This window comes from Methylobacterium sp. P5_C11, from assembly GCF_054049775.1.
Window position 1 is genome coordinate 1 of record NZ_JBFULS010000011.1, and the last position, 57,131, is coordinate 57,131.

Sequence of the window (57,131 nt, forward strand, 5' to 3'; positions counted from 1 at the left end):
GAGCGCGGCGTCTTCGGTCCCATCGCCGCGTCATGCACGAAGGCTCGCTTACGCCACTTCGCGACTGTCTTGGGGTTCAGTCCATGCTGGGCGGCAAGATCTTTGAGCGGAGCTTTCGATCGCTGTAGCGTTGCTCTGACCGCGTGCGTGGTCGTGGCGCAGCCGTGAAGAACCTGTCCCATAACGCCTCCCGGTGTGCGGCGGTTACAGCTAAATTGATGCCACCACACCGCGGGACTGCACAACTAGCACCCTCGGTCTTTTCAAGCGATCAGCCCAGTCGGAAATCGGCTGGCGAGGTCACGTCACCTCTCCGTGATAATCCGCTCCAGCGGAATGTCGTGCGACTGCGGGCAAATCGTTTCCAGGCGTCCGAGTTCGAAGCCGACACCAACGGTGCGTGGCCTCTCCGGCATTGCGGCAATTGTCCGGTCGTAAAACCCGCCGCCATAGCCGAGCCGGTAGCCCTGACTATCAAACCCAACCAGCGGCACCACGAGGAGGTCTGGGAAAACTGCCTCGCCCGACTCAGGCATCGCGATCTTCCAAGTTCCTTGCACCATCAGGCTGCCAGGGGACCACTCACGGAAGACGAGCGGCTGCCCGCGCTCGACGATCACCGGCAGAGCAAGGCGTGAGCCGCGCTCCCGCATCGCGGTGAGAACGGCTCGTGGATCATACTCGCCCCGGAACGGCCAATAGAAGCCAATCAGCCTGCCGGCGTACGGCACAAGAGCCGCTTCCAGTGCCCGGCCGATCCTCTCGCTCCAGGCGGACCGATCCTCGGCCGAAATGCTGGTACGCCGCGCGATCAGTCTGTCCCGGGTTTCCTTACGCCAGTCACGGATCGTCGGCCAATCCGCATTGGCGGCTGGCCAAGCCGGACCTGGGCCGGTGACCTCACACACCTCATTCACGGAACTCATGGTCTCGCTCCCGCCGCTCCCGTGTTGCTGCCTATGAAACGCGATCGGTCAGTGCAGGTGCATACCGTGCCGCATCGGCTATTGCCCGCCGAAGGCGCGCAAGGGCCGTCCCGCTTCCGAGCGGTGCATCATCACGGCCGTTCCTGCAGCATCATCGATCGCGGCAAGCCGAGGCCCCACGGCTGCATGGAGTGACATCTCGCTGCGATCCAGAACGAGGTTGACGCGCTCGCACCATTCACTGTCGGGGCTGTTCGCTGCTTCTGCTTCCCGAAGCGCCTCGGCGATCACCTGACGAACCTCCTTCACGAGTTGGCGTGTCAATGGTGGCCGAGTTTTAGCAGCATACGCCTCGCTGATGATGCCGGCCCACTTGTCTGCCGTTCGACCAGGGTGTGTGCCCATGCGCCCTCCCTCGTGTCTCGAAATGTACTCAATATTCAAATCGGTCCTGAGTGATTACGCCTGCATTGGGCATTTAATACACTTATCGCGAACCGAAGCCAGCTCTTGGGTACAACAGCGATTCCACGACGAAAATAGGCCGAGGTAAGAACCGTACAGCTTCTCGCAGTTCTCGAGAGGCGATTTACATAAACGGGGCAACCGACCCGCGCCTGTCCTCGGTACGGTTACGGTGAGCGATAGGATTGCGCGCCAGGGTAGCTGCAAGTGACGGCCGCCGACATGGGCACGGGAAGCGATGGATCATCCGCTTCAGTTGAATTCCAGGCGGCCGGTTCGCGCGTATCCCGGCCATTCGCATACCCGATGCGGAGATGACGGGATGGCGGATGAACCGGAAACCTGATGTCTGTTGACAATCGATGCGCCGACCGCTTCTCGCTCCGGTGTCACCCCCGTTCCTCAGGACAATATCGAGGATGGAAGCGGCCTGCCTTCATGAACAGGCGTTCTCGACCTTTGAGAACACGGTCGTTTCGAGCGCGATGTGACAGTCCACGGCCTGCGGCTGCGAACACCGTTCGACGGCATGGAAGACCGCGTGGATCTCCTCGGCCGTCTTTTCGTCGGCGCGGACGAGACGCCCTGTCCAGGCCGTGATTTCCTGTGGCGACGACGTGCTGGTCACGAAGCCGATGATGTCGCCCTCGGCCGTGCCGACGAGGATGCGGCTTCGATACGTCTGCGAAAAACCGGGATTGGCGGCGGTGTAGGTTCCGGAGACGGCCTCGCCCATCTGGAGGAGGCGAAGTTCCGCGCCTGCTTGGCTCCGCCAGACACCATCGAACATTGTTGCCCAAGCCCGCCGATCGAGCGGCCGTTCGCACGGCCAATCACAAGCGATATAGCAGATTTGATATAACGGAAGCCCGAGCCCGGCAATGCTCCAGCGCGGTCTGTGTCTGGCGAAGTTCTGAGTACAGCTTTGCTACCAAAGGGCTTCGTACGGATGGAACCGCACGAAGTCGCCCGGCACGACCTCGATCCGGCCCTCCTCCAGCTCCACGAGGCCGTCGGTTTCGGTGAGCGATGACAGCATGCCCGCGCCGTCGCGCTGGAACTTCCGGGCTTCCCAGGTGCCGTCGGCGTCCTGAGCGAGGCTGGCCCTGACGAACTCCCTGCGGCCCGCGCGCTTCCGATAGGAGAAGGCCGCCCTAATGGTGAATCCGCGCGGCGGCGCGTGAGCCTCGCCGGCGAGCCGGGCGAGGAGCGGCCGGACGACGAACACCAGGGTGACGTAGACAGCCACCGGGTTGCCCGGCAGGCCCAGGAACGGCTTGCCGTCGATCATGCCCATCGCGACCGGCCGTCCCGGCTTGATCCCCAGCCTCCAGAACACGAGGCGCCCGATCGTCTCCACGGCGGTCTTCACGTGATCCTCGTCGCCGGTCGACACGCCGCCCGAAGTCAAAATCACGTCATGCTCGGCGGCCGCCGCCGAGAGCCTCGCCGCGAGTGCCGCCGGATCGTCACGGATGACGCCGAGGTCACGCGCCGCGACGCCCATCCGCCGGAGAAGAGCAAGCAGCAGGATGCGGTTCGAGTCGTAGATCGCGCCTGGCCTCAAGGGCGCCCCCGGCTCGACGAGCTCATTGCCCGTCGAGAACACGCCGACCCGCAGGGTGCGGCGGACCTTCAGCGTGCGCAGGCCGACCGCGGTCGCCAGAGCCAGGTCCTGCGGCCGGAGACGCCGGCCGGCCGGGATGATCGACGAGCCCTTCGCTGCGTCCTCGCCGGCGTCGCGGCTGTTGGCGCCCCGCTTCAGCCCGAGCGGCAAGGACACCCGGCCGTCGGGCAGGACGTTGACGTCCTCCTGCATGAAGACGGTGTCGGCCTCCGCCGGCATCGGGGCCCCGGTGAAGATCCGGATGGCCGAGCCCGCCACCGACACGCCTTCGGACGAGCCGCCGGCCGCGACGACCGCGCCGACCGGCAGGACCGTCGCATCGGAGGCGCGCAGGTCCGTGAAACGGACCGCGTAGCCGTCGACGGCCGAGTTGGGGAACGGCGGGACGTCGATGGGCGCAACGCAATCCTCGGCCAGGATGCGACCGTCGGCGTCATCGACGGGAACGTCCTCGGTGCCGACGATCGCTACGAGCCGCTCGCCGAATAGGGCGTGCGCGTCCTCGATGGTCATCAGAGGGCCACCGAACGCGAAGCAGTCGCCGCTGAGCTGGGCCATCCGGCTAGAGCCTCCCGAGGACGTCTTCGAAGGGGACAGCCACGTCGAGCATCAGCCCCGTCACCGCCTTCGTGTCGTTCAAATCTACGACGGGAATGCCCGATGCCGGAAATTCGACGTCGCTCACGATGCCCACGATGGTGGTGTCCAGAGGATGGATGGGCGGGCGGCCGTTGTCGACGCGATGGACCTCGATCTTGGGGATCGGCTCCCGCTTGTACCCTTCCACGATAATGAGGTCGCAGGGGCTGATCCGCCGCAGGAGCTGACCCAGGGTCGCTTCCTCCGCGTCACCCAGCTCGTGGACCTGCGCCCATCGGCGGCCCGACGAGACCAGGACCTCGCTAGCCCCCGCCTTGCGGTGCTCGTAGGAGTCCTTCCCGGGCTGGTCTGTGTCGAAGTCGTGATGTGCGTGCTTGAGGGTCGCGACCTTCACCCCGCGCGCGACGAGCACGGGGATGGCCCGAACCAGGAGGGTGGTCTTTCCGGCCCCGCTCCAGCCGGCAAGTCCGATTACGCGCATGCCGGACACCGCTGACCGCCTCCCCCGTGATGTTTCCACTGCCCCGCTCGACCACTCAGGGCAAGCGTGCGCCATGTCGTCGGGACGCGTGACCCTCGCCCCACGCAAATTGAAACGACTTCAAAAACGATATAACACCTCCGCTATAACGCGTGCCATGTGGCATGCCACCGGCGAACGCCACGCTAACGGACCCGAACGGGCACGCCATGCACGACTTCGACCTTCCCTGGATCGCGCAGGCATGAACATGGGCGACGCATCCCCTGCGGCGGACTGGGCCGCCATCGTGACGGACGCCTACTGCGTCGATGCGAAACCGCCGCTCACGCAGGAGCTTGCGGACCGCGTTCGCGCCGCGCTCGCGAGGACGGTCGATTCCCCGACCGGAGAGGCGCCGAATTCCCTAATGGACCACCTGAACGCCACCCTCGACGCGTTCGAGATCGAGCTTCGCTCCGTCGTCGGCCCCAGGATTACGTCCCTGGACCAGGGGACGGGAGCCGTTGAGATGAAACATCGGTCCGAGGCCGGTCAGCCGCTTCGGGCCTTCGGCGGCCAGTAGGACCCGACCGGACCTCGGGACGCAGCGACCACCCGCCCCAGCAGTTGGAAATCAGATACCGCATGAGTGAGGCACCGGGGACAGTCAGGAACTTTTCGCATCCCGGTCGGGGGCGGAACAAGGCGCGCAGCGTACCCAAGGGGCGCCAGGTCGAGCCGCGGGCGAAGGTCGAGATCGAGGAGCTTCTCGGCTCCCGCTCGCGCCAGCGCGACCTGCTCATCGAGTACCTCCACCTGATCCAAGACACCTATGGCCAGATCAGCGCCGAGCATCTAGCGGCGCTGGCCGACGAGATGGCCCTGGCCTTCGCCGAGGTGTTCGAGACCGCGACCTTCTACGCGCATTTCGACGTCGTGAAGGAGGGTGACGCCTCGATCCCGCGGCTGACCGTCCGGGTCTGCGACAGCATCACCTGCGCGATGTTCGGCGCCGAGGAGTTGCTGGAGACGCTCCAGCGGGAACTCGCCTCCGACGCCGTCCGCGTCGTGCGCGCGCCCTGCGTGGGCCTGTGCGACCACGCGCCCGCCGTCGAGGTCGGGCACAACTTCCTGCACAAGGCCGACCTCGCCTCCGTGAGGGCCGCGGTCGAGGCCGGCGACACGCACGCCCACATCCCGGACTACGTCGACTACGAGGCCTATCGGGCCGCCGGCGGGTACGCGACCCTCGACCGGCTCCGCAGCGGGGACCTTCCGGTCGACGACATCCTGAAGGTGCTCGACGACGGCGGCCTGCGCGGCCTCGGCGGCGCGGGCTTCCCGACGGGGCGCAAGTGGCGCTCGGTGCGTGGCGAGCCCGGGCCCCGCCTGATGGCGGTCAACGGGGACGAGGGCGAGCCCGGCACCTTCAAGGACCAGCTCTACCTCAATACCGACCCGCACCGCTTCCTCGAAGGCATGCTGATCGGCGCCCACGTCGTCGAGGCGCCGGAAGTCTACATCTACCTGCGTGACGAATACCCGATCTCCCGTGAGATCCTGACGCGCGAGATCGCGAAGCTCCCCGAGGGTGGCCCGCGCATCCATCTGCGCCGCGGCGCCGGCGCCTATATCTGCGGCGAGGAATCCTCGATGATCGAGTCCCTCGAGGGCAAGCGCGGCCTGCCGCGGCACAAGCCGCCGTTCCCGTTCCAGGTCGGCCTGTTCAACCGTCCGACGCTGATCAACAACATCGAGACGCTGTTCTGGGTCCGCGACCTGATCGAGCGGGGCGGGGCGTGGTGGAAGAGCCACGGCCGCAACGACCGCGTCGGCCTGCGCTCGTACTCGGTCTCGGGGCGCGTGAAGGAACCGGGGGTGAAGCTCGCCCCGTCCGGCCTCACCATCCAGGAACTCATCGACGAGTATTGCGGCGGCATGGCGGACGGCCACACCTTCGCGGCCTACCTGCCGGGCGGCGCGTCGGGCGGCATCCTGCCAGCGTCGATGAACGACATCCCGCTCGATTTCGGGACGCTGGAGAAGTACGGCTGTTTCATCGGCTCCGCCGCCGTCGTGGTCCTGTCGGACCGGGACGATGTGCGCGGCGCCGCGTTGAACCTGATGCGATTCTTCGAGGACGAGAGCTGCGGGCAGTGCACCCCCTGCCGTTCGGGGACCCAGAAGGCCCGCATCCTGATGGAGCAGGGCGTCTGGGACACCGAGCTCCTGGGCGAATTGTCCCAGTGCATGCGGGACGCCTCGATCTGCGGCCTCGGCCAGGCCGCCTCGAACCCCCTCAGCAGCGTCATCAAGTACTTCCCGGACCTGTTCCCCGCGCCACACGCCGCGGCGGCCGAGTGAGGGAACCGATGGCGCCCGCGAACCCTATCCCGATGCCCGAGCCAGGAGCGGCCGCATGAGCAACGCCCCCGAACAGCGCGGCGACAAGACCGAGAAGCCCGAGATCCGGGCCGACGGGCTGCAGGATGCCGGCGGCCCCGCGCAGGGCCCGAAGCCGGGGGCCGGCGGCTCCTACTCGGAAGGCGCGAAGGCGGGCGGCCAGGCGGCCCCGGAGCCGTCGGGCCTGCACGATCTGAAGGGGCGGCCGACCGCACCGCCGACCATCGCTTTCGAGCTGGACGGACAGCAGGTCGAGGCCTGCCCCGGCGAGACGATCTGGGCCGTCGCCAAGCGCCTCGGCACCCACATCCCACACCTCTGCCATAAGCCCGAGCCCGGCTACCGCCCGGACGGCAACTGCCGCGCCTGCATGGTCGAGATCGAGGGCGAGCGCGTGCTGGCCGCCTCGTGCAAGCGCACGCCGGCCGTGGGCATGAAGGTCAAGACTGCGACCGAGCGCGCCACCAAGGCCCGCGCCATGGTGCTCGAACTGCTCGTGGCCGACCAGCCCGAGCGCGAGACCTCGCACGACCCGACCTCGCACTTCTGGGTTCAGGCCGACTTCCTCGACGTCTCCGAGAGCCGCTTCCCTGCGGCCGAGCGCTGGACCGGCGACTTCAGCCACCCGGCCATGAGCGTCAATCTCGACGCCTGCATCCAGTGCAACCTCTGCGTCCGCGCCTGCCGCGAGGTCCAGGTCAACGACGTCATCGGCATGGCGTACCGCTCGGCCGACGCCAAGATCGTGTTCGACTTCGACGACCCGATGGGCGGCTCGACCTGCGTGGCCTGCGGCGAGTGCGTCCAGGCCTGTCCGACCGGCGCGCTGATGCCGTCCGCCTACCTCGACGCCGAGCACAACACCCGGACGGTCTATCCCGACCGCGAGGTGACCTCGCTGTGCCCCTATTGCGGCGTCGGCTGCCAGGTCTCCTACAAGGTGAAGGACGAGAAGATCGTCTACGCCGAGGGCGTTGACGGTCCGGCGAACCACAACCGGCTCTGCGTGAAGGGGCGCTTCGGCTTCGACTACGTCCACCATCCCCACCGCCTGACGGCGCCGCTGATCCGCCTGGACAACGTCGCGAAGGATGCCAACGACCAGGTCGACCCGGCCAATCCGTGGACGCACTTCCGCGAGGCGACCTGGGAGGAGGCGCTCGACCGCGCCGCCGGCGGCCTCAAGACGATTCGCGACACCCACGGCCACAAGGCGCTTGCCGGGTTCGGCTCCGCGAAGGGCTCGAACGAGGAGGCCTACCTCTTCCAGAAGCTGGTGCGGCTCGGGTTCGGCTCGAACAACGTCGACCATTGCACCCGGCTGTGCCACGCCTCGTCGGTGGCCGCCCTCATGGAGGGCCTGAACTCGGGCGCCGTGTCGGCGCCGTTCTCGGCGGCGCTCGACGCCGAGGTCATCATCGTGATCGGCGCCAACCCGACCGTGAACCACCCGGTCGCGGCGACCTTCCTCAAGAACGCCGTGAAGCAGCGTGGCGCCAAGCTGATCGTCATGGATCCGCGCCGGCAGGTGCTGTCGCGGCATGCCTACAAGCACCTCGCGTTCAAGCCCGGCTCGGACGTGGCGATGCTCAACGCAATGCTCAACGTGATCATCGAGGAGCGGCTCTACGACGAGCAGTACATCGCCGGCTACACCGAGAACTTCGAGGCGCTCAAGGAGAAGATCGTCGAGTTCACGCCGGAGAAGATGGCCTCGGTCTGCGGCATCGACGCGGAGACGCTGCGCGAGGTCGCCCGGCTCTACGCCCGCGCCAAGTCCTCGATCATCTTCTGGGGCATGGGCATCAGCCAGCACGTCCACGGTACGGACAACTCGCGCTGCCTGATCGCGCTCGCCCTCATCACGGGGCAGATCGGGCGCCCCGGCACCGGCCTGCATCCGCTGCGCGGCCAGAACAACGTGCAAGGCGCGTCCGACGCCGGCCTGATCCCGATGGTCTATCCGGACTACCAGTCGGTCGAGAAGGCCGCGGTGCGCGAGATGTTCGAGGAGTTCTGGGGTCAGAAGCTCGACCCGCAGAAGGGTCTCACCGTCGTCGAGATCATGCGCGCGATTCACGCCGGCGAGATCAAGGGCATGTTCGTCGAGGGCGAAAACCCTGCGATGTCCGACCCCGACCTGAACCACGCCCGGCACGCTTTGGCGATGCTCGACCACCTCGTCGTCCAGGACCTGTTCCTGACGGAGACCGCCTTCCACGCCGACGTGGTGCTGCCCGCCTCCGCTTTTGCCGAGAAGGCCGGCACCTTTACCAACACCGACCGTCGCGTACAGATCTCGCAGCCGGTGGTATCGCCGCCGGGCGACGCGCGGCAGGATTGGTGGATCATCCAGGAACTGGGAAAGCGCCTCGGCCTGCCCTGGAACTACGGAGGCCCGGCCGACATCTTCCGCGAAATGGCTCAGGTGATGCCGTCGTTCAATAACATCACCTGGGAGCGCCTGGAGCGGGAAGGCGCCGTGACCTACCCGGTCGACGCGCCGGACAAGCCTGGCAACGAGATCATCTTCTACGCCGGATTCCCGACGGAGAGTGGGCGCGCCAAGATCGTCCCGGCCGCCATCGTACCGCCGGACGAGGTGCCGGACGAGGAATACCCAATGGTCCTGTCGACCGGTCGCGTGCTGGAACACTGGCACACTGGCTCGATGACCCGGCGCGCCGGCGTCCTCGACGCGCTGGAGCCCGAGGCGGTCGCCTTCCTGGCCCCGAAGGAGCTCTACCGGCTCGGGTTGGAGCCCGGCGATACGATGAAGCTGGAGACGCGCCGCGGCGCCGTCCACCTGAAGGTGCGCTCCGACCGCGATGTGCCGGTCGGCATGATCTTCATGCCGTTCTGCTACGCCGAGGCCGCAGCCAACCTGCTGACGAACCCGGCGCTCGATCCCATGGGCAAGATCCCCGAGTTCAAGTTCTGCGCGGCCCGGGCCTCCGCCGTCCACGCGACGCCCATGGCTGCCGAGTAGGCGGCTGGACCTCCGGCGGCGCGCTCAGGCGTGCCGCCGGACCTTGACGGCGGCATCAGGAGGATGTGGCGGGCAGCGCTGGAAGCAGCAGGCTTGCCGGCACCAAGCCAAGGGCTACCTGGCCGGGCCGACGCACAACCTCAAGACTCTGCTACCGATGGATCCCGCCTCCACGCGACGTCCTCGATCCTAGGAGTCGGGCTTCATCAGCGAAGCGAGAAGGTCAAGTTCTCCCGCGACGGCCTCCGAGGCGAGCCGCTCCATGCGCAGGTAACTATCGAGGATGGCATTGCCCGTGCTCGTCAGGGTTGCGCCCCCGCCTCTCCGTCCCCCCTTGCTCGCGGAGACGAGCGGCTCCTGAAACGCCTTATTCAACGTATCGATGAGGTACCAAGCTCGCTTGTAGCTCATGCCCATCCGGCGCCCTGCGGCGGCGATGGAGCCGGTGTCGTGGATGCCGCTCAGAAGGGCGACCTTGCCCGGTCCCAGCAAGGTGTCCGAGCCGAGCTCGATCCTCAAACTGATGCTCGTGTCCCCGCCCAATGCCCACCGCCGCTTCGATGGAGGCCCCAGCGCCTCGCAGGCGTCCCTACGCGAAACGGCATCGTCGATCATCTCGGCGAGCGACAGGACCGTCCGTTTCGTTCCACGAAGGTGAGCCCAACTTATCGCGGGTCGGCGGATGCGGGCTTATGCGATCTTGGCCGGGTTGGTCGGGGGCATGCCGCCCGCAACAAGGCCGGCAAGCCACCATGCGCTCGTCACGAGGTTTTTGCGGCGGGCGAGAAGCCCAGATCGCGCAGCGCCGCGGCCGTCTCTGGCTCGCCGAGCAGTCTCAGGAAGGCCGCAAGCGCCGGCATCCCCTTGGCGTGCTCGCAATACGCTAGGTCGTAATCCTCTTCCATCAGCGGATGGAAGCCTAGCCCATAGGCATGCGCGACGCTTGCTATGGCCACGCCCCAGTCCGCCCTGCCTTGCGAGACCGCCGCGGCGACGGCGTTATGCGAGCGCGGCTGATTCCAGAACCCCGCCGGCCGGGCACCCTTCAGCAGCCCGTCAACGAGCAGGCGCGTGCCCGATCCGGCGTTGCGGTTGACCATCACGACGTCGGGGCCGGAGAGCGCGGCGGTGACCGCCTCCGCGGCCTCCCGACCTTCGAACCTAGTGTCTCCAAGGCGAAACACGAGGCCCTGGAGACGGCGCCAACCGGGCACGAGGGCCATTCCTTCGGCGAGGAACGGGGAATTGTACCGGCCCGTCTCGGGATCGAAGAGGTGCATGGCGGCGATGTCGCATTCGCCGCGCCGCAGGGCGGCAAGGCCACCGGCAGATCCAACCCAGATCGTGCGGGCGCGGTACCCTCGCTCGGCGAGTAGGCCGACCACCCGGTCCAGACCGATGCAATGGCTGCCGACGATCGTCAGATCGGGCGCCCGTACGCCGACGCCCAGGCGAACCACGGTGACGTCCTCTCCGGCCTCGACGCCTGCGCGCGCGGCTGGAACCGCGAAGAACCCGTCCGCCTGCGAGAAGGCGGTGACCGAACCCGAGCCCTTCGGCAGCGGCAAGGCTATCGTCCCCTTGGAACCGAGGGCGAGCGAGGTCATCACGAACTCAGTGCGACCAAGCTCGGAGGGCACCCGTTGGGACACGCGCGCCTCAATCGCCTCGTCCTCCCGCGGCGGCAACCCGGCAAGCGCCCGCACGAACGGAACGACGAAGTCGTGAAAGGTGAACATCGCGGAGGTGGGGAATCCCGGCAGGACGACGATCGGCCTTTCCTGAGCCACCGCCACGCAGAGCGGCTTCCCGGGCTTCAAGGCCACGCCGTGGAACAGGATTCCCGGCTCGCCGAGGCAAGACAGCACACGGTGCGAGACGTCGCCGGCACCTTTGGACGTGCCTCCCGAGAGCACGACGAGGTCGCTGTCCCGCAGGGCGGATCGGAGGGCTGCCTCAAGGACGGCAGCATCGTCGCGTACGATCCCGAGCCGAACCGGTACCCCGCCGTTCTCGGTCACCGCGGCCGCGATGATCGCGCCGTTCGAGTCGTAGATCGCGCCTTCGGGCAAGGGCTCGCCCGGTCTGACCAACTCGTCCCCCGTGGAAAGGACCGCGACGCGCGGGCGTCTGGTGACGTCGACGGCCGCTAGGCCGCACGCCGCCAGCATGCCGATTTCGCGGGCGGTGATCCGCGCTCCCTTGCGCAGCACCGTCTCGCCGCGTGCCATGTCGGCCCCGGCATATCCCACGAATTGCGCGGGCCGAACCGCGCTGAGAACATCGACGGCGAAGCTCCGGGCGTCGAACTCCGAGTGCTCGACCATCACCACGGCGTCAGCACCGCGAGGGATCATGCCGCCGGTGGAGATCGGCGTCGCCGTTCCGGGCTGGACGACGATTTTCGGCGCGACGCCGCAGGCAAGGATCTCGCGGTTCAGCGTGAGACGCCGCGGGCTCGCCGGTCCGGCTCCTTCCGTGTCGGTCGCGCGCAGGGCGAAACCATCCACCAGGGAACGGTCGAAGGGCGGAACGTCCATGGGCGAGGCGACGTCGCGGGCGAGCACGCGCCCGAGCGCTTCTTCCAAGGGCACCCTCTCGGAAGGCAGGCGCCTGTGCGGGACCGCCGCCCGGAACTTTGCGAGCGCATCGTCCCGGCTCATCACCCTGAGAAACTGCTCCTGGCTCGAGGCCGCGGCAAGGCGCTCGGCGAAATCCGCCGCCTCGTCCCGGTCTGCGTCGGGGCTCACAGGGTCCAAACCTCTGCCTCCTCGCCGGCCCGGAAGCCTTCGCTTTCCGGCTCGACCACGATGATGCCGTCCGCCTGCACCAACCGACTGAGCGGAAGGCCGGCTCCGCCGAGTGGCTCGACGCCATCCGCCCCGCTTCGGACGAAGACGACCTCGGACAGACCGATCGACGAGACGATCTTCCGTAAAAGGACCTGCCGCCGCGGCAAGCGGTCCTGCGCGCCGCCGAGCCGCGCGATGAGAGGACGGCCGAGGGCCAAGAACGCGGCGAGCGCCGCCTCGGGACGCCCGGGTACCAGAAGAACCGGCTTGCCGGCTGCGGAGCCGACGGCGGTGGTTTCCCCAGGCCGCATTGCGATGCCGTGCGCGCGGACTTCTCCGGCGAGGGCGAGGGCCGCCGCGCTGTGGTCCGAGCGGCCGAAACCGCTGCCGCCGATCACCAGCACCGCGTCCGCCGTGCCGCCGCGGAGGGCCTCGGCGATGTGCTGGATCCCTTTAGCGCGAACGGCCTCGGTCGCCGCGCCTGCTCGCGCGATCAGACGCGAGAGCAGGGGCGACACGGTATCGAGGCTGGTCGCCCCCGCGGTGACGACGCGCAAAAGTGGCTGACGGACGTCCACCGCCTTGAGGCCGATCGCCTCCAAGACGAGCAGGTGAAGCGGCTCGATCCGGGTGCCCGCCTCGATCAGCCTCTCGCTGCCAGCGACGTCGTCGCCCGTGCCGCACACACCTTCCCGCGTGGCGATGTCCGCGACGACCATGCCGTCCACAAATCCCTCCGGGGGCAGGACGGCATCGGTGCCGGACGGCAGCGGCTGTCCGGCCTCGACCCATGGCGGTGGTCGCGCCAGGAAGATCGGTGCGTAGGCCGACGCGCCGCCCACCGCAGCGGCCTCGACCGCGAAGCCGTCTCGCATCGCCGTCAGGCCCGCGGGCACGGCGGCGTGCGCCACGACCGCTCCTGCGGCTACGCGTCCGAGCGCCGCTGCGAGCGTAACCGTCGCGGGGGCGACGAGAGAAGCCTCGCCGCTCAGCAGGTTTGCCGCCTCCCGAAGCGGGATTAGCGCCGAGGACGCATTCCGGATCATCGTGGCGGCGATGCGCCATCCGGGTTCGATGATCAAGGGCCGGCGTGGCGGTCGACCCGGCGTGCGCCGCGTTCGAGTACCGGAAGAAGTCGCGTCGGCGAGAATACGTGCGGCTCTGTCTGGAGCGCCCCCGCAAAGGGGACGGCGTGCTCACAGCCCTGAAGGAGAGCGATGGCCGCGTCGAACGTCCCGACGAGACGACAACGGTCGCCCCGGGCGATATGCTCACCGACTATCCGCGCGCGCTCCCCTGGTAGGCATGACAGGTCCATTCGGCCGAACCTGCGTTTCAAGGTCGGACTCATCGGCTGGTCTCGTCACCCGCCTCGTCCCAGTCCTGAGGACCGCCCCGGGCGCATGATGCAGACGCTCCAGGAAATCCTGTCCCGCCTGCTCAGTCTGGATCGCGACGTGCTGGCGATCGCGTGGCTGTCGCTGCGAGTCAGCCTCACCGCCGTCGGCATCGGTCTCGTGCTCGGCATACCCCTGGGTGCGTTCGTGGCTGTCGCCCGATTTCCCGGACGCGGCGCCGCGGTCGGCCTGCTGAACGCGTTCATGGGGCTGCCGCCGGTGCTCGTCGGCCTCGCGCTCTACCTCGTCCTTTCCCGCTCCGGTCCGCTCGGACCGCTCGGCCTGCTGTTCACCCCCGGCGCGATGATCGCCGCACAGGCGACGCTCGCGACGCCGCTCGTCGCCGCCCTGACGCAGCAGGTCGTCGCCGACGCCCGGGTGCATCTCGGGGAGCAGTTGCGCTCCCTCGGTCTCTCCGCGCCGCGTCAGGCCGGCGCGATGATCTACGACGTGCGCTTCTCCCTCGTGACCGCGGCGCTCGCCGCGTTCGGCCGGGCGATCTCGGAGATCGGAGCTGTCCTCGTCGTCGGCGGGAACATCGACGGGTATACCCGTACGATGACGACGGCGATCTCGCTGGAGACCCAGAAGGGCGATCTCAGCCTCGCCCTGGCGCTCGGCCTCGTGCTGATCGGCCTCGTTCTGGTGGTGAACGTCGCCGTGGCCTTGCTCCGGCGGCACGCCGCGCGAGTGTATGGATGAGCGCGACGCCGGCCATCCGCCTCGAAGACGTGACTCTGTCCCTCGACGGGCGAACGGTGCTCGACCATCTCTGCCTTGAGGTCGCTCGGGGCAGCGTCACGGCCATCATCGGCCCGAACGGAGCGGGCAAGAGCGTCACCCTCAGGATCATCGACGGGCTCCTGCGACCCGACAGCGGAACGGTACGGGTCGGCCCGCACCGGCGGGCCTTCGTGTTTCAGCGGCCCGCGCTGATCCGCGCAACCGCGGCCGCAAACGTCGCGCTGGCTCTCGGAGGCTTGCCCCGTCCTTCGCGCGCCGCGCGGGTGCAGGAGGCGCTCGCCCGGGTCCGCCTCGCGGAGCGTTCACGCGATGCCGCGACGCGGTTCTCCGGCGGCGAGCAGCAGCGGCTGGCGCTGGCCCGCGCCTGGGCGGTCGAACCCGACCTGCTTCTCCTCGACGAGCCGACCGCGAACCTCGACCCCGCCTCGACCGAGATCGTCGAGGGACTGGTGTCCGCGATGGCGCGGGCGGGTACCACGGTGGTGCTCGTCTCCCACAATCTCGGGCAGGTGGCGCGCCTCGCCGACACGGCGATCGTGCTGGCCTCCGGCCGCGCCGTCGAGCATGGTCCATCCCGCCAGATCCTGTTCTCGCCGCGCACGACCGAGGCGCGGGCCTACCTCGCTGGGGAATTGCCGTGGATCCCTTCCGTCGCCGCCTCCTGATCCTGGGATTGGCCGCGCTCCTGAGCGCGGCCGGCCTCCTGCCATCGGCCGACGCCGAACCGGTCTCGATCATCGTCGCCTCGACGACCTCGACCGAGCAGTCCGGCCTGTTCAAGCACATCCTCCCGCCCTTCCGGGAGACGTCAGGGATCGACGTGAAGGTCGTCGCTCTGGGCACGGGCCAAGCGCTCGACGCGGCGCGCCGCGGCGATGCCGACGTGGTGCTGGTGCACGACCGTCCGGCCGAGGACAAGTTCCTCGCAGAGGGCTTCGCGAAGACGCGGTACGACGTGATGTACAACGACTTCGTGCTGATTGGCCCGGCCTCCGATCCGGCCGGCGTGCGCGGCCTGGGCGTCCGCGAGGCCTTCGCCAAGCTCGCGGCCAGCAAGGCGGCGTTCGTGTCGCGCGGTGACCGGTCGGGCACACACAGCGCCGAGCTGCGCAGCTGGAAGGAGGCAGGCGTCGATCTCGCGGCCGTGCGCGGCCCTTGGTACCGGGATGTCGGCCAGGGCATGGGTCCCGCGCTCAACGCGGCCTCAGCTCTCGGCGCCTATATCCTCGCCGACCGGGGGACATGGCTCGCGTTCAAGAATCGCGCCGACTTGGTCATCCTGGTTCAGGGGGACCGGAGCCTGTTCAATCCCTACGGCGTGATGCTGGTGAACCCCGACAGGCACCCTGGCGTGAAGGCGAAGCAGGGACAGGCCTTCATCAACTGGCTTGTCTCACCGGAGGGCCAGCAGGCGATCGCGGGATACAAGGTCGGCGGCGAACAGCTGTTTTTCCCAAGCGCCGACGCGCCTGTGACGCGCTGACCCGGTATTCGCGCGTTGGAGGGCCGGACTGGCATTGGCATCGACGCGCGCTATCCCGGGTACTGACACGCGGCGACCAGGTATGCTGTGCGCTTTCCACGGTTCGTCGTCGAAAGCACCAACTCAGCAGCTTACGGCCCGATAGGCGCTTTCGGCATCGCGCTCGCGGGCCGCGACAGCACCGCCGCGATGTCAGCCTCCCAAGGTTCACCGGGGGACGCATTCCGGTTCCGCAACGTTCTCCTCAAGGCGCAGCGCGCATGTCCGCGCCAGCTCAAGAGCCGACATGGCTGGGCGGCTGGGAGAATGCCTATGCCCACGACGATCAGACGCGTTGAACTCGCGCAAGCCGCTCTCGACGCTTACCTCCACGCCGAGGGCGCTGACCGGCGTTGGACCGGTGGTGTGCCCGCCTGCGAGATCGTAGACTTGATCACCGACTTGCTGCTTCTCGCGAGAACTCGGGGGTATGATCCCTGCTCAGTCCTCAGCAAGGCGAAACGTCATGTGGAAGCTGAGACTGGAGAGCGCAGCTGAATGCGCTCTGCTGACTCTGGCCGCTCAGGGCACCGAGGGTGTCCGCGGTTCTCCGACGGGACAGACCTGATTACTGCTTGGTCCTCATCCTGCCAGATTTTGGGCCATGCGGCGTCACCTGCATTGCTGTCTGTCGTTTAAATTTCGGATAAAATCAGCCCGGACTGTAATATTCGAAACGCAAGATGGGTAGAAATACCAGATTGCCTGTGTGGAGACCCGGCCAGGGAGAGATGGCCGAGCGCATTCGTGCCCATGATTGGGCGGCAACACCGCTCGAATCGCTCGAGCACTGGTCGCCGCGCCTCAAGCTCGCTGTCGAGATGGTGCTGGCCAACCCGCTGGTGGCTAGCATTACAGTTGCGTTTTTGGGCTTTTTTGTTTGCTGTTCGTGGTGCTGGGCTTACGCTGTCGACGTCCCTTGTCGGCTGAGGCACGGCGTTTGAGATGGGCGTTTCGGGCGGCCGCCTGATGCGCCCGTCGCCAGAGCGACCATGCGATGACGTGAGCGGGCTGAATGCGCCGCTGTGCCAACCGCACGGCGATGCGGCGGATCTCCTGGATCGACCAGCGGATCAGCGCGCGGGCGGTCTCGGCCGCGCCCGTCTTTTTGGGGGCCGCGCGTTGGCGTGATGGCGGATCACAGCCAGCAGGGCGAAGGCCATCATCACCAAGCTGACGTGCCGGTGCCAGCCGTGCCAGGAACAGGTCTCGTTGTGGGCGAACCCGAGTTCGGTCTTGGCCGTCTCGAACACGTCCTCGATCGCCCAACGCTGGCCCTCGACCGCCGCCAGGGTCGCGACCGACGTGCCGGCCGGGCACCACGTCGTGAAGTACGCCCGCTCGCCGTCAGTCAGGCTGCGGCGGATCAGCAGGCCGCGCGTCCACAGGCCGGCCTGATCGTAGTCGGCACCGTCGAGGTCAGCCAGTTCGCAATAAGCCCAGTCGTACAGCCACGCGCCCTTCGTGCCCTCGCCCGCCGACAGGCGTACCCAGCCAGACGGAGCGAGGCCGTTTGCGATCGCCTCGGCGGTGCCGGCCACCAGCGGCTTGCCGACCCAGGAAGTGAACAGGTGATCGGTCTTGACCCCGAGCACATTCCAGGTGCTTTGCAATCTTGGCCACGGCGTCGATGCGGTGCCGGTTGTTGACCGCTTTGAGCTTCGATCTGTCCAAGGCGACGGTCACCCCGCCGACGAGGTTCAGATCCCGGCACAGCACCACGAACTGCCGACAGATCGCCTGGATTGCAGGTCTTATGTTGCGCCTGAAGTTGGCGATCGCTTTTAGGTCGAGGGCCAGGCGACCGGTCAGCCGCATGACCTCGATGTTGCGCTGCACCTGACGCTCGAGCCGCCGGCTCGACGGCATCCGGCTGAGCTAGCCGTAGAGGTAGAGCTTCAGAAGCGTAGTCGGGTCATAAGCAGGCCGGCCCGTCGCTGCGGTCTCGAAGCGGGTGAAGCCCAGGGTGGCCAGATCGAGTTCGTCGATGAACGTCTCGACGACCCGAACCGGATTGTCCTCGGTGACATGATCGTCCGGCGAACTGAGCAGCAACCGGGCCTGCCGACGGTCCTGCCTTTCGACGAACCGACCCATGCTGGCCTCCGCGGATAAGGCCGCAAGGCTATCTCAAATTTGACTTTTGACACAGTCTCGTCTGAAAGCAGTCGTTCCGTCTACGACCCATGCATCCGCCTAGCCAACCGAGTCCTTTTCTAAGCGGATCGCAATGGGGGCTGTTGATGAAGTGCCCCTGATCTACAGGCACACGGGTCAGTCGCGGTGCGCAACATTGGCTGCGGCTCTTAGGTCGGCCAGCGCGCTGTCGACTTGGCGAAAGAAACTGCCCAGGCCAGCGGCGCCCAAGGTCTGGCAAAGGTCTCCGTTGCCCACCTGTGACGGGATTGCGGCGTCCGTATACCGCGAGCGCAGTGGGCGGGCAGTGATCGCGATCGGAACTGTCCGGGTCGGTACCCGTTTCAGCACCAGCCTGCAACGGTAAGTAGGCCTAATCGATAGAACCGCCGTTGCGGGGAGGCGATGTTCGCCTTCGCTACGCGGTTGCCGCGCAGGTCTCGTGACGCCACCTGCCATCTCTGCGAGGTAGTCCATGGTCGTGTCAACGAAGTTCCTGTCCGCTGTCGCCGTCGCCCTCGGAGTCGGGATTGTCAGCACGAGCGCGTACATGTCCCGCGGTGACGCTCGCAGGGACGTCACGGGGGCATCGCGCGAGGCCACACCCTCTCTGTCTGAGCGCCTGAGGGCTCAGGCACACGGGCGATCGCTGCCCTGGTCGGATCCGGTCAAGACCGCCGCGATCCCAGCCGCCTCTCCGAAGCTCCGGTTCACCTCCGGTCCTCCTGACGAGCCCGTGGAGAGAGCCAAGTCGCCTGCGAGCGAGGAAAGGCGTCCCGCTACGCAGGCCACCCTGCCGACTGCGCCTGTGCATCCGCCAGATAAGAGAACGGGCCAGTCCCGGATCACGCTCGCTGATAGGGGCTTGCACGCCCGCACAGCGCCCAGTGTCGCGTCGGGCGTACAGGGAACTCGACTCGGGTCCCTGGATGTGCCTCAGCGCGCCCTCAACGAGGACAGTGGACACATCCGGGCTCGGGTCGTCGAAGCTGCCCGCCGCCGCACCCCGAAACCTCATCCCGCCCCGTCGCGGCATCTGCCTTCGCTTGATGCCGTCGACGAAGCCCGCTTGGCTGCGCAGCGGCCCGAGCCCAGCCGCGCGACATCACCCGTCCCAAGCCACTACAAGTCGGTGCGGCTGGCAGGTCGCGACGACCTCGACGGGGACGCTTTTCCGCCGCGCAGTGCCCGTGAGGTCAACGCTGATGCGCCCGACTGGTCGTCCGAGGACAAGCCGCACGCGAGGCGGCGCCAAAGCGTCGCCGCTTCGGACGGTCTGATGCGTTGGCTCTCCGGACCCGGTGGCCGGTTCTGAGCGATCCCCGCATCCGTCCAGGAGTTCCGTGCATGCCGAAGCCGTTCATTCCGCTGTTCTGCGCCTGCGTCGCCCTGAGTTCGTCCCCAGCCCAGGCGCTGTCGGGGGCGGAGATGCAGCGGCGTACGGCTATCATCGCCGAGCGGTACCTCGCGATCTGGTCCTCGAACGATGGCGGCGCGGTCACAGGCGTCCCGTACATGTACGGGCCGACGGTGCAATTCTACGGACGTCCTTACACGCAGGAGCGGCTCGTCGACGAGAAGCGAGCCGCTATTAGGCAGTGGCCGCTGCGCCGGTACGCTATCCGGCCCGGGACCCTGCGCGTGATCTGCAACGTGCCCAAGGTCAAATGCGCCGCGCGCTCGATCATCGACTTTGTGGTCGCCAACCCGGCTCGAGGCACGCGCAAGTCGGGCTCCGCGCGGTTCGATCTCGGCGTCAGCTATGCGGGCCGGCAGCCGCGCATCCTGTACGAGGGTGGAAGCCTGGGTCGTCATCGTGAGGGGTGAGCCAGGGCCGCCAAGCGGGCAGCCGATCCGTGGGCCTCACCGACCGGGTCCGAACCTTTAAACCAAAGGTGTTCTCAGACCTGCGCCTGATGGGCACGCTGTCCAACTTGTGGGTAGTGGGGCTAGTTTTCGCTTAGCCGCGCTCTGCGGGCGGAGGGAGCATAATAAATCACGGTTATCGTGCCCTTGACCTATGCCCCCATGATGCCGGTGGTGCTACGCAGGCCTCGACCCGCTGCCGGCACAGGCCGAATAAGGCCCAGTGATCAAGGAAGCGGTCCACCTTGCCACGCTGGCATCTGCCTTGGGCGCCGTTGAAGCCAGCGCCGTAGGCAGGTGGGGTTCAGCATGAGCCCCTTGCCGCTTTCATTCTGAGCCCACCACCGCTGTTTTTCAGCATCCTGACAGGCTGTCGAACATCGGGACGTGTATTGCATTCGAGACAGAGACGACTTCCTTGGCCTACATGTACCGCGGTGACGACGCGCACCAGCCCGCCGGATTCAACCGAATGTCGCGCAATGAGGCAGGGCACATAGCTGTCAAAAGCGCCGTGTTGCCTGAGGTTCGGCAAAAGCTCGGCAGGCTGGGCGTATCGACTTACCTATCTGACGTGACGCTCGCCGCCCCCAACTGCGTGGCGCGGTCTCCTGCTATTAAAGAGGCCGCTGCGCCACACCAAGTAGCCGAACCCGGCCGCCGCTGCCGCGGCCGTGGTGATGAGAGCCGCCTCGCTCGACATGATCCCGCCCCCGACGCCTCGCCGCCGCCGGCTCTGCAGCGCGTTCGTCTTGGCGCGCACGTAAGTGCGTGTCGCAGCGCTGATCTCCTCAGGCGAAAACAGCGCGCGGGCTGCCGGGATCAACTCATGCACGTGCCGATGCAGGTGCTGATCGACAAGGAAAGTCACATCTTCGAATGTGTCGAGCCAACCAGCCGAGTGCTTCTTGCGGTAGCGGGTGAGTTGTTGAAGCTGTCGCCAAAACTCCGCATGTCCGTGGTGCAGTTCGTCGATCAGGGCTCGTGTTGTGTTCTCGCGGCTCAGAGGACCATACAGGCTCGCGTCGAGAGCAATCGCATACAATTCTAGCTCGTCCATGAGGTCGGCGAGCAGTCGCTCTCGACTGCCGACTACGCCAGGATTGTTAAGCGCGTAGGGGATCTCGCGGATTAAGCTAGCGACGTTCTCGTGATCGCGCTCGACCAGCTGCCAAATGTCCATGTACGCTCCGCATGTGATCACTACCTCCTAACACCCCGCTGCGACGGACCGTTCCGCACGACTACGCGACAGGAGGTGACGGCGATCGGCCCGCGATGGCGGCGACGACAGGACAGGCGATCAGGCCGCGACGCTTTTCGCACCCCGACAGCCGCGGCGCTCTGAGCGAGCTGCGAGGCCGCTAAGGGCAAGCGAAAACCGGGCTCGGAACCATGTTCCTACGCCGTCGCTTTGGCCTGACGACGCCAAAGACGTGGGTTGTGATCAGCGCAAGTTCGCTGCGCGACACTTCAGGAAGTCAGATGCCGGCCGAGGTAAGTGACCGGCAGTGCGAAAAGGCAGAGAACGTAATCCGTACGGCAGGTAACGGATCATCAACGCGTTGGTCCTGAGATGATCTTGACGGCGCTGGGCAAATTGATCGCTGAAGCTGGTTCACAGATCCAGTACATCGCTTCACGATCGCCGTGGGAGAACTGGTCTTGGGAGAGCTTCAACGGCAAGCTGCGCGACGAGAGCCTGCGTCGGGATATCTTCTACTAGGCCGCGAAGCCTCGCCCGGCCGGTGTAGCCGTGATCCGACCTCAGCGAACCGGCGCGGTCATCTCCGCAACGCCGTTTGCCTCAAACTGTACAAGCCGAGGTCTTGGCTTGACGGTGTCGCCTTCCAGAAGGTCGAGACGAGCGTTGATGGCCTTGATCCAATCCGCGGTCGTACAGGTGCTCAGGAGCGGTTGGACGAACCTCGCGAGGCCATGGGCGAGCATCTCGAGTCTGAGGCCTTTTAAGGCGCCGCCGTGCTCTTCAAAGACGCCGGCAACAGCTTCCCCCATCATCAGCGCTTGACCCGCTCCGGTCGAGCTTTCTGTCTCACCATCTCCTTGAGATCGCTTGGCCAGCATCGGCTTAGGCCTCCGGTGGAGGACATGTTTTCTTTACGGAACGCATGAACGGTTTGCGCGGCTATACCGTTGCGAGCGCAGTCACGTTGGACGGCGATTGACGCTGTCCGGGCTATCAGGGTTCGTGTGATGATGAGCCGATCACCTTCGGTCCGTGCCCACATCCTTAACTTCGTTCCCGACGAGCATCCTGCAGCTTACCGAGCGGGCTTACATCACGACGTGGCGATGCGGTGAAATCGTCGGAGTGGCCTGCGGCGTCTCGGAGGATGAAGATTTGATCGAGCGAGTGGGTGGCCGGCGTCATCCGAAGTGGCGTAAGCCACCCAGCTCAACAGCCGGAGAGTACACGAACACAGCCTGTCCGCCGTCGTCGGGCTGGACGCCACCGTGCCTCGACGAGCGCTTGGCATATGAGTTGGTTCAGGGCCTCGTGCAGTCTGCCATCGCTCAAGGCGTCGACCCAGGCGCGCGCCTTCAGCAATTCCGTACACTGCAGCAGGCCGCGATCGCCATGTCGCAAGACCCTGCCGTGGCGCGTGCCGCTACACAGATCGTCCGAGCAATCGACCTCACACTCCAAGAGTTGTCTGCGGTGAGGTCATAGGCGGCAGATTGATCCTGAGCGGGCGACGCGGCGACGTCCGCTTTCCCGAATTCCCGTCCAGAAGCGGACGGGCCGCTTTCGGCCAGGTCCAGTTGCATGCCTTGGCGCCACCGAACGTCTCAGATGGGTGGGTTTTTGCCGGTCTGCCTCAGGGCGGCGTATGCATCGAAGCGGACATAGCCGCAGAGACCGCTCACGACCCTGAGCAGTCGTCCGGGATGTCAGCGACGACGGACCGCTCACGATAGCATGTTAGACTTTCGAAGAGGTTGCGTCAGCGCCGATTGGCTGGCCTCGTCTCGTCGCCGTTCCGTCCGAGACCGAGGCGGTGTTAATTGACATAGACGCCAGCGCCCACGAGCGCCTCAACACCGTCAACCCGCGTCGCACAGACGTAGCTCCACTTCACGCTGGCGTGGGATTGGCCGGGCTTGGGGAACATGTAATCGACCCAGCCAGATCCAAACTTGCTGACGACCTCGATGAAGTCCCTGTGGAACCGTTTCCCGTCAGCGTCGCGATCGTCGAGGAAGTCCCGCTCCTCGCGGTCCGGGCGGTCAGCGTTGAACAACACGACGCCGTGCATATCGACTACGAACAGGTAGACATCCGCGTAGCGCCAGGAGCTACCCTTCTTCCGGAAATCCGCGAACGCTTTGCTACCCCGTTCCTCCAGAACGTAGGATGCCTTGTTAACCAGGGCCTCGATCTCCGCCGCTTCATGTGGTGGTGGGGGCCTCCTCTGTGCAAGAGCAGGAAATGTTGGGGTTAGGACCAGCAACACGGGCCATGTCACCAGCATCTTGAACATGCCGCTACCTCTTCGCGCCACATCTGGGTCATCCGCTTCATGTTGTAGGCCAGAACCTTGAAGCTCATCCCGGTCCTGACCTTTGCCAGTGTCCGGGTCAGCAAGCGGGTGGCTCCCATCCAGGGCGTCGCCGGCCGAGGCGTTCCGAAATGTTACGCCATCCGTTTGGAACGGGCTTGGTGGTCGTCTGGAGAAATCCACACGTGCAAGCCCTGCTGGAACGCTTCGCTGCGTCGCGGCCTAGCTCACCAAGCCCATCCTGAGGCCAAGCCCTACTTCTTCGGGTATCCGACATAGTAGACCCCGATGACGCCGCTGCTTGCATCGCGGATCGGCTCGTAGCCCGTCGTGTAGGGCTTGCCCAGAATGTCGGCGTCACCGAAATAGGCGTCGCCTTTCGTGATCGCCGCGAAGGCTTTCCCCTTCGGATCGAGAACGGTGCCGATCGCCCGCGAGCCGTCATCCTTCTTGACGTTCGTGGCGACGCGCACAAACTCACCGCCGCTCCTGACGAACAGCGTCGCGGTCCCGCCCACCTCCTTCTGCACGGCGTCCACCACGGCGAAATTGCCGTTCATCTTGGTCTGGCCGAAATAGAGGGCCGGGACGGTCTTTCCGGCGACGGCATCCTCCCCCTTCACGCTCGGAACACCGAGTTCAGCGGTCTTCGCCTTCAGGTGCTGCATGGCCGTCTGGACGTCCTCGGAGGACCCTGCGAATACGCTGGCAGGCATCGAAACGGCCCCGCCGGCCAGGGCAGCCAAAAGGGACAGGGCTAGTAGAGGTGTGTTCATGGCCGTCTCCCTCCGCCTTCGCCAATCGACGTGACGAAAATTCTAGTCACTCTTGTTCGAGTTGCTTGATCAGGAGGGACATCGCCATCAGTTAGACGTCTGAAGCAGAGCCGATGGACTGTTTGCCCTCGTGCTCCCGATCATCGCAGCAGATTGTGACGCTCCATAACGCCCAGTCGGCGAAGGTCTGCTTTCAGCGAGGGAGCAGCCCGTCGCGGTAGCTCGGGCGAATGCCCGCTCTCCACCCCGAGCCGAAGTTGCCAGACGGCTGACGAACGGCCGCTTTGGAGCGACGCTGACTGCGCTCTCGGTGGCCGAGTTGGGTCCTAAACGGGACATCCGCTCAGGGTGGATTTCAGCGGGTCCGCTTTCGGGCGGCAATGCAGAGAAGCGGACGTCGCCGCGGCGCCCGCTCTCGACCCGTTGCAGACCCTCACGATGTCCGCTTCGTGGCTTTCTCGCTTGCCGGTTTGTTATGGGTTGTTTGCTTGATAAAGTCCGTTTTGGCTGGTTCCAGCAGATACCCGAAACAGACCGGTGTCTATAGTCCGCCTGGGCAATACCCAAACTGAACCATGCGGATCGGCTGTTAGGGGTTTGAAACGGGTGAGGAGCCTACCTTCGGCGAGACGGTCGCAACAAACTGCATCACCGTCGAGGGCGGACGTTCGCGGACTGGGCGTTATGCAGCGCTGCCTCTCAAGCAGGGATCCGGCCGTGCGACCTAGAGCGTGGCGCTGGAGCTGCGGGTGACCGGCGGCGGCGCCCAGGAGCCGTTCAGGAGGACGTCCTTCGGCCAGTAGGTGCGGAGCATCAGGATAAAAGGCCCGGCCGGGGCAGGTAGCCAGTTCGCCTCCCGCTGCGCGCCAGGGCTCTCATGCTGGATGAGGAGATCGATCGAGCCGTCCGGGTTCGCCTTGAGGCTGTCGCGCGGGCTCACCGAGGAGCGGTTGAGTGGGTTCTCGACGAAAAAGTAGTCCGCGTCATACATCGTCAACGACCAGAAGCCGTTGACGGGCGGCAATTCGCCCGCTGGGAAGCGCATCACGTACTTCGAGGCGCCGGTCAGGCGACGGCCTGCGGCATCAACGGTGGCCACCGGGTAGACTGCGTCCTGCGGCAAGTTGCAGCCGAGCCCGACCGCCGTCACCAGAGCGCGCTGCAGGTAGTCCTTGCCGTAATCGCCGCCGTCAGTCGTGAAGGTCCAGCCGTTTACATGCTGTCCCGCCGACTTCATGTGCCCCATGATGCGAGGAATGGCCTCTTTCGGCGCCTGCGCGATTGCCTCGCGGGTGGCAGGCGGCAGGCGTGCCGGATCGAAGGGCTGGCCTGGTACGATGCCGAGCGAGGCCATCTTGGCGACCGGAACCCCGTCGGCGAGTGCCGGTGAATTGTCCTTCATCAGAGTGGCCAGCAGGTTGAAGTAGGTCGTCGCATCCATGCGGTTGACCTGCTCACGCACCGCCGTCTTCGTGTCGACGCTCGGATCGACCCGCCCCGGAGGCGGCGTGTACGGCTTGCCGGCCGCGCTCGCCGGGATGAGCCGGTACTGGTCCTGAAGCGCGTGCACTGTCCTGTAATCCTCCGGCGTGCCGGTGCAGTAGGTCCGGCCGAGGATCCAGATCAGGTTGGTCGGCGCCTGGATCAGCTTGGCGCCGGACGGCACGCTGCCGCTCCAGCCGGGTCCGGCGATGAAGTAGGTCTGCGGCCCGGTTCCGGTCGTGCGCTTGCCCGGCACGGCGAAGACATTCGTCCACGCGCTCAGCATCGGCATGAGGTAGTATCGCCCGTGCTCCTCCGGGATGCTGAGAAGGTGCGGCTCGGTCCCGACATCGACGAAGGCGCTGGAGTACAGCGTGTCGGCGTTGGGCGCGGTGACGGCCCGGAACTTCGCGTCCGGATATTCTCGCATGTTGGCGAACTGGCCCATGGGAGCGCCCTTGCCCTCGGGCGCGGCGACGTTGGTGAGCACGCGCCGGGTCATCTCCATGGTGATGAGCGGGTAACCGTAGATGTAGGCGTCCGTCGCCAGCTCCAGCGGATCGGCCACCGCGTTGTTGCCGATGAGTGGCGCATCCTGGGCTGTGCTCTGAGCCCGGGCGAGAGGCAGGCTCGAGCCGACGAACGGGATCGTAGCGGCGCCGGCGGCGAAGATCCGTCTGGTGACATCCATGACCGTCTCCTCGGAATTGCCCGCTCAGGCAGGCGGCTTCAGGAAAAATCTCGATCCCCTAGACGCGCCGAATGCAGCGCCCTCTCGCCGGACCAGCTTTGCCGCCCGTCAGCACAGAGAAAACTTCGGGAGCCACATCGGATCGCGGCGCGCGGCAGCATACTGAAGCTGAGCAAAGCAGCTTGACCGAATGGGACAACGGCTCGGTTCGGCCCGGAAGCGCGCAGTGTGTCTAACGGTCCGATAAGGCTTGCCCTCGCGGAACGCCCCAGTGCGAAGCAGCAGCCACAAACGGCGGTCTGCTAAAGGCGGGCTCAAATCAGACCAATCGCTGCTGGCTTGAACGTCCGTTTCTGTCCGCAGCGTCGAAGGCTGCTCACCGCCCCATCTGGACCTTAGTGAGCAGCAGCCGCTGGTGCAGTGACGCGGACGAAGGGTTAACGCGCGGGATGAGGTGTGTGAGTCTGGGCGATGGCTCGGACCGTCTGCGTTCTTCCTGATGCAGCCGACACGACCCGGCTCATGGCGATCGCCGAGGATCGATCGCGCCCGCTCAAGCATATCCAGCGCGCCTGCATCGTCCTGCTCTCGGCTGAGCGCCTGAGCGTCCAGGACGTGGCCCGGCGGGCGGGCGTCAGCCGACCAGCCGTATGGCGCCGGCAGCGGCGCCACGCCGGGCCGGGCGTCGATGGCCTGCTGCGCGACAAGACGCGTCCGCCCGGCACGCCGCCTCATCCGACCGAGACGGTGGCCGCGGTGCTGGCATTGACCTGCTCGCAGCCACCGGGCGAGGTCACGCACTGGACCGGCCGTGCCGTCGCCCGCGTTGTCGGGATCTCGTCGCGCGCAGTGCAAAGGATCTGGGCGGCCCACCGCCTCCGGCCGCACCGGCTGCGCACGTTCAAACGTTCACGCGATCCCACCTTCGCCGCCAAGGTCGAGGATGTCGTCGGCCTCTACATGGACCCACCCGCCCATGCGGTGATGCTGTCCATCGATGAGAAGAGCCAGATCCAGGCGTTGGAGCGGACCCGCCCCGACAGGCCGCTCGCCCGCGCTCATCCCGTCGCCCAGACCCACGACTATACCCGTCACGGCACCACGACGCTGTTTGCCGCCCTCGACATCCTGGCGGGCACCGTGCTCGGCCGCTGCATGCGGCGCCACCGGAATGGCGAGTTCATCCGATTCCTCAACGCCATCGAGGCCGCCGTTCCGCCCGGCAAGGCGATCCACGCCATCCTCGATAACGTCGCTACCCACAAGTGGACTTGCTTCAGTTCAGTGGAGAGCGGTTTGGTGGGCGATGCCCCTCTCGAACTGGGTGGGGTTTGTGAAGCCGAGTGCCGAGTGACGGCGTCGGGGATTGTAGAAGCCATCGATGTRACGGGCCAGCGCGKCGATAGCCTCGGCTCGCGTCTGGAACGCGGTGCGCCAGACCAAAGGGCACGTCGCAACGCAGCCAGTGCAAGTTCCTTGTGAAGGCGATCGCCCACCGCCCAGCCCACGACCCGTCGGGAGTACAGATCGAGGACCACCGCCAGGTACAGGCTGCCATACGTCTCGTGCGAGAGCGTGAAGGCGGAGCGGACGTGGGCAAGCAGCACGAGAKCCTCGCGCTGSCGCGTCGAKGCCGGGCGGTTCTTCCAGGCGAAATAGCCGCTCGGACTGACGTCGAGGACCTTGCACAGGCGCGCGACCGGGAAGTCCTTCTTCGCCGCGTCGATGAGGCGGAACCTCATCGACTTCCCTGCTTGGCGAAAAAAGCTGTGGCCCGCTTCAGGATCTCCCGTTCCTGACGCAGCACCTCGTTCTCGCGCCGCAGGCGCTTGAGCTCGGCGGCCATGTCCTCCTGCCGATCGGCCGGCGGGTGATCCATCTCCCGCTCACGCCGGCCGTCGATCCAGGTGCGCAGCGTCGAGAGCCCGACGCCGAGATCGGGGGCTACCTCGCGGCGGGACCGCCCGCTCGTCTGCGCCCATCGCACCGCCTCAGCGCGAAACTCAGGGGTAAAGGTCTGCTTCCGGTCTGCCATCGGAAACCCCCTCCTTCAGGAAAAGAGCCCTCCACTTTCTCGAGGCAAGTCCACGGCTGGGCGACGCCTGGGACATTGATACTGGTGCGCTGCGAGCTACCCTCCCGGTGAGCGGAACCGGAGCGGTGCGGAGTGATCATGAGACGGGCGACGGCCAGGTGGCTCGTAGCGGCGCTTGCGGGGGTTGCCAGCCTTCCTGCCGAGGCTCAGGGCGGCCGGGGGAATAGGGTGACTCCCCGTTCGAGGATCCAAGCGCGCCCACCCGCTTTTCCGCAACCGCCAACGACGAGGCTGCGTCCTCCGGACGACGGCATCATCCATTGGAACACGCCGAACAAAGACGGCAACCTGGGCGGTCCTGGGACGGGTGGAAGTGGCGGCGGAGGAGGCTGATCTGCTCGGCCTTCACAATCCGGCGCTCAAGACGCGGCAAGCTGTAGCGGTAGAGGTTGCCTGACGGACACGATGTCAGCCGCGCCGGTGGAGCGTCATCCGAATAGGGGTAGTGTTCCGCAGCACGTCGCGGGTTGATGTCTGGTGCTTAACTATGGCTCGCACCGTCGGCGCCGATAGGACTATGCGGCGTAGGTGCTGGAAGGTCTCCACCATGTTGACTCGCACCGTCATCAGCCTCGCCGCCCCTGTCTTCGTCCTCGCCGCATGGGCCGCTCCGTCCTTGGCCCAACCCGCCGCCAATGGCGGACCGAAGCTCCTGATCCACGGCAACTACTGCGGTCCGGGCAACAATGCCCCCTTGCCGCCGATCGACGCTCTCGATGCAGCTTGTGCTCGTCACGACGCCTGCACGCCCGATGTCGGCCTCCCCTCGAAGGCTTGTAACGTTCGGCTGGAGCAAGAAGCAGCGGCAGTCGCCCGGGATCTGCGTCAACCCGATGATGTTCGCTCCTTGGCGGGCTTCGTAGCCTCGTTCGCTGCGTCCGCCGCTTCCAGCACCGCTCCGTCGGTGCTCCCAGCGAGGCTCGGTCGCTAAGTGACGGGCGGTCAGCTCCCGCCAGCCGGGCCATCGTCCGGCCTCGCTACAGCACAACGTTCCTGAACAACTCGGCGGAAGCTGAGGTGTGGACGTTAGTGTCCGGCCCGGGCTTCTGCACGAGCACCGACACGAAGCCGTTGTTCTCAATGCGTGGGCTACCCACGATACTGGGACCGCCCCTGCCAGGGCAGATCGTCGAGGCGGCGCTGATAGGAGCCGTGGGTCGGATCTGATTGCATTCGGCAAACCGGACAGCACGACGCCTCCGACCGCGGCACGGCCATCACCGTCACTCGCTCGGGCTTGGACACGACCGCGATGACGCGCAACGAGGCCGGAATGAAGGGAAGCAGGCGCTTGGGCATGAGCAGCTCGGGGATGGCATTCATCCCATCGAAATCGCCGCTACGCGCGACGGCTCCCGATAACCCCGTTCCGCCACACGAAATGACGGAGAACCCCAAGTCTCCGCAAATGTGGGCTTTCAAAATTCCCTATCCGGCGGGTTCGGTGGTGATCGGTGATCAGCCGGCGATATAATCAAGGGTCGCCTTCTTGGGTGGCCGGCCGCGGTGCCTTGGAACCGGCGGCGGGGTGAAGTTTACCGGAGCCTATCTCTTCATGACGGTCGGCTCGCCGAGCTAAGCCGACCGGAGCCGACTCGCCCGAGCTTACGTGTAACGCGCCCCGGAGCGGCTCGTCTGGGGCAGCGATGGCCGCATCCGACCTCACTAGCCGACGCGGAGCCGGACGATGCCGTGCTCATAGACCTCTTGGCGGATTGGGGTTCCGACGAGGCGGTGCAGAGCAAAAGCCTGGGTGATCATGTTCGCTTCCAGCGATTGTCTTTGCCAAAGGGAATGGCTGGAATGGGCGCACTGCTGCCGGGCTGGGTTTGGAGCCCCTCAACACTGAAGCCGAGGGGCCGATCGCTCAAATCTCAGTTCCTTCGACCAAGGTCAGCGCATCCTCGACGTCGACCCTAAGGTAACTGACTGTACTCTCGATCTTGGTATGGCCAAGCAGGGTCTGGACGGCGCGCAGATTGCCAGTCCGCTTGTAGATCAATGACGCCTTCGTGCGACGCAGGGAATGGGTCCCGTAGTCCTCGCTTCGCAGCCCGATGCCCCTGACCCATTCATCGACCAGACGCGCATACTGCCGGGTGCTGATGTGCGTGACGCCGTCGAGCCTGCTCGGGAAGGCATAATCATCGAGCGTTCCGCCCCTGGCCTCCAGCCATTCCAGGATGCTGGTGCGAGCGGGTTCGAGCAACTCGAACTGCACCGGCCGGCCGGTCTTGCGCTGGATGACGATGGCCCGGCTACGAACGCGACCACCGCTGACGAGGTCGCCAATCTTGAGCTTGACGATGGCGCCGCCGCGCAGCTTGCTGTCGATGGCGAGATCAAACATCGCGCGGTCGCGCACGCGCCGTTTGCGGTCGAGCCAGAAACGGATGGCCCAGACCTGCTGCGGTTTGAGGGCGCGCTTGGCGCCCAGGTTACGGCCAGCGTTCCAGGCGGGTCGCCCTTTCGTGGCCGGATCGTATGCGGAGTGTCCCATCGCCCTCCTCCTCGTCGGCCCATGCCGACGAGGCGAGAAGACGCTCGAACTGATGCTTCGTATGAAGGCCAGCCTAAGCAGACGGGCGGGTTGCGACCCAAGATCGCCGTTGACGTCCGTACCGGAGCTCCTCGAAAGCGTTCGTTCAATCGAGTACTTCGTCTGGGTCCGTCCGTACCTGTGTTCCGTATCCTGGCTGCATTGAGCTCTCCGACGCGGCACACGAGTATCAGCTCGGTCAGCTCGAATTTGGTGAGGAGGGCTGTCCGAGGCCGAGGCATTTTATGAAAGCGCCGAGGTAAGTTGCGTCCGATGTCACATTCGGCCTCAGCGCGTCGTCATCCTCGTGGACCAATCACGTGGAGAGCTTGCGATGGGGAAAGCAGTTCCGGTGCTGGCCGGCCTTTTCGGCGCTGGACTGGTGGGCAATGGCGCCTTCATGCTCGCCTCACCTGAGGCATGGTACTTCGCAGTGCCAGGCGTGACGACGACAGGCCCATTCAATCAGCATTTCCTACGCGATATCGGGCTGATCTTCGTTCTGATCGGGTCGGGACTTGTGTACGGTGCGCAGAGGCCCAGCTCGCGTGTGCTGCTTTGGAGCATCGGCGCGATCTGGCTCTCAGGGCATGCGTTGTTCCACTTCTGGGAAGTTGCAGTGGGCATTTGCGGGCCGGAAGTGCTGTCCCGCGACTTCCCCGCAGTGACACTTCCTGCGCTCATTGCGATTGCCCTCAGCGTCTGGTCCCTTCGCCATGCCGACCATTGACGATCCGACCCTCGTCTTCGAACAGGAGCGGACGCGGCTCGTCCGGCTCGCCTACCGCATGCTCGGTTCATACGGCGAGGCCGAGGATGTCGTACAGGACGCCTGGCTCCGCTGGCGGCACGTCGACCATACTGGTGTTTCGTCAGCCGGCGCATTCCTGTCGCGAACGGTGACGCGGCTCTGCCTGGACGTCATGAAGTCTGCTCGCGCACGGCGAGAGACATACTTTGGAACTTGGTTGCCCGAGCCCGTTGCCATGGCACCGGACGACGTCTCTGGCGATGACCTGACACTCACGCTGATGCTCGCTTTGGAGCGGCTCTCGCCTCTAGAGCGGGCTGCGTTCCTCCTGCATGACGTCTTCGCGGTCCCACTCGGGGAGATCGCAGCAGCACTTCAGCGTGAACCGCCGGCTATCCGCCAACTCGCAGCGAGAGCGAGAAGGCACGTGCAGTCGGCACGTCCACGCTTCCCCGTCGACAAGGAAGAGGGCGCACGCATCGCGAAAGCTTTCTTCGAGGCATCGGCGACAGGCGACGTCGCGGCGCTCCGCAGCATGCTCGCCGATGCCGTCATCGTGCACTCCGATGGTGGCGGGAAGGTCCACGCATTTCCGCGGCCCATCATCGGCATCGACAAGGTCACGCGTATGTTCGAGGGCGCTGCGCGAAAGTCGTGGATCCAGCATGCGCAGAAGCTGCAGGAACTCTGGATCGATGGGCTGCCGGGCTATCTCAGCCTGGAGCCGGGCGGAACCCTTCAGACCGTTGCGCTGGATATCCAGGGGGGCTTGATCGTCGGCATCTACTTTACCCGCAATCCGGACAAGCTCGAACGGATGGCGAGGCTGTTCGGAGGAGCAGCGGGAGCGCGGATGCCGCACTGAACCTCACCGCCGGGCGATTGCGAGTTCCCTACGGCAAATCGCCGAGAATGCACAGAGCGGGTCGAGGTCGCCGGCGTGGTGGATGCCGGCGAAGGACGAGATGTTCTTGTGTGGGGAGAAGTAAGTCTCGCCAATTTGGCCGAATCGTCGAGGTCATGCTGGAAGGCTTCGCCGAACAAGGTCGAAGCCTCCCGAATGAACTCGCCGTAGAGTGCTTCCCGCCGAGCGCGGTCCTGCACCAGCAGCGTCGCGCGCTCCTGGCTGTGTTGCGTCAGCGATGTGGTCGCAAAGGAAGCCATCGCGCCGATGGCGGAACCCGCGAGTGCGGAGAGCGCCGAGACGTAGGCCGCATCCATCGGCGCCGTTCCTCAGGCCACTCGCTTCGGCTGCGCCGCCAGCCAATCGCTGTAGCGCCGCTTCGACAGCCACGCGTCACCGGTGGGTGTCAGCCAGCGGTCTTCGAGGAGTATCCCAAAGTATGGGGCGGTATCATCCAGGATGACTTCACGCGTTTCACCGATGCCGTCAAAATGGCGCTTCACCAGCTCGACCATCGGGAGCCGCTCAGGCCCAGCGATCTCGATCATGCCGTTTCGAGCTGGTGCGAGCGCGACCTCGGCGACTTTCGCGGCCACGTCGGCCGACGCGATCGGCTGGATCGACGCGGAGGTCACCCGCGAAACGCCGTCGATAATTGTCGCTTCCGCGATCGTGCCAACGAACTCGAAGAACTGCGTGGCGCGCACCACCGTCCAAGGCACGGCCGCCGAGGCGACCAGCTCCTCCTGGGCCAGCTTGGCGCGAAAGTAGCCGCTATCGAGCAGGAGCTCGGTCCCGACCACCGAGAGCGCCACGTGATGCATGACGCCCGCAGCCTGCTCAGCCGCTGTGAGGTTCCGTCCGGCGCGGACGAAGAAGTCCATCGCCGCATCGTCAGCAAAGGAGGGCGAGTTGGCGACGTCGACGACGACGCTGGCACCTTGCAATGCATCCGCGAGCCCCTCGCCCGTGACAGCGTTCACCCCCGTATTGGGCGAGGCCGCGAGCGCCTCGTGACCGGCACTTCTTACGTTGGCGACGACCTGCGAGCCGATCAGCCCAGTACCGCCGATGACGACGATCTTCATGTAACGCTCCATCTCGACTCCGGCCCCCGCGGGACGGTCGTGGTCAAGACGAGGAGCGCCTCTCACAGTGTGACATTGGCGGGAAGAATCGATGCGCCCTCTTTGGGTCGGCGAGGACTCATGTCGTTGCATGAGCCGGACGGAGACGAGCTAGATAGACCAAAGCCATTTTAGTTCGGCCATGCGATCTTACGGAAGCTCATCCTCGGGACAAATCCCGAGGATGAACGATTGCCAAAGAAGCGAACGTGCGCGATCTTCGGTTGCAACGGACGACCGTTTCGACCAGGGCCTCTCAGTAATCCCAGAACGCGGGAACCCACCGAAAGGCGTCGCCATCAATCGCGACCCGACCGACGGACGGGAACGGCAGGTGCGTGGCGATCAATTGCTCGCCGGTCGCCGCCAGTTCTCGCAGAAGCCGGACGCGAACGCGAGCCGCCTCCGCGGGATCGTGTTCGAAGCCGTTGTGCCAGTCGGGATGCTCGAACCCGACCGTGAACACGGCGTCGCCGGCGAATGTCAGCCGGTCGCTGCCGGATGCCATACGGACGACGCTGTGCCCGGGAGTGTGGCCGCCGGTGCGTTGGACAATCACCCCCGGTGCGACCTCGTGCTCCTCGTCGAAGAGCCGCAACTGGCTGCGGTACTGTTGCGTGAACTGCTTGGCAGCTGCCCTGAGCGCGTCAGGAAACCCTTGAGGCATGTCGACGTGGGTGAAGTCAGGCGCTTCCCAGAATTTGACCTCGGCAGCCGCCACATGGATCCGCAGATCCGAGCGAAGCCGCTCCTTTACTCCGTCGACAAGGAGCCCGCCAACATGGTCCATGTGCATGTGGGTGAGCACCACGTCCGTCACAGACACGAGATCGATACCTACGGCCTCCAATCTCCTGATCAGTTGCCCGGCTCGCGGCAGGTTCAGGTTCGGGTCCAGCCCCAACCCGGCGTCGATGAGGATGGTTTGGCCGCCGCTGTAGACGACAACCGCGTTTAGCGACCAGTCGAACGCGTCCGTCGGCAGGAACATGTCGTTCAGCCAAGCCGCTCGTACGGCTTGGTCAACATTGTGTCCCAACATCTTGGTCGGGAGCGGCAGCACGCCATCGCTGACGACCAGTACGTCGATCTCACCGATCCGCACCGCGTAGCGCGAGGGCACCAACTCCTCCCCGCTTACACGAGGAGGGCCAGCATATCCCAGATCGATTCGCTTGGTATCGGCGGGTATTATTGCAGTCATCGTCATCCCTCTCGCGGGACGCGCGTGCATCTGGCTCGTCAGGTTCACTAAACGCGCGTCATGCCACGGAGACGAGATAGGATCGGCCGATGTGACATGAGCGATGAGGAGCTAAAATCATAACCCGTGGATGATCGTTTTTCCCCCACGGTTTCCCGGAGGGGACGTTCCTCGGTCTTGCAATGACCCGAGAACAGCCTGGACGGCGACGTTTGCTCTGATGCATTTCCGCCCGGAAGCGGACAAGCAAAGAACCACCCAGCTGAGACGTTCACTCGGGCGGTCTACGACAGCCGGTGCTGGCCGAAAGCCGTTGGTCCGCTTTGAAATCAGCAAGACATTGAAGCAGACCTAAAGAGTGCCGTGTGGCTCGTCATTGAAGTGCAAACCTCGAAGTGGCAGCGGAGCCCACGTCGCGACATGGCCCTGCAACGAGGAACGTCAGCCCGCGCCGGCGCATCCCGGCCCACAATCAAACATTGAGACGCATGGTCGTTCTCCGTGAACTCGGGCCGGAGCAGCGTCAATGCCGCGATCACAAGCCTTGATGATTTCACTCCAGCAGACAGCCGGCAGGGCTGCCGAACCAGAGTCGAACGATACCAACATGCATTAAGTCCAGAGCCCGCGGCGAAAGCTAAACAGCAACATCCGGCGACGCGCCGCCCCATTTTCGGCCCAACGGCTGCCCATCAGGAAGTGAAACGTGCTGGCTCACTCCTCAGGCCGAACGGTTGAGCAATCATCTCCACTCAGCCCTATTGCCGTTCTTTCCCGTCGGTGGTTTCTCGTTGCCACGTACGATCCCGACGGCAGCCTCGCCGGGCCGTATGCATCTGCCCTGAAGGTGTGTTCGAATGACGCCGACTACGTCGCAACTGGAGCCGAAGCTCCTCCTGAAGAGCCTCCGCGCGTTTCGGAAGGGAGACTTCTCGACCCGGCTGCCGCTGGATCTGACTGGCATCGATGGCGAAATCGCGGAAGCATTCAACGACATCGTCGAGCTGAACCAGGGGCTCGCGCGGGAACTCGACAGGGTCGCGCGTACGGTGGGCAAAGACGGGCGCATCAATGAGCGCGGCAAGCTGCCGGCGGCAACTGGCGGCTGGAACGACTGCGTCGAGTCGGTCAACACGATGATCGGCGACCTCGTGCAACCGACCACCGAGGTCGCGCGGGTCATCGGTGCGGTGGCCAAGGGCGATCTCGGCCAGACCATGCAGCTTGAGATCGAGGGCCGCCCGCTGAGGGGCGAGTTCCTGCGCATCGGCAAAGTGGTCAATACGATGGTCGACCAGCTGAACTCCTTCGCGTCCGAGGTGACGCGCGTGGCACGCGAGGTGGGCTCCGAGGGCAAGCTCGGTGGTCAAGCCCAAGTTAAGGGCGTCGGCGGCACCTGGAAGGATCTCACGGACAACGTGAACCTGATGGCGGCCAACCTCACCGGACAGGTGCGCAATATCGCGGAGGTCACAACCGCTGTCGCCAACGGCGATCTGTCCAAGAAGATCACCGTTGACGTCAAGGGCGAGATCCTGGACCTGAAATCGACCATCAACACGATGGTGGACCAGCTGAACTCCTTCGCCTCGGAGGTGACTCGCGTCGCCAAGGAGGTGGGCTCGGAAGGCAAGCTCGGTGGACAAGCCCAGGTCAAAGGCGTCGGCGGTGTCTGGAAGGATCTAACCGACAACGTGAACATGATGGCCGAGAACCTGACCGGCCAAGTGCGCAACATCGCCGAGGTCACGACCGCGGTCGCGCGCGGCGACTTGTCCAAGAAGATCACCGTCGACGTTAGAGGCGAGATCTTGGCTCTGAAGCTGACTATCAACACAATGGTGGATCAGCTGAACTCCTTCGCTTCAGAGGTGACGCGCGTCGCCCGCGAAGTCGGCACCGAGGGCAAGCTCGGTGGCCAAGCACAGGTTGAGGGGGTCGGCGGAACCTGGAAGGACCTGACCGACAACGTCAATATGATGGCCGCTAACTTGACGGGTCAGGTCCGCAACATTGCCGACGTGACCACCGCGGTGGCCAACGGCGATCTGTCCAAGAAGATCACCGTCGACGTGCGCGGCGAGATCCTGGAGCTGAAGAACACCATCAACACCATGGTGGATCAGCTCAATTCCTTCGCCTCCGAGGTGACGCGCGTCGCCCGTGAAGTCGGCTCAGAAGGTAAACTCGGCGGGCAGGCCCAGGTGCGCGGCGTGGCCGGTACGTGGGCCGATCTCACCGACAACGTGAACCTGATGGCGGCCAATCTGACCGGTCAGGTGCGCAACATCGCCGACGTGACCACGGCGGTAGCCAACGGCGATCTGTCCAAGAAGATCACCGTCGACGTTCGCGGCGAGATCCTGGAGCTGAAGAACACCATCAACACGATGGTCGACCAGCTCAATTCCTTCGCTTCAGAGGTGACGCGCGTCGCGAAAGAGGTCGGCTCGGAAGGCAAGCTCGGCGGGCAGGCCCGCGTCGAGGGTGTAGCGGGAACCTGGGCCGATCTCACCGACAACGTGAACCTGATGGCAGCCAATCTGACCGGTCAGGTGCGCAACATCGCCGATGTGACCACGGCGGTGGCCAACGGCGATCTGTCCAAGAAGATCACCGTCGACGTCAAGGGTGAGATCCTGGAGCTCAAGTCGACCATCAACACGATGGTGGATCAGCTCAATTCCTTCGCCTCCGAGGTGACGCGCGTCGCCCGCGAGGTCGGCACAGAGGGCAAGCTCGGCGGTCAGGCACAGGTCAAGGGTGTCGGCGGCGTCTGGAAGGGCCTGACCGACAACGTGAACATGATGGCCGCTAACCTCACCGGACAGGTGCGCAATATCGCGGAGGTCACAACCGCTGTCGCCAACGGCGATCTGTCCAAGAAGATCACCGTCGCCGTCGAGGGCGAGATCCTGGAGCTCAAGTCGACCATCAACACCATGGTGGATCAGCTCAACTCCTTCGCCTCCGAGGTGGTCCGTGTCGCCCGTGAAGTCGGCATCGAGGGCAAGCTCGGCGGTCAGGCCCAGGTGCGCGGCGTCGGCGGAACCTGGAAGGACCTGACCGACAACGTCAACATGATGGCGGCCAATCTGACCGGTCAGGTGCGCAACATCGCCGATGTGACCACGGCGGTGGCCAACGGCGATCTGTCCAAGAAGATCACCGTCGACGTCAAGGGTGAGATCCTGGAGCTCAAGTCGACCATCAACACGATGGTGGATCAGCTCAACTCCTTCGCCTCCGAGGTGACGCGCGTCGCACGCGAAGTCGGCTCGGAAGGCAAGCTCGGCGGTCAGGCCCAGGTGCGCGGCGTCGGCGGAACCTGGAAGGACCTGACCGACAACGTCAACATGATGGCCGCTAACCTCACCGGACAGGTCCGCGGCATCGCGGATGTCGTCACTGCGGTGGCCCAGGGCGACCTCAAGCGGAAGCTCTCAGTCGACGCCAAGGGTGAGATCGCCGCCCTGGCCGACACCGTCAACGAGATGATCGAGACGCTCGCTACCTTTGCCGATCAGGTCACCAACGTCGCGCGCGAAGTGGGTGTCGAGGGTAAGCTCGGCGGTCAGGCCCGGGTGCCGGGCGCAGCAGGCCTATGGCGCGATCTGACAGACAACGTGAACCAACTCGCGGCGAACCTGACGACCCAGGTGCGCGCCATCGCCGAGGTGGCGACTGCGGTGACGAAGGGCGACCTCGCACGCTCGATTTCGGTTGAGGCCTCCGGCGAGGTCGCCTCGCTGAAGGACAACATCAACGAGATGATCCGCAACCTGCGGGACACGACCCTCAAGAACGCCGAGCAGGACTGGCTGAAGACGAACCTCGCCAAGTTCACGCGCATGCTGCAGGGCGAGCGCGACCTCGCCACCGTCTCCAACCTGATCCTTTCCGAGATCGCGTCGCTCGTGAACGCCCAGCGCGGCGTGTTCTACATGGTGGAGGACGAGGGCGGAGAGCCGGTTCTGGACCTGATGGCGAGCTACGCCTTCACGGAGCGCAAGAACCTGTCGAACCGGTACCGCCTCCGCCAGGGTCTCGTGGGTCAATGCGCCTTCGAGAAGAAGCGCATCCTCCTCACCCACGTGCCCGGTGACTACATCACCATCGGCTCAGCTCTCGGCGAGGCGCCGCCGCTCAACATCATCGTGCTGCCGGTCCTGTTCGAGCAGGAAGTCCGGGCGGTCATCGAGCTGGCGTCGTTCAACCGCTTCAGCGAGACGCATCAATCCTTCCTCGATCAGCTAACGGAGTCGATCGGCATCGTGCTCAACACGATTGCCGCCAACATGCGGACCGAGGGCCTCCTCAAGCAGTCGCAGCTCCTGACTGGCGAATTGCAGAGCCGGCAGGAGGAGCTGAAGAAGACAAACGATCGCCTGGAGCTGCAGGCCGCCTCGCTGCAGCAGTCGGAGGACCTCCTCAAGAGCCAGCGCGAGCGGCTGCAGCAGACAAACGAGGAGCTGGAGGAGAAGGCGCGGCTGCTCGAGATCCAGAAGCGCGAGGTCGAGGGCAAGAACCGCGAGGTCTCCGTCGCCAAGACCGCACTGGAAGAGAAGGCCGAGCAGCTGAGCATGACCTCGCGCTACAAGTCTCAGTTCCTAGCCAATATGAGCCACGAGCTGCGTACGCCGCTCAACAGCCTGCTGATTCTCTCGAAGCTTCTCTCCGAGAACCGGGACGGGAACCTTTCAGACAAGCAGCGGGAGTTCGCCAAGACCATCAACGCTGCCGGGACCGACCTCCTGTCGCTCATCAACGACATCCTCGATCTCTCCAAGATCGAGTCAGGGACGGTGTCGCTTGAGATCGGCGACGTGACGCTGCAGGACCTTGTCGAGAATCTTAACAGGACCTTTCGGCAGCTCGCCGAGGAGCGCCACCTTGGCTTCATAATCGATGTCGAACCTGGCTTGCCGCGCGCGGTGCGCACAGATTCGAAGCGCCTGCAGCAGGTGCTCCGGAACCTCCTCTCCAACGCCTTCAAGTTCACCGAGAAGGGGAGCGTTTCGCTAAAGATCAGCTCGGCCGAGGGGTCGCCACTGCGCGCTGGGAGCCAGTGGATGGCCCTATCGGTCACCGATACCGGCATCGGCATCGCTGAGGATAAGCAGCGCATCATCTTCGAGGCGTTCCAGCAGGCCGACGGGACAACGAGCCGCAAGTACGGCGGCACGGGCCTGGGCCTCGCGATCAGCCGCGAGATCGCCCGCCTACTGGGCGGCGAAATCGTGGTTGAGAGCCAGATCGGTTCGGGTAGTACCTTCACCCTGTTCCTGCCGTTCGAGCCGCCGGTCCAGACCGTCACGGGTCGCACCTCGGATGCTTCGGATGGGAATGGCATTGCGGCGCTTATCGGCCGCCAGCCCAATGCCGCGATGGCGCTCTCGGCCTCAGCCGATGACCGTCATGCCATTCACCCGGGCGATCATATCGTGCTCATCGTGGAGGACGATGCGATGTTCGCCTCGGTGCTGCTGGAGCTTGCGCGCGAGCGCGGGTTCAAGGGCTTGATCGCGCAGGATGGCGCCGGCGCGCTGAGCCTCGCCCACCGCTTCAAGCCGCACGCCATCACCCTCGATATCGGTCTGCCCGACATGGACGGCTGGGCCTTGCTCGACCTCCTGAAGAACGATCCCCGCACCCGGCACATCCCGATCCACGTCATCTCGGTCAATGACGAGAAGAAGCGCGGCCTGCGCGCGGGCGCGTTCGGCTTCCTGGAGAAGCCCGTGGAGCGCGAAGGCCTGATGCGGGCGCTCGAGCGCTCGAAGGAATTCATCGCACGGCCCGTGCGCAACCTCCTGCTCGTCGAGGATGACGAGAACCAGCGCGCCAGCATCACGGCGCTCTTGAGCGAAGAGGGCGTCAAGATCTTCGGGGTCGGCACCGCCGCGGCCGCGCTAGAGGCCCTCACAGGTGGCCGTTTCGACTGTGCGATCATCGATCTCGGTCTGCCCGATATCGGTGGTTCCGAGCTGATCGAGCGGATCCGCGCCTCGCAGGAGGGCGAAGAGCTGCCGATCATCGTCTACACGGGCCGGGAGCTGACGACCGCAGAGGAGCAGCAGCTCAGGCAGACCGCCTCGACGATCATCCTCAAGGACACGCGCTCATCCGAGCGGCTTCTCGATGAGGCCGCCCTATTCCTGCATCGGACCATCGCTAGCGTTCCGGTCGAGGAGCAGATCCTCGTCGAACGGAAGGACGCGGCGTCTCTCCAGGGATGCCGGGTCATTCTAGTCGACGACGACCTGCGCAACATCTTCTCGCTCACGAGCGCCCTTGAGCAGTATGGGCTGGAGGTTCTGTTCGCGGAGAACGGGCAGGACGGCATCGCGCTGCTCAAGGCTAACCCGAACATCGATGCAATGCTGATCGACATCATGATGCCTGGGATGGACGGCTACGAGACGATGCGCACGATCCGGGCTCAGTCCACCTTCCGAAGCCTGCCGCTCATCGCGGTGACCGCGAAGGCCATGAAGGGCGACCGCGAGAAGTGCCTTGAGGCGGGCGCGACCGATTACGTCTCAAAGCCGATCGACATGGACCAGCTCCTCGCCGTGCTGCGGGTGCAATTGGCAAGGCGTGGTGAGGTCGTAAACAGCCCCGCACTGGTTCGCGGAGCCGCACAGGATTTTGAACGGCAAACACAATGACGGACCGACTGGATTTCCTTCCGGCTGGTACGGTTGCTCCCGCCGAACAGCTGGCCGCGCTCGCTGACCCGGACGCGATCCGAGCGAAGATCCTGATCGTCGATGACGATCAGCGTAATCTGCTCGCCGCCTCGGAGATTCTCGCTGATCCGGCGATTGACCTCGTCCTGGCAAACTCACCGGAGGAAGCCTTGCGCTGGGCGCTCCGGGAGAACTTCGCCGTGATCCTGCTCGACGTGCAGATGCCGCGTATGGATGGCTACGAGGTGGCCGCGCTCATCCGCGGCCGCTCGCGCACGTCCCGTGTCCCGATCCTTTTTCTCACGGCGCATAACAAAGACGACATTCACATCTTCCGCGGTTATTCCGCTGGAGCGGTGGACTATGTGTTCAAGCCCATCCAGCCGCTCGTCTTGAAATCGAAGGTCGACGTCTTCGTCGAGCTTTACCGCAAGACCGAGGAAATCAAGCGCAAGGCGGCGGCTGAGAAGCAGCTACTCCTAGAAAACCTGCGCGTGCGCGGCGAGAAGCTTGAAGCCGAGCAGGCGCTGCGTAGGCAGGCGGAGCATCAGGCTGCAGTGCTGCGTGGCCTTCCGATCGCGCTTTACACCTCACCGCTCGGATCGGAAGACCGGCGGCTCCACTTCACGAACGACAGCATCGAGCGCATCACCGGCTTCTCGCGTGAGGCCTTTGCCGATTCCAGCCTTTGGCAGTCGCGCCTCGAAGCGGAAGACAGGGACCGCGTTTTGGAAGATCTGCGCACCGTCTCGGCGGTCGGCGCAGTGGCTCTGGAATATCGTTGGCGCAACGCGGACGGCACGGAGCGGCACATCCTCGATCAGATTGCGGTCAACTGCGACGAGAGCGGCACGGCGGTCGAACTCTTCGGGATGTGGTTCGACGTGACAGAGCGCAAGGAGCTTGAGCTCAGCTTGCAGCACGCCTCGAAGCTTGAGGCAGTCGGCCGTCTGACCGGCGGTATCGCACATGACTTCAACAACATGTTGAGCATCGTGATCGGCAATCTCGACCTAATGAAGGGCTCGCTCCAGGGGAATGAGAAGGCGCTCCGCCGCGTCGAGAGTGCCATTGAGGGGGCGCATCGCTGCGCAGAACTCACCAGCCGTCTTCTGGCCTTCTCTCGGCGCTCTCCTCTCCAGCCGAGAGCGCTGGACTTCACAAGCTTTATCCCTGGCCTAATCAAGCTCCTCGAGCGCACGCTCGGCGAGCAGATCACGATCTCCGCGAACGTGGAAAAGGGACTACCGGAAGTCTGTGTCGATCACGCTCAATTCGAGGCCGCGCTCATCAATCTCGCTGTGAATGCGCGGGACGCGATGCCGGACGGAGGTACGTTGGACATCTGCATCCAGCGTCGCGACGCCCCTGCGCCGGGCTGCGTTGAAGGCTCGTGCTCCGTAGAGATCGCGGTCGCCGACTCGGGCACCGGGATGCCGCCCGCTATCCTCGCCCGCGTATTCGAACCCTTCTTCACAACGAAGGAAGCTGGCAAGGGCACCGGTCTCGGTCTCAGCATGGTCTACGGCTTCGTGCAGCAGAGCGGCGGTACCATTGCCGTCGACAGCAGCCCTGACCAGGGCACCCGATTTGTTATCACGTTGCCTGCGCTTTTTAGGCGGAGGCCTACGCCGCAGGACATCGATCCGGGGACGACTTCAGCAGCGCCGAATCCGGTGGATGGCGCCGGTAAGGCCGTGCTCGTCGTCGAGGATGACGCTGATGTTCGATCCACCGTTGTCTCAACCCTTGAGGCGCTCGCGTTCAGGGTAATCAGTGCGCAGGACGGGAGCGAGGCTTTAGACCTCCTGCAGACGGAGGCTAACATCGCTCTCGTCTTCAGTGACGTGAACATGCCTGGTGCGACGAACGGCATCGACCTTGGACACACCATCCGTCAGCGATGGCCGCAAATGCCGATCCTGCTTACCTCCGGCTATCTCCGAGAGGATCAGGACGCCAATGGCTTCGCGTTGCTGCAGAAGCCGTACCGCGCGAGCGATTTGGTTGAAATATTAAGAGGTTTGCTCAGCGACTCTCGCGAGGAAACGACACTTGAATGACCGCTTGACAGCTATCGAGTGTGGACGGAGCGCCGCTTAGATCGCGATGTCCGCTTCGGAGGAGCGCATCATGTCGGCTGAACGGCCGATATGTGCGCGAAGCCGACAGTCCGCACTTGCGCGCGATGGCGCTCTGGTGTGACGTAGTCTGGCCGAAAGCCGCGGGTCCGCTTCGGAGAAGCACGGGCGGAAAAGCCGACGGTCTGCTTCCATGCTTCGGAGGAAATAAACAGACATTCGGCTCTGCTCTGCCGAATGGGTTGAATTGACCTCATCCGTACATTTGGCAAAGACAACTTGAACGTCCGCAAGGTGTCACTTCGAGGCAAGCAACCTGGGAGCTCTCGGATGCGCCGACGATGTCCGTATTGTCCTGCTAGCGTCACAGGGGACGCAGGTCGTGAGAACGTTTGAGCGATCACGGATTTCCGGCGTGTTGCCACACCTCGCGAGATCATCGGCCTCAAGCGGCTGTGCAAACCCATGAAGCCCGTCAGCAAATGCCTCAAGGCCGTGGTTGTGTGGAAAGGCCAAGCACGAATTCTCTCCGCGTCCCATCATGGACCTCCTATTTGCAGCAGTTCTGCGATGCCCGTTCGGATAAAAACACAAGAATGGCAATTCGAAAAAATCTATTTTTCCTCACTCGGCGCGCCGTTCTTTGCTTGCGCGCGGCGTCCAGCTCTTATGAAATTTGTCGCGTCAATGTAGATATCGCCATCCAAGATTCTAATATTATAAGTGCACAGACGGCGGATCGACCAGCCCGGGGAAACCGCTCCATCCGTGAGCGCGAACGACGCTTGGTGATGGGGGCAGTGCAGGCGGCCCGCCACACAGCGCCCCTTGGCGAGATCGGCACCCTCGTGTGGGCAGGTCCGCTCGAGGGCAAAGACCCGGTCGCCATCGTGCACGATAAGAAGACTTTGCCCGTCGATCGTGACTGGAATAACCGAGCCGGCCCCGAACGCTGCCAGGGCGCCAATGCGAATCCAGGCCACTTCCCCGCCGCGCGGATGGTCCGAGTCGGGTGATCGATCGAGAGCGGGCACTTCGTCAGCCGCCGAGATAAGCTGCCCGGACATGGGGATCGGCGATCAGGGCATCGCCGGAACCCTCAAGTACGATGCGACCGGTCTCGAGCAGATAGGCGTAGTCGCAGAGCTCGAGCGCCGCGAAGGCGTTTTGCTCGACCAGCAGCACGGTGGTGCCTTGGTCGCAGATCGACCGGATCACCGCGAACATCCGCTCGACGATGTTGGGAGCGAGCCCCAGCGAGGGTTCGTCGAAGAGCACCAGCTTCGGCCGCGCCATCAGCGCCCGGCCAATCGCCAGCATCTGCTGCTCGCCGCCGGACAGGGTTCCGGCAGCCTGGTCGCGCCGCTCGGCGAGCCGTGGGAACTCACCGTAGACGCGCGCCAAATCCGCCGCGATGCCGGCCCGGTCGCGACGCAGATACGCGCCCATGGCGAGATTCTCGGCGACGCTCATCTGCGGGAAGACGCGGCGTCCCTCTGGGCAATGGGCGATGCCCGCTTCCAAGATGCGGCGGGGCTCCGCACCCGCGATGTCGCGGCCGCCGAACCGGATCGCGCCCGACCGCGCGGGCACGAGGCCAGAGATCGCCCGCAACGTCGTTGACTTGCCGGCCCCGTTGGCCCCGACGAGGGCGACGAGYTGCCCCTCGCGGACGTCGATGGTCAGGCCCTTGAGCGCCGTGACGTGGCCGTAGCCGCAGACGAGGTCTCGGATCTCAAGCATGGGCCGCCTCTCGCGTCACTTGGGCGTCCTGCGCCTCAGCGGCCGCCCGTCGGGCAGCGCTGCCCTGGCCGAGATAGGCCTCGATTACTGCCGGGTCGCTACGGATCCTCTCTGGCGGGCCCTCCGCGATAAGCCGGCCGTAGTTAAGCACGACGATGCGGTCGGAGACCTCCATCACCATCGGCATGTCGTGCTCGACGAGCAGGATCGTGACGCCACGCTCCCGGATCTGCCGGATCAAGCGCACGAAGACGCGGGTCTCCGAGGCGTTCATGCCCGAGACCGGCTCGTCGAGCAGCAGCATGGCCGGCTCGGTGGCGAGCGCCAGCGCCACGCCGACGAGGCGCTGCTCGCCGTAGGCCAAGCTGCCCGCCTTCTCCTGCGCCCGGCCCGACAGGCCGACCCAGTCGAGCAGGGCCGCGGCGCGCTCACGCAGTTGCCGCTCGCTCGCGCCGGCGCGGCCCAGCAGCGCGTCGAGGCGCTGTGCCCTGCCGAGGCCGGGTGCCTTGGAGGTGCCCTGCCGGTGCAGGCCGATCATCACATTGTCGAACACCGTGTCGTCCGGGAAGACGCTGGTGCGCTGGAAGGTGCGCGCCAGGCCCAGCCGCGTGATGTCGTGCGGAGCCAAGCCCGCGAGCCCCGTGCCGCGGAAGCGGACCGTGCCCTGGCTGGGCTTCAGGAAGCCCGTCATCACGTTGAAGGCCGTGGTCTTTCCTGCCCCGTTCGGGCCGATCAGGCTGACGATCTCGCCCTCGGCCACGTCGAAATGCAGGTCGGCGATGGCGACGAGGCCGCCGAAGCGCACCCCAACATGCTCGACCGAGAGGATCATGCTCATCGCTGCACCGCCGGTTCGGCCTTGAGGACGGGGACGGCCGCCGGACGGCGCCGGGCGAGGACGCCCGCAAGTCCCGGCACGATGCCCCGCGGCATCACGAACAGGATCGCGATCAGCACGAGCCCATAGACGATCCACTGGGCTTCCGGCGCCATCACCGGCCGCAGGGCCACGGGCAGGAGTCCGAAGATCAGGCCGCCGATGACCGGCCCCATCAGCGTGCCCTTGCCGCCTGCCACCACCATGATGACGATGCTGACCGTGGTGGTGAAGGCGAAGATGTCGGGATCAATGATGCGCAGGTAATGGGCGTAGAGGCTGCCCGCCGCCCCCGCCATCGCCGCCGAGATAACGGCGGCGACCGTCAGCGTGCGGGTGGCGTTGATTCCGACCGAGAGTGCGAGCGGTTCGTTCTCCTTGAGGCCTCGCATGGCCCGGCCGAAGCGCGAGCCGACGAGGCGGGCGATGATCACCCAGCAGAGCGTGCCGACGGCCAGCACGAGGTAGTAGTTCTGAAGCTTCGTCCGGAGCGTCCAGGTGCCGAGGCCCGGGACGCCCAGCGTGATGGCCGGGATGTTGGTGAGCGCCAGCGGGCCCTGGGTCAGCTCCACCCAGTTGAGGGCCACCAGCCGCACCACCTCCGCGAAGGAGATCGTCACGATGACGAAGTAGGCGCCGCGCACCCGGAAGGAGAGGCGCCCGATCAGCCAGCCGCAAAGCCCGGCCGCGAGCGTCCCGAGGAGGAAGCCGACCGCCGCCGGCCATGGGTCGTGGACGACGCGCAGGCTGAAGCCCAGATCGACGTCGAAGCCGAGGCTCGTCAGGGCGCTCACATAGGCCCCGATTCCGAAGAAGGCGATGTGGCCGAGGCTGAGCTGCCCGGTGAACCCGAGGAGCAGGTTCAAGCTCATGGCGGCGATCGTCAGGATGCCCGTCACGATCAGCGCGTTGAGGAGATAGGGCTCGGAGCCCAGTGCCAGCGGCAGGGCGACAAGGGCGGCGAGCAGCGCGAGGGGGAGGAGCCGGCTCATCCGATGCGCTCCGCCTTCGCGAACAGGCCGGTCGGCCGGTAGAGAAGCACCGCAATGATGATCAGGAAGCCCATCGCGTCCCGGTAGCCGGAGGAGACGTAGCCGGCGCCGAGTTCCTCTGCGAGAGCCAGGATGAAGCCGCCGATGGCCGCCCCCGTGACGTTGCCAAGGCCGCCAAGGATCACGATGGCGAACGCCTTGAGCTCGGCGAGCCCGCCCATCTGCGGATGCACGACGTAGACGGGCCCGAGGAGCGCGCCGGCCGCGGCAGCGAGCCCGGAGCCCATGGCGAAGGTCGCGGTGTAGATGAGCCGCACGTTCACGCCCATCAGGGCGGCCGTGTCCGAATCCTGGAAGGCGGCGCGCATGGCGAGCCCGAGCTTCGTCCGGTTGATCAGGGCGTAGGTGAGCCCGATCAGGGCGAGGGCGGCGCCGAACACGAACAGCCGCAGCCAGGAGACAGACGCCGGTCCGATCTGCAGTGGCGCCTCGGGGAAGGGCGAGGCGATCGCCTTAGCGACACCGCCGAATACCCAGAGTGTTCCCGATTGCAGGACGATGCCGGCGCCGATCATCACGAGCATCGTGGTGTCGATGTCCGATCCCCGGAATGGACGCAGCAGCAGGATCTCGATCGCGGCGCCCAGCGCCATCCCGCCGAAGATCGCCACCGGCAGCGCCAGGAAGAAGTTCAGGCCGAGGGACGCCGCGGCGAGATACATCGCGTAGGCGCCCCCCGTGTAAAGCGCGCCGTGGGTGAAGTTCACCACGTTCATGATCCCGAAAATCAGGGTCAGCCCGATCCCGAGTAGCGCATAGGTGCCCCCGAGGATCAGCGCGTTGATGAGGTGCTGGGTTAGTTGGTCCATGGGCGGCCTCTCACGTGGGGGTGCTGCTCGGCACGGCGAATGGTCTCGACCCTGACACCCGCCACGCGGTTGGGAGAGGGACAGTACCCAGCCTCACAGCGTCGGCAGGATCACGCGGCCGTCCTTGATCTCGATGAGGTAGACGTCGGGCTTGCTCTGGCCGCTCTCCTTGCCGGCGGGGCCGGCCTTGGCGAAGCGGATCGGGCCGTTGAGCCCGGTAAAGTCGACCGACCAGAACGCCTTGGCGATGGCCGCGGGCTCGGCCTTGCCGGCCTTCTCGATGGCCTGCGCGATCGCACGGATGCCGTCGTAGCCGCGGAAGCTCTCGGTGACGCCCGCGAACTGATAGCCGCGCTTCTTCCACTCGCCGATGAAGGCCTCGGTCGCCTTCGGATCAGGGGTCTTCTCGGGGATCCAGGGCAGGAAGGTCGTCAGGTGCATGGTGCCGTCGGCGGCCGATCCCGCCTGGGCGATGATCTGGTCCGGGTTCTGCGAGCCACCGGTGGTGATGACGCGCTTCTTCAGACCCATCGCCGCCATCTGCTTGAACAGGAGTACCAGTTGGTCGACGGCGCTCGTGATCATGATCGTGTCGCTATCTGATGCCTTCAGCTTGACGAGCTGGGCGCTCATGTCCTGCGCGCCCTGGTCCATGGTCTCGACGAGGCCGACCTGAACGCCCTTGTCCTTCAGCATCTTGCCGAAATCGGTCGCGGCGCCGCGCCCGAAATCGTTGTTGAGCACCAGGAAGTCGACCTTCTTCAGCCCGAGCTTCTCCACCATCGGCGCGAAGGTCTCAGCCTCGAGGGAAGAGGGGGGTGAGATGCGGAAGACGTAGGGGTTGCCCGAGGTGGTGATCTTGCCGGACGAGGAGGTCTCGACCAGCATCGGCACTTCGTAATCGGCGAGCTTGGGCATCACGGCGAGCGTCAGGCTGGAGCCCCAGGCGCCCATCATCACCGGGGTCTTGTCGCTGGTGATGAGCTTCTCAGCCACCGCCGCGGCCTCGGTCGGGTTGCTCTTGTTGTCCTCGACGACGAGCTCGAGCTTCTGTCCGAGGACGCCGCCGCGCGCGTTGATCTCGTCGGCGGCGATCTTCGCGCCGTTGACCACGTAGGTGCCCGAGGCCGCGAAGGGCCCGGTCAGGGGCTCATTGACGCCGATGCGGATCGTGTCGCCCCGCGCGCCGGTGACGGTCAGCGCCAACAGGATCGCGGTGGTGAGTGTGAACCGGCTCGGCATTCTCGGGTCTCCGGAAGCTTGGGGCTTGAGCGAGGGACAGGGTCAGGCGCGCCCGCGCCACGCCGCGAGGCGGGCTCGGACCACGTCGAGGAGTAGGCGTAGGGGATTGAGGTCGGCGGGCGCCGGGGCGGCGAGACCCGAGAGGCGGGCGTCGAGGTTCCGGGCGAACGCGGTGCTGATCCGGCCGGCGAGGTCTCGCACGAGGCCCGGACGGCCGAACTGAGCGAGCGGCCCGGTCAGGGTGTAGCCGACGTCGAGGTCGAGCCGCGCGGTCCCGGGTACCGGGCCGGCGCCGACCCGGTAGCGGATCTCACCCTTGGTGGCCGAGCGCCCGCCCGCATCCGCGCCGACGCCACGGACGCGGCCGCTCAGCGCCGCCTCGTCCCGCTCGATCCGGGCGCGGCCTCGGAAGGTCGCGGCGATCGGGCCGATCCGCACCTGCAGGCCGCCCTCCACCGTCTCCGGGGCGGGCCGACCGGTCAGGACGGCGCCGGGCAGRCAGGCCGCAACGGCCTCGATATCGGCGAGGAGCGCGAAGACGGCCTCGGGCGGGTGGGCGAGGTCGAGGGATTGGGTGAAGCTCTGGGCCGGCGCAAAGGCCTCGGCGAGGTCCGAGGCGGCAGCGGGCGCGAGCGCCGCCACCGTCCGGGACGGAGGCGCGGCGGCGGCGGCGACCGTTTCGCCGATCCGAGCCCCGACCGGTCCGAGCCGGCGCTCGCTGCTCGCCGACGGGCCGATGCCCCGGGCGCGGCGATCGGCGATCACGCCCATCACCGCCCGCACGATGCCGGCATAGCCGGTGCAGCGGCAGAGGTTGCCCGAGAGCCCGACGCGGATCCGGCGCTCGTCGGCCTCCGGCAGCCGCACCACGAGGTCGCGCGCGGCCACCAGCATGCCGGGCGTGCAGTAGCCGCACTGAAGCGCGTGCTCGCGGTTGAAGGCGCCGCGCAGCTCGCCCGCGATCTCATCCGCGTCGAGGCCCTCGATGGTGGTGATCGCGGCGCCCGCGCAGGCGCCCGCGAAGGTGAGACAGGCGCGCGCGGGCTCGCCGTCGAGGAGCACCGTGCAGGCCCCGCAGACGCCGTGCTCGCACCCGAGATGGGTGCCCGTGAGGTCGAGGGAGTCCCGCAGCACGTCGCCGAGATGGCTGCGCGGCTCGGCCTCGACCCGGCGGGCGACGCCGTTCACCGTCAGCGCGAGGGCCATGCGGCCCGACGGGGCGGCGAGGGCGGCGCTCATGCGGCCTCCGGAACGGAGAGGGGGTTCGGGCAGCCCGCCTGCGCTACCGCGCGGGCCAGCACCGTGACGTGGACGTGACGCTCGACCCGGTCGGCCATGCCGGCCTCGGCCAGGACGGCGTCGGCGACGCGCGGGTCGAAGCGCGCGGCGAAGTCGGGGCCGATGCGGCCTCCGAAGAGCGGGCGGGCGTCGGCCAGCAGTACGGGCGGCCCCTCGACGGCGCCGATCACCGCGCGCCCGCGCCCCGCGGCCGGCTCGATCCGCACGGCGCCGATGGCGTGGGCGAACTCGCCGATCTTGGCGCAGTGCTTGACGTAGCCCCAGGCTGCCCCGTCCGGCAGCGCCGGCACCCGGACCGCCGCGAGGACCTCGTCGGGTCCAAGCGCGACGTCGAGGGCTCCGGTGACGAAGCGCTCGACGGGAAGGGTGCGGCGGCCCGCGCGGCCCGCGATCTCGACCGCGGCGCCGAGCGCGGTGAGCGCGCTCACCCAATCCGCCGCCGGGTCGGCGTGGACGAGGCTGCCGCCGACCGTGCCGCGGTTGCGCACCGGCCGGTACGCGATCGCGGAGGCGACGCGCCGCAGGGCGCCGTCGGTATTGTCGGGCACACGCCCATCCTCGATGTCGGCATGCGTCACGCAGGCGCCGAGCACCAGGGTGCTGCCGTCCATGCGGACCTGCCGGAGTTCGGGAACCCCGGTGATGTCGAGGACGAGGTCCGGCTCGACGAGGCGGAGGTTGAGCATCGGCCCGAGCGACTGGCCGCCCGCGATCAGCTTCACGTGGCCCGTCGCCTCTGCGAGGCGGTCGAGGAGCGCGGGCAGGCTCGCCGGACGCTCCCAGGCGAAGGGGGCGGGCTTCATGCGGCCTCCCGGGCGCGGGTCTGCGCCGGCTTGGCAGCGAGCACCGCCTCCACGATCCGGTGCGGAGTGACGGGACTGTGCAGCATCTCGACGCCCAGCGGCCCGAGGGCGTCGTTGATGGCGTTGGCGAGCGCGGCCGGGGGGGCGATAGCCCCGCCCTCGCCGATGCCCTTCTGGCCGAAGCGCGTGTAGGGGGACGGCGTCTCCATGTGGTCGATACGGGCCATCGGCACCTCGGCGGGACCCGGCAGCAGGTAGTCGCCCAGGGTCGAGGCGAGCGGCTGGCCGCGGGCGTCGAAGCGCATCTCCTCGAACAGCGCCGTCCCGATGCCCTGCGCGAGGCCGCCGTAGATCTGGCCGTCCACGACCAGCGGGTTCACCAACGTGCCGCCGTCCTCGACGATGACGTAGTCGAGGATCTCGACCGCCCCCAGATCAGGGTCGACCGCGACGACCACCGCGTGGGCCGCGTACGAGAAGGTGCCGGAGTCGCGCTGCGGCTTGTAGCCCGCGGTGACTTCGAGCCCGCCCGGATCGGTGTCGGGCGCGAGATCCTGCGGGCGTCGGTACCAAGTGTGGGCGATCGTCGCGAGCGGGACATCGCCCGAGGGCCCGACCACGTGGCCGCCCGCGAAGCGGCACTCCTCGGGCTTCGCCTGGAGCAGGTGGGCGCCGATCTTCACGGCGCGTGCGCGCAGCTCCTCGCAGGCGGCCGCGACCGCGCCGCCCGCCATCACCATCACGCGGGAGCCCCATGAGCCGGTGGAGTAGGGCGTCATCGCGGTGTCGCCGTGAACGAGGCGGGTGCGCGCCACCGGCACGCCCAGGATCTCGTGGGCGACCTGTGCCAGCGTCGTCTCCAGGCCCTGGCCGTGGGAATGGGCGCCGATGCGGAGCTCGAGCCCGCCGTCCGGGGTCAGCCGGGCCGCGGCCTGCTCGTGGCCGGGCACCATCGGGATGCCCCAGCCGGAATAAACCGAGGTGCCGTGCGCCGCCTGCTCGCAGTAGATCGACAGCCCGAGGCCGATGCGGCGTCCGTCGGGCTCGCCGGCCTGCTGGCGGGCGCGCACCGCCGCGACGTCGATCGCCCCGAGCGCGCGGGCCAGCGCCTCCGGGTAGTCACCGCTGTCGAAGTGCTTCCGGGTGATGTTCTCGAACGGCATCTGCTCGGGCCGCACGAGATTCCGCTCGCGGACGATCTCGGGCGCGAGGCCCGCCTCACGGGCGACCGCGTCGAGCACGAGTTCGAGGGCGAAGCAGACGCCGGTGCGCGCCACACCCCGGTAGGGCAGGATCGGGCACTTGTTGGTGGCGACCGACCACGTGCGGCAGCGATAGCTCGGGAAGTCGTAGGGCCCCGGCAGGATGCTGGCGACCTGCGCGGCCTCCAAGCAGGCCGAGAACGGGTAGGCCGAATAGGCGCCGGAATCGACGGTCGCTTCGCAGTCGATGCCGCGCAAGCGGCCGTCGCGCTCCGCGTAGGCCGTGATCCGGTAGTGGTGCTCGCGGCAATTGGCGTTGGCGGTGAGGTGCTCGCGCCGGTCCTCCAGCCAGCGCACCGGGTGGCCGCAGCGCAGGGCGAGCCAGCAGAGCGCGACGTCCTCGGCCAGCAGGATCGCCTTGTAGCCGAAGCCGCCGCCGACATCGGGCGAGACGATGCGGATGCGGCCCTGCTCGATGCCGAGACATTCCGAGAGGCCGTTGCGCACGATGTGCGGCATCTGGCTCGCGGTGTGGACCACGAGCTGGTCGAGGCGGTGGTCGAGCTGCACGACAGTGCCGCGCCCCTCGATCGGCGCCATGCACTGGCGGCCGGTCGAGATGGTGCGGCTGACCCGGATCGGCGCGTCGAGTGCGGAGGCGATGTCGATGTCGACCAGCGTCTCCAGGTAGACGTTGTCGCCCCAATGCTCGTGGACGAGGGCGGAGTCGGGCTCGCGCGCCGCCAGCATGTCGTGGACGGCCGGCAACTCCTCCAGGTCGAGCACGATCGCGGCGGCGATGTCCTCGGCCTCCGCGCGGGTCGGGGCCACGCACATCGCCACCAGCTCGCCGACCTGCCGGACCTTGGTCGTCGCCAACACCGGCTGTTCCGAGGCCTTGAAGCCGGGCAAGCCCGAGACCGCGCGGATCGGCAGGACGCCGTCGAGATCGGCGGCGGTGAAGACGCGGTCGCGAAAGGCCTCCGGTACGTGGATCGCCCGGATGCGGGCATGCGCCAGGGGGCTCCGCACGAAGGCGACGTCCTGCAGGCCGGGCAGGCGGAGGTCGCCCACATACTGGCCGCGCCCGCGCATCAGGCGGTCGTCCTCCTTGCGGGGCAGGCGTGCCCCGACGCCCTCGGTGAGGCCGCTCCTCGGTGGGGTCGTGTCGCTCATTGGGAAGCTTCCTCAAGGAGGTCGCGTGCGGCGCGGACCAAGAGGCCGTTGGGCCGGCGGAACGCGTCGAGGATCGAGAAGTGGTCGGCGCCCGGCACAGGCAGCAGCGCACCGGGCGCGTGTGCGGCGCTGCGGAGCGCGTGGAGGTTGCGCGCGTCGTGGACGAGGGCGGGCAGCTCCCGGGTTCCGTAGGCGACCGTCATGGGCTTGGACACGACCGGGAGCCGCAGCGGCGAGAGCGCGGCGATCTCGGCCTCGGTCAGGGCGAGCTTCGCGTTCAGATAGGTGTCGCGAATCGGAGCGAGGTCGTAGACGCCCGAGATCGCGAGCCCCGCCGCAACGGCCGGGTGACCGAGATTCATGGCGGCGAGCAGAGCGCCGGCCGACCAGCCGGAGAGCACGACCGGGCCGCCGATCCCGTTGCTCGGGCCGCGCGCCGCGAGCCAGTCGAGAGCCGCTCCGATCTCGGCGACGATGCCGGCAAGGCTCGCTTCCGGCGCCAGCGTGTAGCCCGGCATCGCCACGGACCAGCCGGCGGCGTTGAGGCCTTCCGCGAAGCAGGCGAAGTCGGCGCGCGCGTTGCGCTGCCAGTAGCCGCCATGGACGAAGACGAGGCACGGCGCGTCAGGGCCTGCCGGGTAGAGGTCGAACGCGGTGCGCCCGCCCACCGCGTAGGGGATGTCGAGGCCGGTCGGGTGCGCGGTCCGGTAGGCGGCCGAGGCCGCGTTTCGGGCCGCGATCTGCGCGGCACTGTCGGGCACGCCCGCATTGTTGTCGTAGCAGGCGCCCCGCGCCGCCTCGTCCAGCGTCTCCCAGACGAGCCGGGGGTCGGCCGGCCCGGGAGCGGCGAGGACGAAGTCCGAGGCCGCGGAGGAGGCCATTCCATGGGCCGCCATCACGCTGCGATCGCCTGGGGCAGGATCGGCGAATCGGCGTCGAATCGGTGGCCCGCCCGCAGGCAGAAGGCGGGGCGCAGCAGGCGCTCGGCCACGACCCGGGTGTCCTCGTTGTCGCGCAGCAGGAAGCGGCCGCGATCGTCGTGCAGCACCGAGACGTCGGCGGCGTAGCCAACCTTGAGGGCGCCGATGCTGTCGCTCATGCGCAGCATCTCGGCCGGGTGGGAGGTCACCATCGGCACCACCTCCTCCAGCGGAATGCCCAGCGCCATCATCGAGCTCATCGCCTGGGTGAGGCTGAAGCGGGCCTGCCCGAGGAAAGGGTGGTTCTCGTCGTCGTGGTGCTCGTCGGGGGTGCCGGCGGGCTTCTTCACCTCGGGCACCTCGGTGTTGTAGCCGTGCATGTCGGCGCCGAGGGTGTAGGGGATCACGCCGGCCGGCAGCGAGGCGCGCGCGACCCGGTAGGAGAAGTGGCTGCCGTGGCCGACATCGACCTTCAGGCCCGCATCCATCGCCCGGCGGATGATGTGGTGGACCTCGCCCGCCTCGTTGATGAAGCCGCCGGGATGGCGCGTGAAGGGATGGGCCAGCACGTCGCCGGGGCGCAGCAGCGGGATCACCCGCTCCACGATGGTGTCGGCGTCCTCGCCGTTGGCGCCCGATTCCGGCAGGCCCCAGAGCTGGCCGAAATGCACGTACAGGGGGAGATCCGCCCGCCGGCTGATCTCGGCGGCCATCTCCATCACCTTGATGCCCCAGCGGGCGAAGCCGCCGATCTCGGCGTGGCCCTTGATACCGCGCACGAGGTCGCGGTTCTCGGTGGCCGACTTCACGGTCGCGTCGATGTCGACGCCGTCGGGGCTGTAGAGGTTGGGGTAAAAGTGCCCCTCCAGGCCGCCGACCAGATAGGCCGAGAGGAAGGCGAGCACCTGGGTTTTCGAGCGCTCGGCGATGAAGTGGCGGAAGCCCGGCAGGGTCATGCAGGAGGGACCGCCCTGGTCCACCACCGTGGTGACGCCCGAGCGCACGCCGACCATGTCGGGGTTCAGGCCGAAGCGGCCGGTGACGTACTGGTAGACGTGGGCATGAGTGTCGATCATGCCGGGCAGCACCAGCTTGCCCGAGACATCCACGACCTCGGCAGCGGCGGAGGGCAGGATCGTCTCCTCGACCGCGGCGATGCGCCCGCCCTGTACCGCCACGTCGCGGATGCCGTCGATGCCGGAGGCCGGGCAGATGACGCGTCCGCCGCGCAGGATCAGGTCGTAGCGGGTCTCGTTCATCACACCACCTTGTCCGTTGAGTCGCATTGACCGACCGAGGTTAGGCAGAATATTTCCAAAAAGGGAAGCATGCTTCGTATTTTTCTGGGATTGCATAGTTCGTGCCAGTGAGAGCCGACGAGCGAGGGGGCAGCAATGGTTGACGGAGTGGGTCAGGCCGAGGGCGCCGCTCGTGCGCATGATCGACATACGGATTCTCAAGAGAGCAAAATATTCGGCCAGCCTTGGCCTCTGGCAGAGCGCCCCGGATTTCTGGTCCGGCGGCTGCATCAGATACACGTCAGCCTTTTCAACGAAGAATGTGCCGCCTTCGGCGTCACGCCGCTTCAATACAGCCTGCTGTCGGAGCTAATGTCCCGCACAGAGGCTGATCAGACCACCCTGGCCAATGCTGTTGCTCTGGACAGAACGACGACCACAGGGGCGCTCAGGCGCCTCGAGGCTCGGGGTCTCGTCAGCCGATCGACCTCCACGTCCGACCGCCGCGCGCAGCGGTGCCGACTGACCGCGGAAGGAATTAAAATTCACAACGCCATGGCCGCTGCCGCACGACGCGCTCACGAAGCGACCGTGGCTGTTCTCTCCCCGGCGGAGCGGCAGATCCTGACGCAGCTCATGAAAAAGGTCGCCCTCGCCCACGGCCAACGTCATGAGGCGACGGTGCTCTGACCTGGGCAGCATTCCAGAACCTTCGCACACGGATAACGGCTAAAGCAGAAGATCCGCCGAAATTTGATCATTCCCCGTGCACGAGTTCGGGCGCAAACCTTATGCAGGAATGGCTATAGGAGATCGCCAGATCTTGACGCGGAAACGGGCCGCCAAACGGATCATAAATCGATATCAAGACATGGCAGGAATCTGCATGATATGCCGCCCGGGCGAGCGGTCATCGGCTCGACGATCGTCGTAATCCTCTCTTAGAACTATCAAGACGCCCGCACCGATCTCGGCTC

At 66.2% G+C, this 57,131-nt stretch carries 44 protein-coding genes and 6 pseudogenes; 17 read left to right on the forward strand and 33 right to left on the reverse strand.

Annotated features, from left to right (window positions below):
* From ACXJKQ_RS08400 to mobB, 6 genes and pseudogenes are all read right to left on the reverse strand, one after another.
* Window positions 1-182, reverse strand: a pseudogene (locus ACXJKQ_RS08400) (IS481 family transposase); the annotation flags it as partial.
* Window positions 183-305: 123 nt separating this feature from the next.
* On the reverse strand, window positions 306-926 hold the full coding sequence (locus ACXJKQ_RS08405; protein ID WP_457105310.1) for a 5-formyltetrahydrofolate cyclo-ligase: 621 nt from the start codon (window positions 924-926) through the stop codon (window positions 306-308).
* A 78-nt stretch (window positions 927-1,004) separates the two neighbouring features.
* A complete protein-coding gene (locus ACXJKQ_RS08410; RefSeq protein WP_457105311.1) occupies window positions 1,005-1,331 on the reverse strand; it encodes a hypothetical protein in 327 nt (108 codons plus the stop codon).
* A gap of 496 nt (window positions 1,332-1,827) precedes the next feature.
* Complete coding sequence (locus ACXJKQ_RS08415; protein WP_457105312.1) at window positions 1,828-2,181, reverse strand: avidin/streptavidin family protein; 354 nt, start codon at window positions 2,179-2,181, stop codon at window positions 1,828-1,830.
* Between the two features lie 138 nt (window positions 2,182-2,319).
* Window positions 2,320-3,576: a molybdopterin molybdotransferase MoeA gene (locus tag ACXJKQ_RS08420; RefSeq protein ID WP_457105313.1), complete on the reverse strand. Its 1,257-nt coding sequence runs from the start codon at window positions 3,574-3,576 to the stop codon at window positions 2,320-2,322.
* Between the two features lie 4 nt (window positions 3,577-3,580).
* Window positions 3,581-4,099 (reverse strand): molybdopterin-guanine dinucleotide biosynthesis protein B, encoded by a 519-nt coding sequence (mobB, locus tag ACXJKQ_RS08425; protein WP_457105402.1) that lies wholly within the window; start codon window positions 4,097-4,099, stop codon window positions 3,581-3,583.
* A gap of 250 nt (window positions 4,100-4,349) precedes the next feature.
* Between mobB and ACXJKQ_RS08430 the strand changes: the two genes are divergently transcribed.
* The 3 genes from ACXJKQ_RS08430 (at window position 4,350) to fdhF (ending at window position 9,473) form a co-directional block, all read left to right on the forward strand.
* Window positions 4,350-4,664, forward strand: coding sequence for a hypothetical protein (locus ACXJKQ_RS08430; protein WP_457105403.1), 315 nt, complete (start codon window positions 4,350-4,352; stop codon window positions 4,662-4,664).
* Between the two features lie 62 nt (window positions 4,665-4,726).
* Window positions 4,727-6,445, forward strand: a complete 1,719-nt coding sequence (locus ACXJKQ_RS08435) for an NAD(P)H-dependent oxidoreductase subunit E (RefSeq protein ID WP_457105314.1) — start codon at window positions 4,727-4,729, stop codon at window positions 6,443-6,445.
* 55 nt (window positions 6,446-6,500) lie between these two features.
* Window positions 6,501-9,473, forward strand: a complete 2,973-nt coding sequence (gene fdhF / locus ACXJKQ_RS08440; protein ID WP_457105315.1) for a formate dehydrogenase subunit alpha — start codon at window positions 6,501-6,503, stop codon at window positions 9,471-9,473.
* A 189-nt stretch (window positions 9,474-9,662) separates the two neighbouring features.
* On the opposite strand, the gene ACXJKQ_RS08445 is transcribed toward fdhF, so the two are convergent.
* The 3 genes from ACXJKQ_RS08445 to ACXJKQ_RS08455 form a co-directional block, all read right to left on the reverse strand.
* A complete protein-coding gene (locus ACXJKQ_RS08445; RefSeq protein ID WP_457105316.1) occupies window positions 9,663-9,992 on the reverse strand; it encodes a winged helix-turn-helix domain-containing protein in 330 nt (109 codons plus the stop codon).
* A 242-nt stretch (window positions 9,993-10,234) separates the two neighbouring features.
* Window positions 10,235-12,223 carry a molybdopterin biosynthesis protein gene (locus tag ACXJKQ_RS08450; protein WP_457105317.1) on the reverse strand — a complete coding sequence of 663 codons (1,989 nt, stop codon included), beginning with the start codon at window positions 12,221-12,223 and terminating at the stop codon, window positions 10,235-10,237.
* Complete coding sequence (locus ACXJKQ_RS08455; protein ID WP_457105404.1) at window positions 12,220-13,311, reverse strand: molybdopterin-binding protein; 1,092 nt, start codon at window positions 13,309-13,311, stop codon at window positions 12,220-12,222. The genes ACXJKQ_RS08450 and ACXJKQ_RS08455 overlap by 4 nt, the downstream gene beginning before the upstream one ends.
* A gap of 44 nt (window positions 13,312-13,355) precedes the next feature.
* Here ACXJKQ_RS08455 and ACXJKQ_RS08460 point away from each other — a divergent pair, with 44 nt between their 5' ends.
* From ACXJKQ_RS08460 to ACXJKQ_RS08480, 5 genes are all read left to right on the forward strand, one after another.
* Window positions 13,356-13,568: a hypothetical protein gene (locus ACXJKQ_RS08460; RefSeq protein ID WP_457105318.1), complete on the forward strand. Its 213-nt coding sequence runs from the start codon at window positions 13,356-13,358 to the stop codon at window positions 13,566-13,568.
* 100 nt (window positions 13,569-13,668) lie between these two features.
* The gene (locus tag ACXJKQ_RS08465; RefSeq protein WP_457105319.1) at window positions 13,669-14,364 is read left to right on the forward strand and encodes an ABC transporter permease; all 696 of its coding nucleotides are present in this window, start codon (window positions 13,669-13,671) and stop codon (window positions 14,362-14,364) included.
* On the forward strand, window positions 14,361-15,071 hold the full coding sequence (locus tag ACXJKQ_RS08470) for an ATP-binding cassette domain-containing protein (RefSeq protein ID WP_457105320.1): 711 nt from the start codon (window positions 14,361-14,363) through the stop codon (window positions 15,069-15,071). The genes ACXJKQ_RS08465 and ACXJKQ_RS08470 overlap by 4 nt, the downstream gene beginning before the upstream one ends.
* A complete protein-coding gene (locus ACXJKQ_RS08475) occupies window positions 15,044-15,889 on the forward strand; it encodes a substrate-binding domain-containing protein (RefSeq protein WP_457105321.1) in 846 nt (281 codons plus the stop codon). The genes ACXJKQ_RS08470 and ACXJKQ_RS08475 overlap by 28 nt, the downstream gene beginning before the upstream one ends.
* Before the next feature lie 770 nt (window positions 15,890-16,659).
* The gene (locus ACXJKQ_RS08480; RefSeq protein ID WP_457105322.1) at window positions 16,660-16,872 is read left to right on the forward strand and encodes a hypothetical protein; all 213 of its coding nucleotides are present in this window, start codon (window positions 16,660-16,662) and stop codon (window positions 16,870-16,872) included.
* A gap of 129 nt (window positions 16,873-17,001) precedes the next feature.
* On the opposite strand, the pseudogene ACXJKQ_RS08485 reads toward ACXJKQ_RS08480, so the two are convergent.
* The 3 genes and pseudogenes from ACXJKQ_RS08485 to ACXJKQ_RS08495 all read right to left on the reverse strand — a co-directional run.
* Window positions 17,002-17,523: pseudogene (locus ACXJKQ_RS08485) on the reverse strand (IS701 family transposase); the annotation flags it as partial.
* Window positions 17,524-17,665: 142 nt separating this feature from the next.
* Window positions 17,666-17,797, reverse strand: a pseudogene (locus ACXJKQ_RS08490) (transposase); the annotation flags it as partial.
* A gap of 9 nt (window positions 17,798-17,806) precedes the next feature.
* Entirely contained in the window at window positions 17,807-18,025 is a 219-nt protein-coding gene (locus ACXJKQ_RS08495) for a hypothetical protein (RefSeq protein WP_457105323.1), read from the reverse strand.
* A gap of 1,386 nt (window positions 18,026-19,411) precedes the next feature.
* Between ACXJKQ_RS08495 and ACXJKQ_RS08500 the strand changes: the two genes are divergently transcribed.
* Complete coding sequence (locus ACXJKQ_RS08500) at window positions 19,412-19,891, forward strand: hypothetical protein (RefSeq protein WP_457105324.1); 480 nt, start codon at window positions 19,412-19,414, stop codon at window positions 19,889-19,891.
* Window positions 19,892-20,495: 604 nt separating this feature from the next.
* On the opposite strand, the gene ACXJKQ_RS08505 is transcribed toward ACXJKQ_RS08500, so the two are convergent.
* A complete protein-coding gene (locus tag ACXJKQ_RS08505; RefSeq protein ID WP_457105325.1) occupies window positions 20,496-21,113 on the reverse strand; it encodes a hemerythrin domain-containing protein in 618 nt (205 codons plus the stop codon).
* 384 nt (window positions 21,114-21,497) lie between these two features.
* Here ACXJKQ_RS08505 and ACXJKQ_RS08510 point away from each other — a divergent pair.
* A pseudogene (locus tag ACXJKQ_RS08510) lies at window positions 21,498-21,653 on the forward strand (integrase core domain-containing protein); the annotation flags it as partial.
* A gap of 44 nt (window positions 21,654-21,697) precedes the next feature.
* Here ACXJKQ_RS08510 and ACXJKQ_RS08515 read toward each other — a convergent pair.
* The 4 genes from ACXJKQ_RS08515 to ACXJKQ_RS08530 all read right to left on the reverse strand — a co-directional run bounded on the left by ACXJKQ_RS08515 (window position 21,698) and on the right by ACXJKQ_RS08530 (window position 26,400).
* Window positions 21,698-22,015, reverse strand: a complete 318-nt coding sequence (locus tag ACXJKQ_RS08515; protein WP_457105326.1) for a hypothetical protein — start codon at window positions 22,013-22,015, stop codon at window positions 21,698-21,700.
* Window positions 22,016-22,953: 938 nt separating this feature from the next.
* Window positions 22,954-23,433, reverse strand: coding sequence for a cache domain-containing protein (locus ACXJKQ_RS08520; RefSeq protein ID WP_457105327.1), 480 nt, complete (start codon window positions 23,431-23,433; stop codon window positions 22,954-22,956).
* Window positions 23,434-23,705: 272 nt separating this feature from the next.
* Window positions 23,706-24,227 carry a Cache 3/Cache 2 fusion domain-containing protein gene (locus ACXJKQ_RS08525; RefSeq protein WP_457105328.1) on the reverse strand — a complete coding sequence of 174 codons (522 nt, stop codon included), beginning with the start codon at window positions 24,225-24,227 and terminating at the stop codon, window positions 23,706-23,708.
* Between the two features lie 724 nt (window positions 24,228-24,951).
* Window positions 24,952-26,400, reverse strand: coding sequence for a DUF1254 domain-containing protein (locus ACXJKQ_RS08530; RefSeq protein WP_457105329.1), 1,449 nt, complete (start codon window positions 26,398-26,400; stop codon window positions 24,952-24,954).
* A 471-nt stretch (window positions 26,401-26,871) separates the two neighbouring features.
* Here ACXJKQ_RS08530 and ACXJKQ_RS08535 point away from each other — a divergent pair.
* Window positions 26,872-27,666, forward strand: a pseudogene (locus tag ACXJKQ_RS08535) (IS630 family transposase); the annotation flags it as partial.
* 15 nt (window positions 27,667-27,681) lie between these two features.
* Here ACXJKQ_RS08535 and ACXJKQ_RS08540 read toward each other — a convergent pair.
* Window positions 27,682-28,435: pseudogene (locus ACXJKQ_RS08540) on the reverse strand (transposase).
* 607 nt (window positions 28,436-29,042) lie between these two features.
* Here ACXJKQ_RS08540 and ACXJKQ_RS08545 point away from each other — a divergent pair.
* The gene (locus ACXJKQ_RS08545) at window positions 29,043-29,426 is read left to right on the forward strand and encodes a hypothetical protein (RefSeq protein ID WP_457105330.1); all 384 of its coding nucleotides are present in this window, start codon (window positions 29,043-29,045) and stop codon (window positions 29,424-29,426) included.
* Window positions 29,427-29,584: 158 nt separating this feature from the next.
* Here ACXJKQ_RS08545 and ACXJKQ_RS08550 read toward each other — a convergent pair whose 3' ends face one another.
* Entirely contained in the window at window positions 29,585-29,818 is a 234-nt protein-coding gene (locus tag ACXJKQ_RS08550) for a hypothetical protein (RefSeq protein WP_457105331.1), read from the reverse strand.
* A 544-nt stretch (window positions 29,819-30,362) separates the two neighbouring features.
* The gene (locus tag ACXJKQ_RS08555; RefSeq protein WP_457105332.1) at window positions 30,363-30,995 is read right to left on the reverse strand and encodes a tyrosine-type recombinase/integrase; all 633 of its coding nucleotides are present in this window, start codon (window positions 30,993-30,995) and stop codon (window positions 30,363-30,365) included.
* Between the two features lie 373 nt (window positions 30,996-31,368).
* Between ACXJKQ_RS08555 and ACXJKQ_RS08560 the strand changes: the two genes are divergently transcribed.
* Window positions 31,369-31,764 (forward strand): hypothetical protein, encoded by a 396-nt coding sequence (locus ACXJKQ_RS08560; protein WP_457105333.1) that lies wholly within the window; start codon window positions 31,369-31,371, stop codon window positions 31,762-31,764.
* On the forward strand, window positions 31,751-32,650 hold the full coding sequence (locus ACXJKQ_RS08565; RefSeq protein ID WP_457105334.1) for a sigma-70 family RNA polymerase sigma factor: 900 nt from the start codon (window positions 31,751-31,753) through the stop codon (window positions 32,648-32,650). Before ACXJKQ_RS08560 ends, ACXJKQ_RS08565 begins: the two co-directional genes overlap by 14 nt.
* A gap of 368 nt (window positions 32,651-33,018) precedes the next feature.
* On the opposite strand, the gene ACXJKQ_RS08570 is transcribed toward ACXJKQ_RS08565, so the two are convergent.
* Window positions 33,019-33,777, reverse strand: coding sequence for an SDR family oxidoreductase (locus ACXJKQ_RS08570; RefSeq protein WP_457105335.1), 759 nt, complete (start codon window positions 33,775-33,777; stop codon window positions 33,019-33,021).
* Window positions 33,778-34,072: 295 nt separating this feature from the next.
* Window positions 34,073-35,020 carry an MBL fold metallo-hydrolase gene (locus ACXJKQ_RS08575; protein WP_457105405.1) on the reverse strand — a complete coding sequence of 316 codons (948 nt, stop codon included), beginning with the start codon at window positions 35,018-35,020 and terminating at the stop codon, window positions 34,073-34,075.
* A gap of 857 nt (window positions 35,021-35,877) precedes the next feature.
* Between ACXJKQ_RS08575 and ACXJKQ_RS08580 the strand changes: the two genes are divergently transcribed.
* Both ACXJKQ_RS08580 and ACXJKQ_RS08585 read left to right on the forward strand, forming a co-directional pair.
* Entirely contained in the window at window positions 35,878-41,691 is a 5,814-nt protein-coding gene (locus ACXJKQ_RS08580) for a HAMP domain-containing protein (protein WP_457105336.1), read from the forward strand.
* Window positions 41,688-43,775, forward strand: a complete 2,088-nt coding sequence (locus ACXJKQ_RS08585; RefSeq protein WP_457105337.1) for a response regulator — start codon at window positions 41,688-41,690, stop codon at window positions 43,773-43,775. The genes ACXJKQ_RS08580 and ACXJKQ_RS08585 overlap by 4 nt, the downstream gene beginning before the upstream one ends.
* Window positions 43,776-44,407: 632 nt before the next feature.
* Here the strand turns inward: ACXJKQ_RS08585 and ACXJKQ_RS08590 are convergent.
* From ACXJKQ_RS08590 to ACXJKQ_RS08640, 11 genes are all read right to left on the reverse strand, one after another.
* On the reverse strand, window positions 44,408-44,860 hold the full coding sequence (locus ACXJKQ_RS08590) for a Rieske (2Fe-2S) protein (RefSeq protein WP_457105338.1): 453 nt from the start codon (window positions 44,858-44,860) through the stop codon (window positions 44,408-44,410).
* Window positions 44,832-45,536 (reverse strand): ABC transporter ATP-binding protein, encoded by a 705-nt coding sequence (locus ACXJKQ_RS08595; RefSeq protein ID WP_457105339.1) that lies wholly within the window; start codon window positions 45,534-45,536, stop codon window positions 44,832-44,834. The genes ACXJKQ_RS08590 and ACXJKQ_RS08595 overlap by 29 nt, the downstream gene beginning before the upstream one ends.
* Window positions 45,529-46,374, reverse strand: a complete 846-nt coding sequence (locus ACXJKQ_RS08600; protein WP_457105340.1) for an ABC transporter ATP-binding protein — start codon at window positions 46,372-46,374, stop codon at window positions 45,529-45,531. Before ACXJKQ_RS08600 ends, ACXJKQ_RS08595 begins: the two co-directional genes overlap by 8 nt.
* Window positions 46,371-47,405, reverse strand: coding sequence for a branched-chain amino acid ABC transporter permease (locus tag ACXJKQ_RS08605; RefSeq protein WP_457105341.1), 1,035 nt, complete (start codon window positions 47,403-47,405; stop codon window positions 46,371-46,373). The genes ACXJKQ_RS08600 and ACXJKQ_RS08605 overlap by 4 nt, the downstream gene beginning before the upstream one ends.
* Window positions 47,402-48,274, reverse strand: coding sequence for a branched-chain amino acid ABC transporter permease (locus ACXJKQ_RS08610; protein WP_457105342.1), 873 nt, complete (start codon window positions 48,272-48,274; stop codon window positions 47,402-47,404). Before ACXJKQ_RS08610 ends, ACXJKQ_RS08605 begins: the two co-directional genes overlap by 4 nt.
* A 93-nt stretch (window positions 48,275-48,367) precedes the next feature.
* Window positions 48,368-49,516, reverse strand: coding sequence for an ABC transporter substrate-binding protein (locus tag ACXJKQ_RS08615; RefSeq protein WP_457105343.1), 1,149 nt, complete (start codon window positions 49,514-49,516; stop codon window positions 48,368-48,370).
* A 42-nt stretch (window positions 49,517-49,558) separates the two neighbouring features.
* The gene (locus ACXJKQ_RS08620) at window positions 49,559-50,755 is read right to left on the reverse strand and encodes a xanthine dehydrogenase family Fe-S subunit (protein WP_457105344.1); all 1,197 of its coding nucleotides are present in this window, start codon (window positions 50,753-50,755) and stop codon (window positions 49,559-49,561) included.
* Window positions 50,752-51,618: an FAD binding domain-containing protein gene (locus tag ACXJKQ_RS08625; protein WP_457105345.1), complete on the reverse strand. Its 867-nt coding sequence runs from the start codon at window positions 51,616-51,618 to the stop codon at window positions 50,752-50,754. The genes ACXJKQ_RS08620 and ACXJKQ_RS08625 overlap by 4 nt, the downstream gene beginning before the upstream one ends.
* Complete coding sequence (locus ACXJKQ_RS08630) at window positions 51,615-53,996, reverse strand: xanthine dehydrogenase family protein molybdopterin-binding subunit (protein WP_457105346.1); 2,382 nt, start codon at window positions 53,994-53,996, stop codon at window positions 51,615-51,617. The genes ACXJKQ_RS08625 and ACXJKQ_RS08630 overlap by 4 nt, the downstream gene beginning before the upstream one ends.
* Entirely contained in the window at window positions 53,993-54,892 is a 900-nt protein-coding gene (locus ACXJKQ_RS08635; RefSeq protein ID WP_457105347.1) for an alpha/beta hydrolase, read from the reverse strand. The genes ACXJKQ_RS08630 and ACXJKQ_RS08635 overlap by 4 nt, the downstream gene beginning before the upstream one ends.
* On the reverse strand, window positions 54,892-56,175 hold the full coding sequence (locus tag ACXJKQ_RS08640) for an amidohydrolase/deacetylase family metallohydrolase (protein WP_457105348.1): 1,284 nt from the start codon (window positions 56,173-56,175) through the stop codon (window positions 54,892-54,894). Before ACXJKQ_RS08640 ends, ACXJKQ_RS08635 begins: the two co-directional genes overlap by 1 nt.
* A 135-nt stretch (window positions 56,176-56,310) precedes the next feature.
* On the opposite strand from ACXJKQ_RS08640, the gene ACXJKQ_RS08645 reads away from it, so the two are divergent.
* Entirely contained in the window at window positions 56,311-56,844 is a 534-nt protein-coding gene (locus tag ACXJKQ_RS08645) for a MarR family winged helix-turn-helix transcriptional regulator (protein WP_457105349.1), read from the forward strand.
* Window positions 56,845-57,131: the final 287 nt, after the last annotated feature.

Bases quoted from the DNA above. Each gene is read 5' to 3' on its own strand.
- ACXJKQ_RS08405 (WP_457105310.1), bottom strand. From the start codon at position 926: ATGAGTTCCGTGAATGAGGTGTGTGAGGTCACCGGCCCAGGTCCGGCT.
- ACXJKQ_RS08410 (WP_457105311.1), bottom strand. From the start codon at position 1,331: ATGGGCACACACCCTGGTCGAACGGCAGACAAGTGGGCCGGCATCATC.
- ACXJKQ_RS08415 (WP_457105312.1), bottom strand. From the start codon at position 2,181: ATGTTCGATGGTGTCTGGCGGAGCCAAGCAGGCGCGGAACTTCGCCTC.
- ACXJKQ_RS08420 (WP_457105313.1), bottom strand. From the start codon at position 3,576: ATGGCCCAGCTCAGCGGCGACTGCTTCGCGTTCGGTGGCCCTCTGATG.
- mobB (WP_457105402.1), bottom strand. From the start codon at position 4,099: ATGCGCGTAATCGGACTTGCCGGCTGGAGCGGGGCCGGAAAGACCACC.
- ACXJKQ_RS08430 (WP_457105403.1), top strand. From the start codon at position 4,350: ATGGGCGACGCATCCCCTGCGGCGGACTGGGCCGCCATCGTGACGGAC.
- ACXJKQ_RS08435 (WP_457105314.1), top strand. From the start codon at position 4,727: ATGAGTGAGGCACCGGGGACAGTCAGGAACTTTTCGCATCCCGGTCGG.
- fdhF (WP_457105315.1), top strand. From the start codon at position 6,501: ATGAGCAACGCCCCCGAACAGCGCGGCGACAAGACCGAGAAGCCCGAG.
- ACXJKQ_RS08455 (WP_457105404.1), bottom strand. From the start codon at position 13,311: ATGATCCGGAATGCGTCCTCGGCGCTAATCCCGCTTCGGGAGGCGGCA.
- ACXJKQ_RS08465 (WP_457105319.1), top strand. From the start codon at position 13,669: ATGATGCAGACGCTCCAGGAAATCCTGTCCCGCCTGCTCAGTCTGGAT.
- ACXJKQ_RS08470 (WP_457105320.1), top strand. From the start codon at position 14,361: ATGAGCGCGACGCCGGCCATCCGCCTCGAAGACGTGACTCTGTCCCTC.
- ACXJKQ_RS08480 (WP_457105322.1), top strand. From the start codon at position 16,660: ATGGCCGAGCGCATTCGTGCCCATGATTGGGCGGCAACACCGCTCGAA.
- ACXJKQ_RS08495 (WP_457105323.1), bottom strand. From the start codon at position 18,025: ATGGGTCGGTTCGTCGAAAGGCAGGACCGTCGGCAGGCCCGGTTGCTG.
- ACXJKQ_RS08500 (WP_457105324.1), top strand. From the start codon at position 19,412: ATGCCGAAGCCGTTCATTCCGCTGTTCTGCGCCTGCGTCGCCCTGAGT.
- ACXJKQ_RS08505 (WP_457105325.1), bottom strand. From the start codon at position 21,113: ATGGACATTTGGCAGCTGGTCGAGCGCGATCACGAGAACGTCGCTAGC.
- ACXJKQ_RS08515 (WP_457105326.1), bottom strand. From the start codon at position 22,015: ATGCTGGCCAAGCGATCTCAAGGAGATGGTGAGACAGAAAGCTCGACC.
- ACXJKQ_RS08520 (WP_457105327.1), bottom strand. From the start codon at position 23,433: ATGTTCAAGATGCTGGTGACATGGCCCGTGTTGCTGGTCCTAACCCCA.
- ACXJKQ_RS08525 (WP_457105328.1), bottom strand. From the start codon at position 24,227: ATGAACACACCTCTACTAGCCCTGTCCCTTTTGGCTGCCCTGGCCGGC.
- ACXJKQ_RS08530 (WP_457105329.1), bottom strand. From the start codon at position 26,400: ATGGATGTCACCAGACGGATCTTCGCCGCCGGCGCCGCTACGATCCCG.
- ACXJKQ_RS08545 (WP_457105330.1), top strand. From the start codon at position 29,043: ATGTTGACTCGCACCGTCATCAGCCTCGCCGCCCCTGTCTTCGTCCTC.
- ACXJKQ_RS08550 (WP_457105331.1), bottom strand. From the start codon at position 29,818: ATGAATGCCATCCCCGAGCTGCTCATGCCCAAGCGCCTGCTTCCCTTC.
- ACXJKQ_RS08555 (WP_457105332.1), bottom strand. From the start codon at position 30,995: ATGGGACACTCCGCATACGATCCGGCCACGAAAGGGCGACCCGCCTGG.
- ACXJKQ_RS08560 (WP_457105333.1), top strand. From the start codon at position 31,369: ATGGGGAAAGCAGTTCCGGTGCTGGCCGGCCTTTTCGGCGCTGGACTG.
- ACXJKQ_RS08565 (WP_457105334.1), top strand. From the start codon at position 31,751: ATGCCGACCATTGACGATCCGACCCTCGTCTTCGAACAGGAGCGGACG.
- ACXJKQ_RS08570 (WP_457105335.1), bottom strand. From the start codon at position 33,777: ATGAAGATCGTCGTCATCGGCGGTACTGGGCTGATCGGCTCGCAGGTC.
- ACXJKQ_RS08575 (WP_457105405.1), bottom strand. From the start codon at position 35,020: ATGACTGCAATAATACCCGCCGATACCAAGCGAATCGATCTGGGATAT.
- ACXJKQ_RS08580 (WP_457105336.1), top strand. From the start codon at position 35,878: ATGACGCCGACTACGTCGCAACTGGAGCCGAAGCTCCTCCTGAAGAGC.
- ACXJKQ_RS08585 (WP_457105337.1), top strand. From the start codon at position 41,688: ATGACGGACCGACTGGATTTCCTTCCGGCTGGTACGGTTGCTCCCGCC.
- ACXJKQ_RS08590 (WP_457105338.1), bottom strand. From the start codon at position 44,860: ATGTCCGGGCAGCTTATCTCGGCGGCTGACGAAGTGCCCGCTCTCGAT.
- ACXJKQ_RS08600 (WP_457105340.1), bottom strand. From the start codon at position 46,374: ATGAGCATGATCCTCTCGGTCGAGCATGTTGGGGTGCGCTTCGGCGGC.
- ACXJKQ_RS08605 (WP_457105341.1), bottom strand. From the start codon at position 47,405: ATGAGCCGGCTCCTCCCCCTCGCGCTGCTCGCCGCCCTTGTCGCCCTG.
- ACXJKQ_RS08610 (WP_457105342.1), bottom strand. From the start codon at position 48,274: ATGGACCAACTAACCCAGCACCTCATCAACGCGCTGATCCTCGGGGGC.
- ACXJKQ_RS08615 (WP_457105343.1), bottom strand. From the start codon at position 49,516: ATGCCGAGCCGGTTCACACTCACCACCGCGATCCTGTTGGCGCTGACC.
- ACXJKQ_RS08625 (WP_457105345.1), bottom strand. From the start codon at position 51,618: ATGAAGCCCGCCCCCTTCGCCTGGGAGCGTCCGGCGAGCCTGCCCGCG.
- ACXJKQ_RS08630 (WP_457105346.1), bottom strand. From the start codon at position 53,996: ATGAGCGACACGACCCCACCGAGGAGCGGCCTCACCGAGGGCGTCGGG.
- ACXJKQ_RS08635 (WP_457105347.1), bottom strand. From the start codon at position 54,892: ATGGCGGCCCATGGAATGGCCTCCTCCGCGGCCTCGGACTTCGTCCTC.
- ACXJKQ_RS08640 (WP_457105348.1), bottom strand. From the start codon at position 56,175: ATGAACGAGACCCGCTACGACCTGATCCTGCGCGGCGGACGCGTCATC.
- ACXJKQ_RS08645 (WP_457105349.1), top strand. From the start codon at position 56,311: ATGGTTGACGGAGTGGGTCAGGCCGAGGGCGCCGCTCGTGCGCATGAT.